The sequence below is a fragment of the Lentilactobacillus raoultii genome (assembly GCF_900411375.1).
Lineage (GTDB): Bacteria > Bacillota > Bacilli > Lactobacillales > Lactobacillaceae > Lentilactobacillus > Lentilactobacillus raoultii.
This window is the reverse complement of the sequence record NZ_LS422981.1, coordinates 1-51,335: the sequence shown is the minus strand read 5'-3', so window position 1 is coordinate 51,335 and position 51,335 is coordinate 1. Positions and strand designations below refer to the sequence as shown.

Annotated in this window: 50 protein-coding genes; 28 read left to right on the top strand and 22 right to left on the bottom strand. The window is 43.0% G+C overall.

Translation table 11 applies throughout. From position 1 onward, the window contains the following. Positions 1 to 150: 150 nt before the first annotated feature. Positions 151 to 1,056 (top strand): LysR family transcriptional regulator, encoded by a 906-nt coding sequence (locus ED605_RS00640; RefSeq protein WP_121977010.1) that lies wholly within the window; start codon positions 151 to 153, stop codon positions 1,054 to 1,056. Between the two features lie 15 nt (positions 1,057 to 1,071). Here the strand turns inward: ED605_RS00640 and ED605_RS00635 are convergent, their stop codons facing one another. From ED605_RS00635 to ED605_RS00605, 7 genes are all read right to left on the bottom strand, one after another. Beyond that, complete coding sequence (locus tag ED605_RS00635; RefSeq protein ID WP_121977009.1) at positions 1,072 to 1,635, bottom strand: UbiX family flavin prenyltransferase; 564 nt, start codon at positions 1,633 to 1,635, stop codon at positions 1,072 to 1,074. 15 nt (positions 1,636 to 1,650) lie between these two features. After that, positions 1,651 to 3,126, bottom strand: coding sequence for a UbiD family decarboxylase (locus ED605_RS00630; protein ID WP_121977008.1), 1,476 nt, complete (start codon positions 3,124 to 3,126; stop codon positions 1,651 to 1,653). 176 nt (positions 3,127 to 3,302) lie between these two features. Further along, positions 3,303 to 3,722, bottom strand: coding sequence for a prenylated flavin chaperone LpdD (lpdD, locus tag ED605_RS00625; RefSeq protein ID WP_121977007.1), 420 nt, complete (start codon positions 3,720 to 3,722; stop codon positions 3,303 to 3,305). A 23-nt stretch (positions 3,723 to 3,745) separates the two neighbouring features. Continuing rightward, positions 3,746 to 4,729: a choloylglycine hydrolase family protein gene (locus ED605_RS00620; RefSeq protein WP_121977006.1), complete on the bottom strand. Its 984-nt coding sequence runs from the start codon at positions 4,727 to 4,729 to the stop codon at positions 3,746 to 3,748. Positions 4,730 to 4,992: 263 nt separating this feature from the next. Then, positions 4,993 to 5,649, bottom strand: a complete 657-nt coding sequence (locus ED605_RS00615; RefSeq protein WP_121977005.1) for an amino acid ABC transporter permease — start codon at positions 5,647 to 5,649, stop codon at positions 4,993 to 4,995. A 13-nt stretch (positions 5,650 to 5,662) separates the two neighbouring features. After that, on the bottom strand, positions 5,663 to 6,502 hold the full coding sequence (locus ED605_RS00610; protein ID WP_121977082.1) for a transporter substrate-binding domain-containing protein: 840 nt from the start codon (positions 6,500 to 6,502) through the stop codon (positions 5,663 to 5,665). 290 nt (positions 6,503 to 6,792) lie between these two features. Further along, on the bottom strand, positions 6,793 to 7,902 hold the full coding sequence (locus ED605_RS00605) for an aldose epimerase family protein (RefSeq protein ID WP_121977004.1): 1,110 nt from the start codon (positions 7,900 to 7,902) through the stop codon (positions 6,793 to 6,795). Positions 7,903 to 8,132: 230 nt separating this feature from the next. On the opposite strand from ED605_RS00605, the gene ED605_RS00600 reads away from it, so the two are divergent. The 6 genes from ED605_RS00600 (at position 8,133) to ED605_RS00575 (ending at position 14,541) form a co-directional block, all read left to right on the top strand. Continuing rightward, positions 8,133 to 8,312, top strand: coding sequence for a hypothetical protein (locus ED605_RS00600; protein ID WP_121977003.1), 180 nt, complete (start codon positions 8,133 to 8,135; stop codon positions 8,310 to 8,312). A 398-nt stretch (positions 8,313 to 8,710) separates the two neighbouring features. Then, a complete protein-coding gene (locus tag ED605_RS00595; RefSeq protein ID WP_121977002.1) occupies positions 8,711 to 9,811 on the top strand; it encodes a GntR family transcriptional regulator in 1,101 nt (366 codons plus the stop codon). A 219-nt stretch (positions 9,812 to 10,030) separates the two neighbouring features. Next, complete coding sequence (locus tag ED605_RS00590) at positions 10,031 to 11,404, top strand: sugar porter family MFS transporter (RefSeq protein ID WP_121977001.1); 1,374 nt, start codon at positions 10,031 to 10,033, stop codon at positions 11,402 to 11,404. Between the two features lie 80 nt (positions 11,405 to 11,484). Further along, on the top strand, positions 11,485 to 12,909 hold the full coding sequence (gene araA, locus ED605_RS00585) for an L-arabinose isomerase (RefSeq protein WP_121977000.1): 1,425 nt from the start codon (positions 11,485 to 11,487) through the stop codon (positions 12,907 to 12,909). Positions 12,910 to 13,108: 199 nt separating this feature from the next. Further along, positions 13,109 to 13,669, top strand: coding sequence for a sugar O-acetyltransferase (locus ED605_RS00580; protein ID WP_121976999.1), 561 nt, complete (start codon positions 13,109 to 13,111; stop codon positions 13,667 to 13,669). A 14-nt stretch (positions 13,670 to 13,683) separates the two neighbouring features. Continuing rightward, positions 13,684 to 14,541 carry an aldo/keto reductase gene (locus ED605_RS00575; protein WP_121976998.1) on the top strand — a complete coding sequence of 286 codons (858 nt, stop codon included), beginning with the start codon at positions 13,684 to 13,686 and terminating at the stop codon, positions 14,539 to 14,541. 328 nt (positions 14,542 to 14,869) lie between these two features. Here ED605_RS00575 and ED605_RS00570 read toward each other — a convergent pair whose 3' ends face one another. After that, positions 14,870 to 15,394, bottom strand: a complete 525-nt coding sequence (locus ED605_RS00570) for a hypothetical protein (RefSeq protein ID WP_121976997.1) — start codon at positions 15,392 to 15,394, stop codon at positions 14,870 to 14,872. A 95-nt stretch (positions 15,395 to 15,489) separates the two neighbouring features. Beyond that, positions 15,490 to 16,326, bottom strand: a complete 837-nt coding sequence (locus ED605_RS00565) for a ZIP family metal transporter (protein WP_191981322.1) — start codon at positions 16,324 to 16,326, stop codon at positions 15,490 to 15,492. Positions 16,327 to 16,552: 226 nt separating this feature from the next. Between ED605_RS00565 and ED605_RS00560 the strand changes: the two genes are divergently transcribed. The 7 genes from ED605_RS00560 (at position 16,553) to ED605_RS00535 (ending at position 22,667) form a co-directional block, all read left to right on the top strand. Further along, positions 16,553 to 17,230: a histidine phosphatase family protein gene (locus ED605_RS00560; RefSeq protein ID WP_121976995.1), complete on the top strand. Its 678-nt coding sequence runs from the start codon at positions 16,553 to 16,555 to the stop codon at positions 17,228 to 17,230. A 425-nt stretch (positions 17,231 to 17,655) separates the two neighbouring features. After that, positions 17,656 to 19,281 carry an ABC-F family ATP-binding cassette domain-containing protein gene (locus ED605_RS00555; RefSeq protein ID WP_121976994.1) on the top strand — a complete coding sequence of 542 codons (1,626 nt, stop codon included), beginning with the start codon at positions 17,656 to 17,658 and terminating at the stop codon, positions 19,279 to 19,281. A gap of 203 nt (positions 19,282 to 19,484) precedes the next feature. Then, positions 19,485 to 19,685 (top strand): type II toxin-antitoxin system HicA family toxin, encoded by a 201-nt coding sequence (locus ED605_RS00550; RefSeq protein ID WP_121976993.1) that lies wholly within the window; start codon positions 19,485 to 19,487, stop codon positions 19,683 to 19,685. Between the two features lie 25 nt (positions 19,686 to 19,710). Next, on the top strand, positions 19,711 to 20,109 hold the full coding sequence (locus ED605_RS00545; protein WP_121976992.1) for a type II toxin-antitoxin system CcdA family antitoxin: 399 nt from the start codon (positions 19,711 to 19,713) through the stop codon (positions 20,107 to 20,109). A 220-nt stretch (positions 20,110 to 20,329) separates the two neighbouring features. Beyond that, a complete protein-coding gene (locus ED605_RS14830) occupies positions 20,330 to 20,569 on the top strand; it encodes an ATP-binding cassette domain-containing protein (protein WP_263852919.1) in 240 nt (79 codons plus the stop codon). Continuing rightward, positions 20,541 to 20,957 (top strand): ATP-binding cassette domain-containing protein, encoded by a 417-nt coding sequence (locus tag ED605_RS00540; RefSeq protein ID WP_263852918.1) that lies wholly within the window; start codon positions 20,541 to 20,543, stop codon positions 20,955 to 20,957. Before ED605_RS14830 ends, ED605_RS00540 begins: the two co-directional genes overlap by 29 nt. Positions 20,958 to 21,185: 228 nt before the next feature. Then, positions 21,186 to 22,667, top strand: a complete 1,482-nt coding sequence (locus ED605_RS00535; protein WP_121976991.1) for an ABC transporter permease — start codon at positions 21,186 to 21,188, stop codon at positions 22,665 to 22,667. A 68-nt stretch (positions 22,668 to 22,735) separates the two neighbouring features. Here ED605_RS00535 and tnpC read toward each other — a convergent pair whose 3' ends face one another. The 4 genes from tnpC to ED605_RS00520 form a co-directional block, all read right to left on the bottom strand. After that, entirely contained in the window at positions 22,736 to 24,268 is a 1,533-nt protein-coding gene (gene tnpC, locus ED605_RS00530; RefSeq protein ID WP_162919714.1) for an IS66 family transposase, read from the bottom strand. Between the two features lie 93 nt (positions 24,269 to 24,361). Further along, the gene (gene tnpB, locus ED605_RS00525) at positions 24,362 to 24,718 is read right to left on the bottom strand and encodes an IS66 family insertion sequence element accessory protein TnpB (RefSeq protein ID WP_121976989.1); all 357 of its coding nucleotides are present in this window, start codon (positions 24,716 to 24,718) and stop codon (positions 24,362 to 24,364) included. Next, complete coding sequence (locus ED605_RS14525; RefSeq protein WP_162919713.1) at positions 24,711 to 24,878, bottom strand: hypothetical protein; 168 nt, start codon at positions 24,876 to 24,878, stop codon at positions 24,711 to 24,713. The genes tnpB and ED605_RS14525 overlap by 8 nt, the downstream gene beginning before the upstream one ends. A gap of 186 nt (positions 24,879 to 25,064) precedes the next feature. Beyond that, on the bottom strand, positions 25,065 to 25,490 hold the full coding sequence (locus tag ED605_RS00520) for a YjdF family protein (RefSeq protein ID WP_225419005.1): 426 nt from the start codon (positions 25,488 to 25,490) through the stop codon (positions 25,065 to 25,067). Positions 25,491 to 25,656: 166 nt separating this feature from the next. Here ED605_RS00520 and ED605_RS14520 point away from each other — a divergent pair, with 166 nt between their 5' ends. The 8 genes from ED605_RS14520 (at position 25,657) to ED605_RS00485 (ending at position 32,592) form a co-directional block, all read left to right on the top strand. Next, positions 25,657 to 25,824, top strand: coding sequence for a hypothetical protein (locus ED605_RS14520; protein WP_162919712.1), 168 nt, complete (start codon positions 25,657 to 25,659; stop codon positions 25,822 to 25,824). Between the two features lie 118 nt (positions 25,825 to 25,942). Continuing rightward, a complete protein-coding gene (locus ED605_RS00515) occupies positions 25,943 to 26,629 on the top strand; it encodes a response regulator transcription factor (protein ID WP_121976988.1) in 687 nt (228 codons plus the stop codon). Continuing rightward, positions 26,619 to 27,605, top strand: a complete 987-nt coding sequence (locus ED605_RS00510; RefSeq protein WP_121976987.1) for a sensor histidine kinase — start codon at positions 26,619 to 26,621, stop codon at positions 27,603 to 27,605. The genes ED605_RS00515 and ED605_RS00510 overlap by 11 nt, the downstream gene beginning before the upstream one ends. Before the next feature lie 91 nt (positions 27,606 to 27,696). Then, positions 27,697 to 28,461 carry an ABC transporter ATP-binding protein gene (locus ED605_RS00505; protein ID WP_121976986.1) on the top strand — a complete coding sequence of 255 codons (765 nt, stop codon included), beginning with the start codon at positions 27,697 to 27,699 and terminating at the stop codon, positions 28,459 to 28,461. Beyond that, positions 28,458 to 30,377, top strand: coding sequence for an FtsX-like permease family protein (locus ED605_RS00500; RefSeq protein ID WP_121976985.1), 1,920 nt, complete (start codon positions 28,458 to 28,460; stop codon positions 30,375 to 30,377). The genes ED605_RS00505 and ED605_RS00500 overlap by 4 nt, the downstream gene beginning before the upstream one ends. Before the next feature lie 134 nt (positions 30,378 to 30,511). Beyond that, complete coding sequence (locus tag ED605_RS00495) at positions 30,512 to 30,703, top strand: DUF6440 family protein (protein WP_121976984.1); 192 nt, start codon at positions 30,512 to 30,514, stop codon at positions 30,701 to 30,703. Between the two features lie 189 nt (positions 30,704 to 30,892). Then, positions 30,893 to 32,221, top strand: coding sequence for a hypothetical protein (locus ED605_RS00490; protein ID WP_121976983.1), 1,329 nt, complete (start codon positions 30,893 to 30,895; stop codon positions 32,219 to 32,221). 65 nt (positions 32,222 to 32,286) lie between these two features. Then, positions 32,287 to 32,592, top strand: coding sequence for a hypothetical protein (locus ED605_RS00485; protein WP_162919711.1), 306 nt, complete (start codon positions 32,287 to 32,289; stop codon positions 32,590 to 32,592). A gap of 153 nt (positions 32,593 to 32,745) precedes the next feature. Here the strand turns inward: ED605_RS00485 and ED605_RS00480 are convergent, their stop codons facing one another. Continuing rightward, the gene (locus ED605_RS00480; protein ID WP_225419004.1) at positions 32,746 to 33,474 is read right to left on the bottom strand and encodes a surface layer protein SlpC; all 729 of its coding nucleotides are present in this window, start codon (positions 33,472 to 33,474) and stop codon (positions 32,746 to 32,748) included. Between the two features lie 278 nt (positions 33,475 to 33,752). On the opposite strand from ED605_RS00480, the gene ED605_RS00475 reads away from it, so the two are divergent. Further along, positions 33,753 to 35,606 (top strand): N-acetylmuramoyl-L-alanine amidase, encoded by a 1,854-nt coding sequence (locus ED605_RS00475; protein WP_225419003.1) that lies wholly within the window; start codon positions 33,753 to 33,755, stop codon positions 35,604 to 35,606. 77 nt (positions 35,607 to 35,683) lie between these two features. Here ED605_RS00475 and ED605_RS00470 read toward each other — a convergent pair whose 3' ends face one another. Further along, positions 35,684 to 36,961 (bottom strand): MFS transporter, encoded by a 1,278-nt coding sequence (locus ED605_RS00470; protein WP_121976980.1) that lies wholly within the window; start codon positions 36,959 to 36,961, stop codon positions 35,684 to 35,686. A 126-nt stretch (positions 36,962 to 37,087) separates the two neighbouring features. Here ED605_RS00470 and ED605_RS00465 point away from each other — a divergent pair, with 126 nt between their 5' ends. Next, entirely contained in the window at positions 37,088 to 37,930 is an 843-nt protein-coding gene (locus ED605_RS00465) for a helix-turn-helix domain-containing protein (RefSeq protein WP_162919710.1), read from the top strand. 52 nt (positions 37,931 to 37,982) lie between these two features. Here the strand turns inward: ED605_RS00465 and ED605_RS00460 are convergent, their stop codons facing one another. The 3 genes from ED605_RS00460 to ED605_RS14825 all read right to left on the bottom strand — a co-directional run bounded on the left by ED605_RS00460 (position 37,983) and on the right by ED605_RS14825 (position 40,572). After that, positions 37,983 to 39,386, bottom strand: coding sequence for an MFS transporter (locus ED605_RS00460; RefSeq protein WP_121976978.1), 1,404 nt, complete (start codon positions 39,384 to 39,386; stop codon positions 37,983 to 37,985). 80 nt (positions 39,387 to 39,466) lie between these two features. Then, positions 39,467 to 40,330, bottom strand: coding sequence for a DegV family protein (locus ED605_RS00455; protein ID WP_121976977.1), 864 nt, complete (start codon positions 40,328 to 40,330; stop codon positions 39,467 to 39,469). A gap of 116 nt (positions 40,331 to 40,446) precedes the next feature. Further along, positions 40,447 to 40,572 (bottom strand): hypothetical protein, encoded by a 126-nt coding sequence (locus ED605_RS14825; RefSeq protein ID WP_263852917.1) that lies wholly within the window; start codon positions 40,570 to 40,572, stop codon positions 40,447 to 40,449. Between the two features lie 148 nt (positions 40,573 to 40,720). Here ED605_RS14825 and ED605_RS00450 point away from each other — a divergent pair, with 148 nt between their 5' ends. Continuing rightward, entirely contained in the window at positions 40,721 to 42,529 is a 1,809-nt protein-coding gene (locus tag ED605_RS00450) for a glycerophosphoryl diester phosphodiesterase membrane domain-containing protein (RefSeq protein WP_121976976.1), read from the top strand. A 134-nt stretch (positions 42,530 to 42,663) separates the two neighbouring features. Here ED605_RS00450 and ED605_RS00445 read toward each other — a convergent pair whose 3' ends face one another. After that, positions 42,664 to 44,409 (bottom strand): phospho-sugar mutase, encoded by a 1,746-nt coding sequence (locus ED605_RS00445; RefSeq protein ID WP_121976975.1) that lies wholly within the window; start codon positions 44,407 to 44,409, stop codon positions 42,664 to 42,666. 193 nt (positions 44,410 to 44,602) lie between these two features. On the opposite strand from ED605_RS00445, the gene ED605_RS00440 reads away from it, so the two are divergent. Beyond that, on the top strand, positions 44,603 to 45,595 hold the full coding sequence (locus ED605_RS00440) for a LacI family DNA-binding transcriptional regulator (protein WP_121976974.1): 993 nt from the start codon (positions 44,603 to 44,605) through the stop codon (positions 45,593 to 45,595). Between the two features lie 272 nt (positions 45,596 to 45,867). Beyond that, positions 45,868 to 48,723, top strand: coding sequence for an MMPL family transporter (locus ED605_RS00435; RefSeq protein ID WP_121976973.1), 2,856 nt, complete (start codon positions 45,868 to 45,870; stop codon positions 48,721 to 48,723). A 95-nt stretch (positions 48,724 to 48,818) separates the two neighbouring features. Here ED605_RS00435 and ED605_RS00430 read toward each other — a convergent pair whose 3' ends face one another. Beyond that, positions 48,819 to 49,517: a YoaK family protein gene (locus ED605_RS00430; protein WP_121976972.1), complete on the bottom strand. Its 699-nt coding sequence runs from the start codon at positions 49,515 to 49,517 to the stop codon at positions 48,819 to 48,821. A 15-nt stretch (positions 49,518 to 49,532) separates the two neighbouring features. Next, positions 49,533 to 50,372 (bottom strand): DegV family protein, encoded by an 840-nt coding sequence (locus tag ED605_RS00425; RefSeq protein WP_121976971.1) that lies wholly within the window; start codon positions 50,370 to 50,372, stop codon positions 49,533 to 49,535. 136 nt (positions 50,373 to 50,508) lie between these two features. Between ED605_RS00425 and ED605_RS00420 the strand changes: the two genes are divergently transcribed. Continuing rightward, complete coding sequence (locus tag ED605_RS00420) at positions 50,509 to 50,835, top strand: DUF7671 family protein (RefSeq protein ID WP_121976970.1); 327 nt, start codon at positions 50,509 to 50,511, stop codon at positions 50,833 to 50,835. Between the two features lie 46 nt (positions 50,836 to 50,881). Here the strand turns inward: ED605_RS00420 and ED605_RS00415 are convergent, their stop codons facing one another. Beyond that, entirely contained in the window at positions 50,882 to 51,115 is a 234-nt protein-coding gene (locus ED605_RS00415) for a P8 family protein (RefSeq protein WP_121976969.1), read from the bottom strand. Positions 51,116 to 51,335: the final 220 nt, after the last annotated feature.

Sequence of the window (51,335 nt, the reverse complement as noted above, 5' to 3'; positions counted from 1 at the left end):
GCATCGGTCAGGGTAATCTGATATTTAATGGGGCGCATCGATGATCATTCCTTTAACTTTTTCCCCAGCATATCAAGAAACGACGATTATCACAATAATTTAGCTTTTCAAAGATACGTTACACTAGTTGAAAGGGGGGGCATCTCTGAGATGACAATTGATGATCTCGAAGCGTTTATTTTGGTCTGTCAGTTAAAAAGCATCTCTAAAGCAGCACGACAGGTCAACTTATCGCAGTCAGAAATTTCTAAGCGTTTGCGAAAAATGGCCGAAGAATTAAACAGTCAACTCATTAATACAACCAATAAACGACACTTGGAAATTACAGCTGATGGTAAGCAATTCCTTCAGTCTGCTCAAACCATTGTTAAGAGTTATGAAGCGGCTCTTCAAGCGTTGGCTGAGAATCGCACGGCGGAAAAGCCCACTTTAAAGATTGGCACCGTGCCGATTGCGGGACAGTATCGAATTGCCTCAATCATCGCCGAGTATAATAATCAGCATCCCCACGTTCAAATTTCACTTTTGGAAAACGAAGGTGAAGTCATTCTTAACCAATTAAAAGCAAGACAGGTTGACGCAGTGATTTTACGGGATGTTCAGGCACAGGCAGTTTCTGATCTTTATTATCAAAAAGTTGGCTTGATCACGGATGAATTAAAAGTGGTCATGGTTGTCAATCATCCCTTGGCGACACAATCCAACGTCTCACCCATTGATTTGCGCCATGGGCAGGTGATGACGCTACCTAAAGGATCAGGCGTTTACGAATTAATGATGAACTGGTTTAAACAGGGTGAACTTAAACCTGAGATTTATTTTCAAAGTACTCATATTGAGACTTTGATCGGCATGTTACAACATTCAGCCAGTGTCACCTTTTTGTTTCAAAAATCGGTTGGGCCCTTTATGACTGATAAATTGAGGATGAAGTCGTTGACGCCACCCGTTTATAGTGATCTTCAGTTTGTTTACCCCCGGCGTCATGGCAATCAGTTGTTACTGAGTGTGCTGCATCGCTTAACCGAGGCTTTTAGAAACCAACCGTTATCTTGATGCGTCTTTAAATTGTTAATCGCCTTCCCAACGAGAACTAATGTCGTTTGAAATGTTGAAGGCATCGAGAACCTTCATAGTTTGATGATCGATTAAATCTTGGATCGTTTGGGGATGATGATAGAAAGCGGGAATCGGGGGAATAATTTGTGCACCCAGTTTGGCCAATCGGGTGAGATTTTCTAGATGAATCACGCTTAACGGGGTTTCCCGCGGAACGATGACCAGTTTACGCTGTTCTTTAATGGTGACGTCGGCGGCTCGGGCAATCAAATTGTCAGCCAAACCATATGCCACGCTGGCAACGGTCTTCATACTGGCCGGGACAATGACCATCCCGTCGCTCAAAAAAGAACCGCTGGCAATTTTGGCACCTTGATCATTAGCCGAATAAACGTGATTAGCGAGCTTCTTCACGTCAGCCATTGTGAGATCGGTTTCCAATTCGAGATTCTTTTTAGCCCATGAACTCATAATTAAGTGTGTTTCGACTTCGGTAATTTGACTTAGTTTTTTAAGCAGATCAATTCCGTAAATAGTTCCGGAGGCGCCGGTAATACCAATAATCAGTTGTTTCATAATCACACCTCTAAGTTAGTCTAAAAACTTTTTCCAATCGGGCACTTCTTTGAACTTGGCCCGTTCAAATTGAGCCTTCATGTCAAACGGCACGGTACCATCAATAACTAATTTGGAACTCATCCCTTGGAATCGAATAGACTTGGGGTCATATTCCGGCCGCTCGGAAGGGTCAAGTGGATGGTTGCGCATTCCTGAAAGGACTATTAGATCCTGATCCGCTTGGAACCGGGTATTCATGGTCCACACAACATCATTCATATCAAAAATGTCAACATCTTCATCAACTAAAAAGACGGTTTTCAATTCTTTGAAAGCTGAGAACGCCAGTAGTGCGGCTTGGCGTTGAATGCCTTCGTCAGCCGCGTTCTCCTTGTGAATTTGCATAATGGTCATTAATTTACCCCCACCAGCCGGCGGATTATAAACATTAGTCACTTTGCCGGGGATGGCGCGGTTAACCAGTTGCAGGATGCTGGCTTCGGTCGGGATGCCGGCCATGGAAACGTGTTCTTCACTCGGACCAATCACGCTTTGCATAATTGGATGATCACGCCGATGAGTGACGGCCGTGACTTTGATCACTTGGAGTGCTGGATTGGCATCGCCGTCATATCCGGGGAATTCCGGCATGGCTTTGCCGGTGTGGGTATTGATATCCTCTTGAATCCGTTCATTTGGCATAATGTAGCCCTCCAGCGTATATTCCGCCCGGGCAATCGCTTTTTCATCAACGGTTAAGCCATCAACGAGTTGAACCGGCTGTTGGCGAATGCTGCCGGCCACTCCGAGCTCGTTATAACCGATTGGCGTGGTTGGTGGCTCAAAGGTTGCACCAATTGTGATGGCCGGATCCAGGCCGATGCTAATGGTCACTGGCATTGGCTGATTAGCTTTTTCATATTCTTCAGCGAATGCGCCGATGTGGCGACCACCAGGCATAATGTAAATTCCCAGTTTGTCTTTATCTTCAAGGACCATTCGATGAATCGTCACGTCGCTTTTTGATTTATCCATACTGGAACCAAGCACGACACCAACAGTAATGTAAGGCCCAGCATCTTCCGGTGTGTTGGTTGGTGCGGCAACTAATTTACGAATATCAAACCCGGGCTCGGTTGCTTTGTGAACGACTTCGTGGGCCGGCGCCTGGGATTCGTTAACTGTTTCCGGCCAAATTGGATTGGAGACCGATTTATTTAAAAATTGTCCCAATGTTCGATAGTCGTGGTGAAAGATTTTGCCAACCCGCTTCCGGCTGGCCATTAAGCCAATCAAGACCCGGGTATCCGGAAAGCCTTTGATGGTATTGAACATCATTGCCGGACCCGCTTGAGTTGGTCGTTTCACAGTGCCACCAGCCCCGATATACCGATAGACACCCGAAATTTCGGCTTCTGGATCAACTTCAACGTTGGTCTCGTGATATTGTTTGGGGTCGTCTTTTAATTCTGACAACACCCGTCTTAAATCCCATGGTTGGTTTGCCATGCCTGTCATCTCCTAATTTGATTGTTAGGCTTATTATACGATTGATTAAAAGCGCTATTTATTCGAAAATGACTGGACCGTTATTCGAAAAACGACTAAGTGATTAAACACAAAAAAGAACGTCCCGGGTGTTGATGCCGAAGCGTTCGTTTTAGATGGATTGGCAAATTCAGTCACTATTTTGGTTGTTCATCGTGATGATAGTATTTTGGTTTGGAAATTGTTACTGGATGATTGGCTAGCCAGTTGTTTATTTGAGCAGCTAATTGGTCGATCATGTCGAATGAGGCATTGAGTTGGGCTTGGGTAATGTGATCGACATGGACACCGGCCAAAATGGTCAAATTACCCTTAAGCATGGGCTTAATTTGCGGCGCTAAGCGCTCTGATAAAAAATAATCTTTGTGAAAGCGGCCGTCGTGGCTGGGATATTGAATCGTTTGCAGATCCGTGGTTGGTGACTTGGTGGTGACATCGCCAATGTGGGGGTGATCGCCACCGGTAATAATGATTAAAATATCGGGGCCAATTGTAAAGAGTGCCGCTGAAATGGTGTAGTTTTCAGCCTGAACGCTAAAATCGTGAGTGGATTGCATTGAAAGTGACGCCTCCAGAAAATTTAATTGAGTGAGTCATACGTTTGTTCATGGGCTAGTGGGAATTCTACCGGTTGTTGGTTGGTCATCAATTCCTCGGTTAAGGTGACTTTAGCAATCGTTTGATTATCGTAGGGCTGCATATAGTAAGTCAGATGACTGGAATCCATATAACCGCGATACTGGGTGTAGTCGGCGCCACCATTTTCTTTGAGCTTGACACCCTTGGGAATTTCAACCGAGTTAAGAATATGGCTGAGAACATTGACGGCGGCTTTGCTTGGAGCGCTGGTTGTATATTGACGCATGAAAGCAGTCCGTACGAATCGAGAAACCGACGTATAGTCACCGGGCATCCCCAAAGCACCACTACCGGGACCAAAGGCAGTAATCCGGTAGCCGTTGTAGTCCCGATCCGGGTGGGGATTAGGCTGAAGTTCTGTGAAATTGTTTAAATTCTTGAGATGCCATTCGAACTCCGGTGAATTGGTCATCACGCCCACTGGATTTTTAAGGAAATGGACCCCATCGGCCCGGATTTCCAAGACCCGACAATCACCGTAACGGTCTGAAAGGATCCAGTGCAACGGAATAACTTTTCCCATTAATTTGATTGGTGCGTTGACTACGTTCAGCTTTTGAATCAACTCTGCCGCATGATTACAGCTTTCCGCGTTGCCCAAAAGCCAGTTGAGGACTTCATAAGAGGCCAAATTGGTGTGATCGTCCTTGATCTGGTCTGAATAGCTCGCTTCACCACTGAAATAAAGAGCGGCGCCACTTAAGCCGCGTTCATTGACACCATCGACCAATACATAGCCGTTCAGGTTGCGGCCGGCCCCGACAAAGGCCAGTTTAGTATCGTATCCGGCTGTACTGGCACTGCTGTTAAAGTGTTGGTGACGTGGGATAACCACCGGTCGGCCGTCCAATTCAAATGCAAAGTCCATTGTCCGAGCCAGAAAATTATCTCCGGTTTCGGATAGAAAAGTGACACTGGTACACATGTTAATTCCCCATTTCTGTTTTGATTGAATCGTTATTTTTTTAGTGATTGGTTGCCGAGAAATTGCGATCGGGTCAAGCTTGAGTGCAAGGCAACCGACAAGCTAAACGATTTTATTTTAGCATACTGAAGTCAAAGGGAAGTTGGTTTTTAAAAGTGTCGACGTGACTCACTGAAAAATTACCACAAAAAAGATCGGTTGATAAAGCCCCTTTATAGGAGTTATCAACCGATCTCCGAAATAAGATTCATGAATAATCAGCATTACGCCAAAGCCCGCTCAAGCTGGGTTTGGCCAATCGTCATCAGCCAGCAGAAAAACCAGTAGATGACTGCCATGACAATATAGATGCTCATGTAGTCCTGATAGGCACCGGCGACGATCTTGGCATCCATGAACATTTCACTAACGGTAATCATGGCCGCCAATGACGTGCTTTTGAACAGATCCAGTAAAATGTTGCCGAGTGCCGGGATGGCAATTCTAAACGCCTGGGGAAAGATCACCTTGGCGATCACGATGTGGTAGGGTAAGCCTAAGGAATAGGCAGCTTCCCATTGACCGCGATCAACAGCGCTAAAAGATGCCCGAAAAACTTCGGAAACAAAGGCGCTGCAATTAATGGTAAACGCGATTACGGCCGCTGGCAGTGCATCCGCACCGAAGCCAAAGTAGATGATAAATAGTAAGACCAGCATCGGCACGCCCCGCATAAAGGAAATAAACGCTCTGGCCGGCCAATGAATGAGCTTAACCGGACTGAGTTGGGCCAGTGTCAAGAACAGTCCCAAAATGAGAGCACCCACAAAGCTGACAACCGTTAAATAAAGCGACATGGGAAAGCCCGCTAAAATTTTTGGAATCGAGTGAACCGCAAGTGGGGCGTTAAAAAAGTTTGGAATTGAAAAACTTTTGAGCATGGTTGTCAGTCACCTACTTGATGGTAAAGCGTTTGGAGATGTGAACTTTAGGCTGTTTGGAAACGTCAGCGTGATAATACTTCTCGGAGAGTTTCTTTAAAGTGCCATTCTTCTTCAGTTGGCGAAGGGCCCGGTCAACCTGCTTCTGTAGTTTGGTATTGCCCTTCTTCATTAAAATGCCGGTACCTTTGCCATCTTCATTGGTTGTAAAGTACATATTATTTAAAATCTTCAACCCGTTGTGAGGCACAGCGGCTAAGGCCAATTTTTGCAGGTAATAGTCGTTCATAATCAAATCGGTTTTGCCCTTTTTAACGTCCTTCAGATAGATGTCATTGGAGACATTATCATAGTTAACGGGTTTGGCGCCCAGCTGTTTGGCGAGTCGTTGATAGCTGGTACCGGCCTCACCGGCAGCCCGTTTACCCTTAATATCGGCCCAGGAATGAATGCCGGAATTATCCTTTCGGCGGACAACAATACTGTTAAATGAGTGCTTATAAGGCGTCGATAAAGTAAATTCCTTTTGGCGAGCCGGTGAAACAGTAAAGTCGTTAGCAGCTATGTCGGCCTTCCCGGTTTTAACCGCCGTTAACTGGGCATCGACATTCATTTCTTTAAAGGTCACTTTCCGGTGCAGCTTTTTGGCAACCGCCCGGACAATCTCAACATCATAGCCGGTTAACTTGTTGCTTTTTTCATCGTGAAATGATGTTGGATACAGCGTTCCGGACGTGGCACAGATCAACGGCCCCTTTGACGAGGCATTCTTTTGGCCACAGCCGGTTAACAGAATCATAACGGCTCCTAAGATTCCTAATAGTCCCAACCAACGAAATTTAACCTTTTTCATCATAAATAAACCCCTTTAAAATATTTATTCAGCACACCCATTATATAGAGGTGAAACCGATTTCACAAGTTTGACTGATTACTAACAGGAGGCAGGCATTAACTTACTTGAAAACGTTGATAAAACGGGGATTCTAGTTAACCAATTCAATCAAAATCAGAAACTTAAACTTTGTGATTTTGGATTAATTTTGCTTTTGAGAGAGTGGTTGAACGTTTCCATTTTAATGAACGACAAAAAAGCCGAAAGACTCCGACTTTTTCACTTAGCTATTTTAAAAATCAGTCAATTTAGAATTCAGCTTGGTAACTGATCGAATAACGCTTTTCTTCACCAGCCGGCAACAGGACGCTGCCGAAGCCTTCATGATTTGGCGTGTCAGGTAGATTCTGAGCTTCCAAAGCAATGCCCATGTGGGGAACACCGGCACCACGTTCGAAGGTGACGCCGTTTAAATCATCTGGGGTAAAGACCACCAAGGCGTTTCGGTTAGAGAAGATGTGGACTTTTCTTCCCGAAGTCGGGTCTGCCAGAGTGGCAATTGGCTGGTCAGCTGGGTGATCATTAATCACATAGACTTCATCGTAAGTATGGCCGACGCTGGCTTTCATGTCATCAATGCCGCTCTTAATATTTTGACCATTCCGAAAATCGTAGGCGGAGCCAGCCACGTTGACCATTTTACCGGATGGGGTTTTATCCGAATTCAGTTCCAAGTATTTATCCGCGTCGATGGTCAGCGATTGATCGTAGACGTTGTCGGTATCACCCAAGTTAAAGTAGGCGTGCTGAGTTGGGTTAAACAGGGTGTCGGCATCACTTTTAGCGGTATAGGTGACGGTCGCCGTATTGTCGTCATTCAACGTCCAGGTAATTTTGACGTCTAAATTGCCGGGGAAGGAGTCATCAGCTGAAGCAATGTGTTTTTCCATAACGATTTGATTGTCATCAATTGAACCGTTCCAAATTTGGGTGTTAAAGCCGTGGGGGCCACCGTGAAGGGTCGTGGTGCCTTCGTTTTGGTCGACGTGGTATTCTTTGCCGTTAATTGAAAAGGTCCCATTGGTAATTCGGCCGGCTGTTCGACCAATTGCCTGGCAGAAGTATTGGTTGGCCATGATTTGTTTACTGGTGGCCTGACTTAATAGCACATTGGCGGAGTGACCGTTTTTGTCAGGAAAATCAAAGGCTTGCCAAGTGGCCCCGAGAGTAATCACTGAAATTGAAACGCCATTGTCGTTAGTTAACGTAAATTTTTGAATATCTTGATCATTATAGTTGTCGAATAATTCTTTTTTTGCTTGCATAATTGTGAAGCACTCCTTAAAAATAATAAATTTAGGCTTTGAAACCGCTTTTATATGTATTATAATATTTTTTTGTACGGAGGTGCAACCCAATAAATCATATTTATCCGTACAATTCTATGTTATTTACCGTTGAAATATGATATTTTATTAGTGAACGGACAAAAGCGGTTAGCAACCGGATGCTAAGACGTCAATCTGGGAAATCCTGGGTTTGAATTTTTCGGGTTGGGAGTGGTGCTGCTTTTGGGAGATCTGCACATACTAACGAATACCGTTTAGCAAAAGTATTTCAAGGGGAAGTCAAGTAAGCGAGGGCTACGATGCAAAATATACTATATGTCTTATCAGGAATTTCTGATTTAAGTTTAATTGTGCTGATTTTTCTTTGGGGTTACGACTATGCTCGCAAGGAAAAGCCGGCTCATAATCACCACTATGGGCTGTGGACGTTGGCAATGTTGGCGGTAACGGTGGTGTTAATGTTCGCTGCTGAAGCGTAAGCGGTTGTTTGGCCAAAGTTTAAAACGTCTTTATATTGATTTAGGCAAAAAAGTCGGCATTTAGTTGATAGTTAATCAATGCCTGAAAGATAATTTAGCAGGATTTTGAATCATTAAATGAGGTAATGTCCAAAGTTCTATGAAAACTTACTCGTGACCAAGTTTGTACCTAGGTTTGTACTTTTCGTCAGGCTGCGACCAACTGCGGGGCGTCAAATGCCCTTGACAAGCCACGCAATGGGTTGCGGCCTGTTCCTTGTGTTGAGTTGGTACTTACACTATGTCGGAACTTTTGGGGGAAGGCAAGTGTTTTTTGATTAACGTTGATTTGACAAGGATTACCAAGGATGGAACTAAGAAACTTTGGACATTACGTTAAATGAGTGGGGGGTATTAAAATGGAAACCAAATATGTCATGGTTAAAAAGAATCTTAAACACCATATTATTAACGGCAAGTATAAAATTAACGAAAAAATCCCCACCGAATCTGAATTAATGGCCATCTATTCTGTCAGTCGATATACAATTCGACGGGCAGTTGGTGACCTTGAACATGAAGGCTATATATACCGGGTTCAAGGAGGTGGGATGTATGTTAATGATTGGATCAATAACAAAGTGCGTTCGGAACGCTCGAATCAAAGCATCGGGGTCGTCACAACCCACATTGCGGACTACATTTTCCCAAATATTATCAGCGGCATCGATCAAGTAATTTCAGACGCCGGCTATTCATTACTTTTAGGCAATACGCATGATGAGCATGATAATGAACGACATAATTTATTAAATATGTTGGATAACGATGTTTTAGGATTTATTATTGAACCAACCCGCAGTACTTTGGAAAATCCCAATTTGGATATTTACCAGATGATTATTCAATCCGGCAAACCAGCCGTTTTCATTAACGCCCACTATCCGGAGTTGGATTTTCCGTATGTGGAGGTTGCAGACACGGCCAGCGAAAAGAAATTGATGGATTATCTGTTGGATCATGGTCATGAACGGGTCTTGGGAGTTTTTCAAGTTGACGATATGCAGGGAGTCAACCGGATGAATGGCTTTATTCGATCGTACCAGACACATCCCAACGTGGCGTCATCCGGTGATATCATGATGTATCGCTCCGCTGATGATATCAACGATGTGCTGCGGAAGATTAAAAATCGCGTTGAGGTGCCGGACAGTGCCCGCCCAACGGCCATTGTTTGCTACAACGATCAATTGGCCATGGAAGTAATTGGCATGTTGGGTAAGGAAGGCTTCGATATTCCCAATGATATTTCGGTAGCCGGGTTTGATGATTATGAGATTTCAAAATATATCAACCCGGGAATTACCACGATGATTCATCCGAAACGGCGGTTAGGTGAAACAGCGGCGGAAATGCTGATTGATATGATTAATAAAAAAGACCGGCAATCGAAAGTCTTTGATGCGGATTTGGTCATTCGGGATTCAACCAAAGCCATTGATGCAACCAAGACCGTCTAATATTTTTAACTCACGAAAGGTGGTGATGCCTTAGCGTTCAAAGCCTTTCGACTTTTTTACTTAAAATTTTTGTGCTAATAAATAAAATATGTATTGATTTATGCGGATAAATATTTTATACTTCTCTTGTAAGCGATGTCAGAAACCGTTTACATGTGCGCACAAAGTTTTTGCAATTGTTTTAAATTTTTAATAGAAAAGTCGAATGGGGTGTTCGTTTTGAAAAAAGTTTCAAACGGATTTATTTATACGTTTGGTGCTTTAGGAGGCTTGCTATTTGGATATGATATTGCATCGGTTTCCGGTGCGATCCTCTTTATCCAAAAGCAGCTGAATTTAGGGCCATGGCAACAAGGCTGGGTTGTTAGCTCAGTTTTAATTGGTGCGATCATTGGTGCGTTGGCCACCAGTAAATTCTTGGATACGTATGGCCGTCGTAGATTACTGATTTGGGCCGCCGTGATCTTCTTCATTGGTGCGTTAACTTCAGGATTTGCACCAGACTTCTGGGTATTGCTATTTACTCGGATTATCTTGGGAATTGGTGTTGGAATTACGTCCGCATTGATTCCGGCTTATCTGCATGAGTTGGCACCTAAACGAGTGCACGGTGCGGTTGCAACCATGTTCCAATTAATGGTTATGATTGGAATTTTGCTGGCTTACATCTTGAACTACACGTTTGCCCACATGTACACTGGTTGGCGTTGGATGTTGGGATTTGCCGCATTACCAGCTGCCATTCTGTTCTTTGGTGCTTTGTTCCTGCCGGAAAGTCCCCGATTCTTGGTTAAAACAGGGAAGCTTGACGATGCCCGTGATGTTTTGATGAACACCAACAAGGGTGATAAGAAAGCGGTTGACGTTGCTTTAACTGAAATTCAGGAAACGGCTCAGCAAAAGACCGGCGGCTGGAAGGAATTGTTCGGTAAAGCTGTTCGACCAGCTTTGATTACCGGACTTGGTGCCGCTGTCTTCCAGCAGGTCATTGGTTCCAACAGTGTTATTTTCTACGCACCAACGATTTTTACCGACGTTGGTTGGGGTGTCATTGCCGCACTGCTTGCCCACATTGGAATCGGGATTGTTAACGTTGCTGTGACGGTCGTGGCCATGTTGTTAATGGATAAAGTCGATCGTAAAAAGATGTTAATTTTCGGTGCCAGTGGCATGGGCTTGTCACTTGTTGTCATGTACACCATTTTGAAGTTTGATAACGGGTCACACGCAGCCGCCATTGTGAGTGCGATTGCCTTGACCGTCTATATTGCCTTTTATGCCACAACTTGGGCACCAATTACCTGGGTTCTGATTGGTGAAGTCTTCCCACTAAACATTCGTGGGTTGGGGACCTCACTTTGCTCAGCAACCAACTGGTTAGCTGATATGGTGGTTTCATTAACTTTCCCAATGATGCTCAGTGCCTGGGGCTTGGACAACGCCTTTCTGTTCTACGCAGTGATTTGCGGGATCGCCATTTGGGTTGTTCACACTAAATTCGTTGAAACTCGTGGTAAGTCGCTTGAAGAGATCGAACTTGACCTTCACAAACGTGCTGGAATCAAGGAATCCGATACTTCAGCTATTAAATAAGTTATCAATGTTTGGGTCTTTGCGCCTGAATATTAATAAAAATGTTTCATTATTTTAATCAAAAGAGGAGAGAAAATACTATGTTACAAGTTCCTGATTATGAATTTTGGTTTGTTACCGGTAGTCAGCATCTGTATGGTGAAGAACAACTTAAGTCAGTTGAAAAAGATGCCCGTGATATCGTTGACAAGTTAAACGCAACTAACAAGCTGCCTTATCCAATTAAGTTCAAGCTGGTTGCCACAACTGCCGACAGCATCACTCAATTGATGAAGGATGCCAACTACAACGATAACGTAGCCGGCGTGATCACTTGGATGCACACATTTTCACCTGCTAAGAACTGGATTAGAGGGACTAAATTACTTCAGAAGCCATTGCTTCATTTAGCTACCCAATATTTGAACCACATTCCATATGACACCATTGACTTTGATTATATGAACCTTAACCAAAGTGCCCATGGTGATCGTGAATACGGCTTCATCAATGCCCGTCTTCGTAAGCACAACAAGATTGTTTACGGCTGGTGGGGCGATGAAGAAGTTCAACAAGAAATTGCTGACTGGGAAGACGTTGCCGTTGCCTACAACGAAAGCTTCAAGATCAAGGTTGCCCGTTTTGGTGACAACATGAGAAACGTTGCTGTTACTGAAGGTGACAAGGTTGAAGCTCAAATTCAATTTGGCTGGACAGTTGACTACTACGCCCTAGGTGACTTGGTACAAGCTGTTAACGCCGTTCCTGAAAGCGACATTGATGCTAAATACAAAGAATTACAAGACAAGTACGAATTTGTTCAAGGCGATAACGACAAGGACAAGTACGAACACTCAGTTCGTTATCAAATCCGTGAATACTTCGGTATCAAGAACTTCTTGGACAAGAACAACTACACAGCCTTCACAACCAACTTCGAAGACCTTTATGGTTTGGAACAATTACCTGGTTTAGCAGCTCAATTGCTGATGGATGAAGGTTATGGTTTCGGTGCTGAAGGTGACTGGAAGACAGCTGCTCTTGATCGTTTACTGAAGATCTTGACTCATAATCAAGCCACTGCCTTCATGGAAGACTACACCCTTGAATTACAAAAGGGTAAGGAAGCCATCCTTGGATCACACATGCTTGAAGTTGACCCTGGTATTGCCAGTGACAAGCCACGTGTTGAAGTTCACCCATTGGATATTGGTGGTAAAGCAGATCCTGCTCGTTTGGTATTTACAGGTCGTGAGGGTGACGCCTTTGATGTCACAATCTCAGACTTTGGTAACGAATATCGAATGATTGGTTACGCCGTTGAAGGCCACAAGGCACCAAAGCCAACGCCACATCTACCAGTTGCAAAACAGATGTGGACACCAAAAGTTGGTTTGAAGGCCGGCGCTACTCAATGGATTCACGATGGTGGCGGACACCACACAGTGTTGACATTCGCTGCTAACGAACAACAAATTGCAGATCTTGCAACGATGTTCAATCTTCCTTTTGATGACATTAAATAATCTGCGATAATCAGGTTACGTTAATTAAAACTTGAAACAATTTTTAAAACGAGGTTGCCGCCCTTTGGGGTCACAACCTCGTTTTATACATAGCAAGTGGCCATGCAGGTTCGCCTGACAAACTTGCGCTAAATATAGAAAGATCAGTTTGGTATAATAAGACCATGGTAATTTGAATCGAGATGGAGGAATTGATTAAATGGCAATGACCGAAAAGCAAAAAATGTTGGCGGGAATGAAATATGTTAACGTTGATAAAGAACTATCAGCGGATCGTTGGAAAACCCGAAAACGGATCAATGAATTTAATGAGCTATCCAAGGAAACGCCGGATGAGGCCATGAAAATTTTGAGCAACGTCTTTAAAAGGACTGGTAAAAACTTTAATGTGATGGCCCCTTTTCAATGTGATTATGGATACAGTATTACGGTGGGCGATAATTTCTTTGCCAATTACGGCTGTACATTTATTGATGTCGGCTCAATTACAATTGGCGATAATTGTCTACTGGGGCCAAATTGCCAGATTTACACGGTTGACCACGCTTTTGATGTTGGCGAGCGTAATCGGGGCGTTGAATACCCAGGCAGTGTTACGATTGGTGATAACCTATGGGCGGGTGGCAGTGTCGTGATCACCCCCAATGTCACGCTTGGCAATAATGTGATCATTGCCGCCGGCGCGGTTGTCACCAAGTCGTTTGGTGATAACGTGTTAATTGGTGGTAATCCCGCCAGAGTGATTAAAAAATTAAAGTAAAACGGAGGAATTTGATGACAACAAAGAGAATTGATTCGAGAGTGAAGTTGGCTGATGGTAATCAAATGCCGATTCAGGGGTTGGGCGTTTATAAAATGACCGATGAAGCCCAACTGATTCAGTCGGTGAAGTCAGCTTATGATGATGGCTATCGGTTATTTGATACCGCTCAAATGTATGGAAATGAAGCGGCAGTTGGTAAGGCGATCAAGGAATTAAACGTTAACCGGGATGACGTGTTTATTACCACTAAAATTGCTGAAGAAAATCAGGGCTATGATCAGGTCATGGCCTCGTTTGAGACGTCATTAAAAAAGCTGCAATTGGATTATGTTGATTTGCTGCTGGTTCACTGGCCGATTCATACCCACTTTTTTGAAACTTGGCGGGCCTTTGAAAAATTGAAGGAACAGGGATTGGTAAAGTCGATTGGCACGAGTAATTATGGCATGCTGCACCTTCAATACTTAGCAACCAAAGCCAATGAAATGCCGGTGGTTAATCAACTGGAAGTTCATCCTTACTTAGCCCAGCCAGCGATGATTGATTTTAATCGGGAAAATCAAATTGTCACTCAGGCTTGGGCACCACTGGGACGCGGCAAGGCCTTCGATGATCCGGTACTGGTGAAATTAGCCAAGGCCCACGGTAAATCGGCTGCTCAGGTCATTTTGCGTTGGCATTTGCAGCGCGGTGACGCCTTTATCCCCAAGTCGGTTCATCCACAGCGAATTAAGCAAAACGCCGATATTTATGATTTTGAACTAAGTGCTGACGAAATGAAACAAGTAGATGACTTGAATCGAAACACTCGGCTCAGTCAAGAACCTGAAATGGTTTACGAGATTGGTCATCAATATCCACATCATTAAAAAAACAGTGAGCGGATCCCAGCGGTTAGACTCCGGAGTGTAAGGCGTCAATTGGGAAAATCCTGTTTTGGATTTTGCCAATTGATCCCTTACATGTAGGAGTTTGCTGGGAGGAGCTGTCCTAAGAACAGTGAGAGGATTCAAGCGGTTAATCTACGAAGACTAAGGCGTCATTCTGGGAAATCCTGAATTTTTCAGAATGATCCCTTAGACGCAGTGGATTTGAAGGAGCTGTCCTAAATTGAGCTACGGTTTCCTTGCCTTGGGAAATCGTAGCTCAATTTTTTGAATGACTTGTTACTTGTTACCTGTAACTTGTAACTTGTAACTAAGCTGAAGGCTCAGTGGGTTCTTGGTTAGACTTGAAAATTAGATAGACCGTGTAAAGGATTAGCCATATAAGGATTGGAATGGTTGGGCTATTGGCCGTACCACCGTTAGTAAAGTGAAAAATTTGATTCATGACTGATCCAATATATTGAACGATGGCATAGATGCTGTAAGAAACCAGAATGAGTTTAAAATCAGCCCAATTTTCCTGACTGAAGATGGCCTTTGATCGTAGATTTCCTGATAGTTTAAATAGGCCGAAGATCATTAGAAACCGCATGCCAAGCAAAATCACAACGTATAGCCAGAACAAAAGAATTTCCCAGATGACGGGATTAGAGATGCCGGCACCATTCAATGTTTGATTCACAAATGAATGGACAGCTGGGATAAATAATAATAGCAAGCAAATAACTGATGTGATCAAAAACAGGGCAAATGTGATGCCAAAAAGGATGGCCAGCACCATCGCAATGTCATACACGACTTCCAACGGCTTGGATGAATGGTTAGTCATTAACATTTGAAACACCTCCTTGTGGATTTCAAAGGCATTCTAAGCCGATCATAACTGAAAATAAAGCAATGATACTTTTTCATTTAAATTGAAAATTAGGGTTATCCCAGTGCAACGTCCAAAACCATCATTAGCGTAAAGCCAGCCATAATTCCTAAGATTGCCCAGTGGGATTCTGCTTTGGTTCGGGCGTGGGCTTCTGGGATCAATTCCTTGCAAGCGACATAGATCATGGCACCGGCCGCGAATGCCAAGGCGTATGGCAGAATCTGATTAACGTAGGTGACCAGCAAAGCACCAAGGATCCCGGCGACGGGTTCGACCATCCCACTTGCTTGACCATAGAAAAAAGCCTTAGTCCGACTCATCCCGTTTTGACGCAATGGAATGGCCACCGCGGCGCCTTCGGGAAAGTTTTGCAAACCAATGCCAATCGCCACGGTGACGGCCGCCAGAAGCATGTTGAGGTGCTGGGTGCCGCTGGCTGCCTGAATGGCACCAAAAGCCACGCCGACGGCCAAACCTTCCGGGATGTTATGCAGAGTAATTGAAAAAACCAAGAGAATGGTCTGTTTGACTTTGCGAGATGGTTGGTGCTTTGCTTGCTGGTTAATCTGAAGTAGTGGGATCGCTTTGTCGGCCAAGTATAGGAGAAGGCCACCGAGGATAAAGCCACTTGAAACGACTAACCATGGCACTTTGTCCAATTCTCTGGCCAACTCAATGGCTGGATCCAGCAGCGACCAAAACGAGGCTGCAATCATGACGCCAGCCGCAAAGCCATACATGATTGCCAACGCGCTGTCACGAATGGTTTTAAAGCCGAAAACAAACGTGGCGCCCAGTGCAGTGACACCCCAGGTAAAAAGGGTGGCCAAAAGTGCTTGCTGCCACGGTGAAAATTTTAGTAAATAAGTCACATCAGTGGCTCCTTTCATCGTTGTAACTGTAGATATTTAAGCAAAGTGCTTATTTTTCGAAAACAGTTAACTATTTATTAATAGTATAACAATAAAAATCAATATAATCATGTAATTATGCTTTACTAGTTAATTAAATAGTTGGCATGATCATTATTGATTAGCGAAAAATGATGGCTTTTTGATGATTCTTTTCTGGTGATTCGTTATACTTAAATCGTACACAGTTTTGATAAAATACGAAATGAGGCTGATTCTCGTGAAAAAAGTCACAGCATATCTTGTCCGCCATGGGCAGACTTATATGAATTTATATAATAAGGTTCAGGGATGGATTGATTCACCGCTTACTGAAAAAGGGATTCGAGATGCTAAAAATGCTGGTGAACGGCTTAAAGGGGTTAACTTTAACGCTGCCTTTTCCAGTGACTCGGGAAGAGCAATTGATACGGCTCGGCTGATTTTGCGGGCCAATCCTCATAATATGAACATCGTCAGCTATCAATACCCAGAATTACGGGAGCAGTTCCACGGCTATTTTGAAGGCAATGACCTTAATCAAATGTGGCAGTTTGTGGGTGCTCAAGTCCAAAAAACGTCTGAAAAAGAAGTCTTGAAAGACTTTGGTTTGGAGCGGGCCCGAGATTTAATTCATCGGGCTGATCTTTATAACAATGCCGAAAATAACGCGATGTTTTGGGAACGCCTGAACTTTGGCTTTGATAAGATTCGTCAAAATACGGAAGATGGCCAACAGATTTTGATCGTTTCCCATGGCATGACGATTCGCTCGATTGTCGATCGTTATGCGCCGGATCTGGACACGGGGGTCCCAATCGCGAATGGTGCGATCACGAAACTGATCATTACCGATGACGATATCAAAGTCGAGTGGGCAAATAAATTGGGAGAGATTAAATAAAAAGTGAACGGACAAAAGCGGTTAACACCCGGATGCTAAGACGTCAATCTGGGAAATCCTGGGTTTGGATTTTTCAGATTGATCTCTTAGCAGGAGTGGTGTTGCTTTTGGGAGTTGTCCTAAGAGAAAGTGAGCGGAGCCAAGCGGTTAGCACCTGGAATATAAGGCGTCGATTGGGGAAATCCTGGTCTTGGATTTTTTCAATCGATCCCTTATATGGAGTGGTGCTGTTTGGCGCAGCTGTCCTAAGTAGTGAGCGGAGCCAAGCGGTTAACACCCGGATGCTAAGGCGTCAGCCAACTCGACGCTATTGCTAATTCGCTATATCTATGATAGATTTAGTAACAGATGTTAGAGGCTGAGACAAGTGAATTTGCCGCAGCCTCTTTGTTTTTAACGAATTGAAACGCGAGGAATACACTTTAATGATTACAATTTCAGAGATGGGATTACAGCTCTCAGGGAAAAAGCTGTATGAGAACGTCAATTTAAAATTTACACCAGGCAATTGTTATGGTGTGATTGGCGCAAATGGAGCCGGCAAATCAACTTTTCTTAAGTTGTTGGAGGGAAAACTATCACCAAGTACCGGTGAAATTCACGTTGATAAAAATGAACGAATTTCCAGCTTGAGTCAAGATCATTACGGCTTTGAAAATCAAACGGTGATGCAGACGGTGATTCAAGGCTATCAACATTTATCAGATGTCATGCAGGAAAAAGATGCCCTTTACGCTAAAGCTGATTTTTCTGATGAAGATGGGATTAAAGCGGCTAATCTTGAAGCAGAATTTGCTGAAATGGATGGCTGGAACGCTGAAGCCGATGCATCGCAACTATTACAATCTTTGGAAATTCCAGAGGGGTTGCATGAACAGCTAATGAGTGAATTGACGGAAGGCCAGAAGGTGAAGGTATTGTTAGCCCGAGCACTATTTGGTGAACCAGATATTTTACTGCTGGACGAGCCGACTAACGGGCTGGACGTTTATACGATTGAATGGTTGGAAAACTTTTTGGCTGATTATCCTAAGATTACAATTATCGTTTCCCATGATCGGCATTTTCTGAACCAAACTTGTACGATGATGTGCGATGTTGATTTTGGCGAAATTAGAATGTATATTGGCAACTACGATTTTTGGCTGCAGTCCAGTCAGTTGGCTACCAAAATGAAAGCTGATTCAAATGCCAAAAAGGCTGAAAAGGTCAAGGAACTTCAAGACTTTATCGCTAGATTTAGTGCAAATGCCTCCAAGTCTAAACAGGCAACTTCCAGAAAGAAGCAATTGGAGAAGATTACGTTGGATGACATTAAGCCGTCATCTCGGAGATACCCGTTTATTAAATTTGAACAGGAACGTCCACTGGGTAATGATTTATTACGAGTGGACAAGCTTTCCAAGAGTTTGGATGGCGTGAAAATTTTGGATAATGTGACGTTTACACTGCGACCAGGCGACAAAACGGCTTTTGTCAGCCGCAACGACTTGGTTACCACAACCTTGATGCAAATTTTAGCAGGAACCATGCAGCCGGATGCTGGTGAAATCACTTGGGGCCAGACGGTTAGGATGTCCTCAATGCCGAAAGATTTTGCGGCTGAGTTTAACAACAATGACTTACGAATCATTGATTGGTTGCGGCAGTATGCACCTAAAGGTAGCGATGACGATGCTTTCTTGCGCCAGTTCTTGGGTCGAATGCTCTTTTCTGGGGATGCGGTTGATAAGAAGGTTCAAGTGCTTTCCGGTGGTGAAAAAGTGCGTTGCATGTTGTCCAAAATGATGCTGGAGAAGGGTAATACGCTGTTGTTGGATGACCCAACGAATCATTTGGACTTGGAATCAATTACGTCGCTAAACGAGGGTTTGGTTGGGTTCCCAGGTGCGGTGATCTTCACGTCACATGACCACGAGTTTATTCAAACAATTGCTAACCATATCATTGAAGTATCTAACAATGGGTTGATTGATAAAGCGGAGACAACTTATGATGAATTTTTGGCGCATCCCGAAGTTCAAAAGAAGTTGGCGGATCTTTATGAATAGGTTAGTGATGGCCTAAATTAATAGGGACACTGTTGATAGCGTTGGCTAACGGCAGTGCCCCTATTTTATTTTAAAGAAAAAACCATTGAACAAAGTCGTATATATTAAGTGAAGGGAGAAATCAAAACTATTTCGAATACAGTCGTCTGTATCGATAATCAGTACACTCGAGTGTATAATAAAATCAGGAAGGAGGATAGGGAGTGTCTCAAGTTAGAGTATCTGAGGTGCTAAAATTATTAAAGAAAAATGGCTTTCATGAAGTTTCTAATCGACAATCGGGTGATCATCATAGATTTATGGATGAGAATGGTCACAAAGTTACAATTCCGTTTGCGAGCAAGAAGGCAGTTGTTGCACCCGGAACTTATAATTCAATTTTGAAACAAGCAGGTCTTAAATAGTTTAAGCAATGCACTCCAAATTAAAATGAAAAATCCAGATTATGTGGTTTATCCAGCTGTTTTTGATAATACGAATAATGATGGCTTTTACACGGTAACTTTTCCTGATATTCCTGATACTGTTTCGCAGGGGAGAACGCTGAAAGAAGCAATGAAAGAAGCACCCGATGCAATTGCTGTTGCTTTACCGGATTATCCAATATATCCTAAACCTTCAGATATAAAGAAAGTTCAGGCACTGCATCCTGACTCAGTAGTCAGCTTAGTGGGCGTCAATATGAAGGAAAAGCTGAAACAAATGAAAAAAAGAACTGTCCATAAGAATGTTACAATTCCGGTTGCACTTGCTGATGAGGCAAAAAAACGGGGAATTAATTTTAGTGAGGTTTTAACGGAAGCTTTGCAAGAAAAATTAAAAGTATAGTTGAGGCTACTCTGATCGAGTTAATGATTGGGGTAGTTTTTTTCTGTTTAAAGTTTTTAAGAAAACTAAACCAAATCTATAAGTTTTAATATGCCAAAAGTATATTTGACGAATAAATGAATGGCGTATACGGTAATAGTATAATTTCTTGATTAATCCAGTTTAAAATTAACCAAATGGGCGGTGGATAAAAATAGATTTATCGATTCAAAATCTAAGCATGAGTTATGGTGAAACAACGATCTTTTCCGGGCTAAATGCTGAGTTACACTCTGGTGGCTTGATTGGGCTGCTTGGTCCCGATGGGGCTGGAAAGACCACTTTATTAAAAATTTTAACCACTTTACAAAAGCCAACCCAGGGTGACGTCTTGGTTAACGGCACCAGCTTAATTTCACATCCGGAAGCCATGCGAAAAGTTTCGGGGGTATTTGCCGCAACAAGTGCCCTATTTTCCTAATTTAACGGCGATGGAATATTTAAACTACATTGCCGGCATGAAAGGCATGCGACCTCAACAAGCACTCGAACAAAGTCAATCCCTTTTAGAAAGCTTGCATTTGAACGGGACGGCTAACAAACGACTAAAAGATTTTTCCGGTGGTATGCGTCAGCGAGTTGGCATTGCGGCAACTTTACTAAATGATCCACAAATTATTATTGCCGATGAACCCTCAACCGGCTTGGATCCGGAAGAACGGGTCACTTTGAGAAATCTACTGGCTGAGTTGGCAAATGACCATTTAGTATTGCTTTCAACCCACATCGTCTCTGATATTGAAGCCATCGCTGGCCAAATTTTGGTACTTCAATCCGGTCACTTTCTGTATCAGGGAACCCCCCGGTGAATTGATTCAGCGCAGTGTCGGGGACGTCTGGGAATACCCAACATCAGCGGACTGGACCTCGCCAGCGATGGTGAAACAGTTGGACCAGCCGACGACGTCCTTGGTATAGCGCCCGGATAGCATTTGAATTCGTGAGATCAGCCAGCGACCACCGCAACCGCAAGCCCAATCAGTGACGCCCAATCTGGAAGAAGCTTACCTATGGCTCCTTAAAGGGGTGATTCGGTCGTGAAAACCAGTTTTCAAGCGACCTTTCGTGAAAAAAGCCGTCATATGTCCTTTGTGGCTTTATGTATCGGCTTAATTTTCTCTGTTGTGTTAATGATTCCTAACGGCTCCAATGTCATGCGGGCCATCATCATAAATCCGGCGACTTACGCCCAAGCTAATAATGCCAGCTGGTCGGCCATCAGTGTGGCCTTTATGATGGGCTTTTTTCTACCCTTGATTGGAGCAGCTTTCTTACGTAACGCCATTCATCTGGATCGGGATAACGGCACCATGACCTTATTTCTAACCTCTCGCTTTGCCCGCTTCAAATATATCACGGGCAAGTTTTTCAGTAACCTCTGCTTGATGTTGATTTTCTGGGGCATTGTGTTGATTTTTTCTCTGATTGGCACGTTGGTTAAATATCAAGGTAATGGGTTTAATCTGGTTCAATTCTTGCTGCCGTTCTTCATTTTATTGCCAGGCATCATCTTTGTCTCAGCGTTAACCCTAGTCACTGAAACGTTGTCGGGATTGTGGGGGCGAATCGGCACGGCAGCGGTCATCATCTTGTTAGTCTTGCTGTACGCTTCAGATGCCAATTTTCAACAAGCGCCTAGTCCACTCCAGCATGTTTTTAATATATCAGGAACCGATTATTTGATCACTAATATTAAACAGGCGGTCATGCAATCTTCCGGCCACCCCTTAACCTTATTGAAGATTATCGGGGCCAGTACCTCAACCCAGTATACGGGTCATCAAAATCTGGTTTTCCCACCGTTACGCTTAACCGGAACTGATTTGTTAGATATGGGGCTTTTGGTTCTTATCAGTTGTGGGCTGGTGTATGTGGCGGGACTGCTTTTAGAACGGCGACCGACCACGCCCCTAAAACTGACGTCTTGGGAAGTTCATTTACCGGTTAGCGGTTTGAAAGGCTTTAGCCAATCCCAATTTTATTTGTCCTTTCGGCTGTTAGCCGGTAGTGTGACCAATTATTGGCTGTTGATGATCCTGTTGATCTGGTTATGGAATTGGTTGACCTCGTATCAGGGCTTGGGCCAGTTAGCCTTTCCGTTAATCTTTTTAATGGCGATGCCTTTATTTGCCGAGCTGGGAGCGGGGGAAGTGCAAAACGGTGTTTATCAGTGGTTGCAAACTTTTCCCCATGGTCATCGCCGCCAGACCGTCCGGGAATTACTGACTGGCAGCCTGTTGTCAATCGCCTTAGCGTTACCAGCCTTGATTAAGGCCCCGACATTAATGACGCTGTTGGCTTTACTAATTTGGACCCTTCAATTACCAGTTTTAGCGCAGCTATTGGGGCGACTAACGGCTAGTAAACGTCCGGTTCAGCTACTGATGGTAGTCTTCTTTTATCTTTATTTGAATGGGGCGCCGTTATTGCCATTTAATCAAACTAGCTTGGGATTACCAACATTGATCTATTTGGCTATTTTGATTTTAACTTTGGGAATGTTGATCGTAAGCAGTTAATATAACGACGTATTTAAAATAGGCGCCGGTCTCTGTTAAACTTTTCGAGACCGGCGCCTATTTTAGTTTTAGTCAGTGCAGGATTGTTGGACAGCTGGATGCCATGGTAAATAAGCCTCCAGTTGCTGGCATGTTGGAAATTCTCCTAACTGTGGCAGTTTTTCAAACAAGTAGGTTAGATATTGGCGAAAATTTAATCCGTTGGCCTTCGCTGTTTCAAACAGGCTTAGAAAAACGGCATTGGCTTTGGCCCCAGCTTGACTGGTACTAAACAGCCAATTCTTGCGACCAATGACGGTATGTTTAATACTTCGCTCCGCCAGATTATTACTAATGGCCACTTGGGGATCGGTTAAAGGGACCGCCAATGCTGCGCGTTGATGAATGGCGTACGCAATGGCTTTACCTAACTTCGATTTGGGAATGGCGGTAGTTTGATCAATTAAGTGCCAAAATTCTGCCAAAATCGGGGCGGCCAATTGCTGACGCTTAATCAACCGTTGTTCAGCGGTCAATTCACTAAGTTGACGCTCTAACCGAAAAAGGCGATCAATGATGGTCACAAAGCGCCGGCTTTGGCTGCACTGGCTTGCCACACCGTGGGCCGCTTCCCAGAATTTACGCCGCACGTGTGCCCAGCAGCCGGAACGGGTGACTGATTGAGCCAATTGATTGTACCCGCTGTAACCATCGCACACCAGGGTTCCCGTAAACCCATCATAAACCTTTTCGGCAACTGCCCCCTGACGTGAGGCAGCGTAAGCGAAGTAGATGATGGGCTGCGGATCCTGATCAATCGAACGAAGTTCCCATAAATAGGACTTACTCGTGGCCTTTTTTCCGGGCTCGCGTAAGACTTGAATCGGCGTTTCATCACCATGCAAGTGGTCGCGGGCTTTCAACTTAACCAATAAATAGTCGGACAACTTGGTCAGCTGCTCAGCACTTTTAATGACCCAGTGACAGATGGTGGGCTCACTAACCTGTAACCCTAATTCGGCTAACCGGGAGCGCTGCCGATCCAAAGGTAAGGCTAGTTCATACTTGTCCGCCACAATCGCGGCGACTAAGCTGGCACTCGCCAAACTTCGGGTAATTAATGGCGCTGGCATCGGGGCGTTGACTAATTTATCCCCATCAAAAGTTTCATCAGCTGAACAGTGTTGGCACTTACCGACTTCTCGATAGATTTTTCGTATGTAAACCGAAGCTGGCCGATACTCTAATTTTCGGCCAACCTGTTTCTTAAAAATATGATAGGTTTCACCACACCGGTCGCAAACGGTCTCTTTTAATGGGACGATCGTTTTTTCGCTGGGGAGTGGCCGCGTGATTTTCGTTTGCGAACTTGACCTTTTCGTTTGACGTAAGTTTCCCGACTTGATTTGTTTTCCAGTTGACTCTGGTTGTGGGAAAACACCGGTCTCATCATTAAATAACGAAGTCTGCCCGGTTGCCGAAGTCGGCGATTGCTCACTGGATGGCCCATATAATTTTCGCAGCACGCTCTTAAGTTGTTCATTTAATCGTTCAACCTCAAATTTTAAGCGTTCATTTTCGGCCTTTAGTTTATCGAAAGCTGCCTGTTCTTGGGGAGTCATGAATTTCACCACCTTTTTTATAATTCTCAATGAGAATATCATAATTTTGGGTGAATGAAAATACCTTCTACCAAAGTTAACGGAATGGTTGCGTTAATAAATGGCGCCTGGTTTAACGCGATGAACCGACGGCTCAATCGCTAAGCCCGTCAATAACCATTCTAATTGCTGATGGGTGAGTTGGCGGACCTCCGATGCGCTGCGTGGCCATTGAAGATGACCTGATTCGTATCGTTTATACAATAAAACGAAACCGTCACCTTCCCAAAAAATTGCCTTAAATCGATCTCTCCGTGTGCCACAAAATAAAAACAGGGCCGGTGAAAAGGGATCTAGTTCAAATTGTTCCTGAACGATGGTCGCTAATCCATCAATTCCTTTCCGTAAATCGGTTTTACCACAGACCAAGTAAACTTGTTTTAACTGACGAAAGTCCATTAACTTAGTCATGCTCCGTCAATCCTTTCAAAACAGTTTCTAAAATGGTGGGTTGAATTTCATTATAGATTTCAATTTCCAGTTTTGTCGGGGTAGTTATTCGGCAAGCAATCTCAGACGTGGTGGCTGACTGAATCTTTTCCGTTGGAACTGCCACAATTTCTTTAGCCATGAAGCATCATCTCCAATTTAATTGATGCTCCAACTGTATCAAAAAGGACGCCCTCATTAGAAGACGTCCTTTGGTTTACTGCTTACTGTTGATCATGCCAAATACTCTTTTTTCAAAAAGTAATGATTAGAAAATTAGGTAAGGCAAAAGGAGCTTGTCAATCGAAGACAGGCTCCTTTTTAACATCTAGTGTCCTTTGTGTTTTTCCAAGTGTTTCTGACGCTTTTTCTGGTAAATTAACTGTTTATGTTGATCCTTTAGCATCTTGCAGTGTTGTTGATGGGACTGTTTTCGGGCCTCGTGTTGCCGGTTAAGTGCTCGTTGTGCCTTGGTACCAATCCCTGTTGCTTGGATATTTTTGCTGGCAAGTCGCTGAAGTCGTTTAGGGTTGACTTTTTTAATCGACTTTAATGCCTCTTGACTAGTCTCAAAAAAGCTCAAGGATTTCCAACGGTGCAGCAGAAAACTTTCGATCTGACGAGTGGTTGGCTCTGAAGGACCAAAAGTAATTTGAGCCACTTGATATTTCCTGGCAAAATGACATTCGAAAATTCCCTTGTAAAAGGGTGGATCAAAAGTTACAGTTAACGTTCCACTAACAATATTCATCATTGTTAGCCCTCCCTTAATAATGATTATCAACTGGACGACCCGAGAGGAAGGATACTGACGGCGTTTGAATTCACCGTGTCCGGACTACCAACCGAACAGTGTTTTTGCTGATATATAGTAGTTTATCATTAAATAAATTTTGTGTATACCGCTTGCAGAGTTCTTAATGAAATTGCCTCATCCGGTTGACAAATATAGAACTTTAAGTGGGTTCTACCAAATAATCGTGACTTACGAAGATGTCACACTTAGTTACTTCGGTGTCATGGATCAAAAGCGGCCGGCACTTCAAGTTAGCGATCACCAGGTTAATCAAGCAAGGCAAGTAAGTTAGAAATCTCAGGTTGTCTGTACTTCCTTTTGTTTTTGATTTGCGGGGCTTACAATAAATGATAATGTAAGTTTGAAATTGTACTGCAGATCAATCGGTGGATTGTTTGGAGGGAAGTTGGATGACGAAGGTTTTCATTGTTGAAGATGATTTGGCGATTACCAAAGAAATGATTAAAGAGTTTCAAAAATGGCGATATTTGGCTAAAACGGTAACTGACTGGGATCGAGTCGTTGAAGAAATTCAAGATTGGCAGCCAAATATTGTCATCATGGACATTACACTGCCTACGTTTGACGGTTTTTATTGGACCGGCAAATTGCGGCAGGTTTCTGAGGTACCAATTATTTTTGTTTCAGCAGCCGAAATGGACCCAAACGCAGTGCGGGCGATCGCTACCGGTGCAGATGACTATCTCGTCAAGCCGTTTTCACTAAACGTTTTAGTTTCCAAGGTTCAGGCGGTCCTTCGACGAACTCAGAAAACGATGCAATCACTTTCGGCACTGAATTTTGAAGACTATCGGTTGAATGTGTTAACTAATGAGCTGACTTATCAGGGAAAGGCTGTTAAATTGACGCCAACAGAAGGCATCATTTTAAAGTTATTATTTTTAAATGCCGGCAAAACGGTGACCAAAACGCAACTAATGCAGCAAATTTGGCAGGGTGGCCAATTTATTGAGGCCGATGTACTCAACGTTAATATTAGTCGGCTGCGCGATAAGCTTGAACAGGTTGGCTTAAGAAATCAGCTTGTTACGGAACGGGGACACGGCTATCGACTGGTGAGTGCTAATGAAAATTAAGGCGCACTGGAAAATTTTGATAGAGAATCAACTGCCACTGATTTTTGGATATGTTGGTCTCACCCTAATGTTTTGGGGACTATGCGCGTTATATGGCGTGTCAAATCAGGTAGCAATCGATCTTGTTCGCTTTACCTGGATTCCTTTGGCAGTGGTGGTAGGTTATCGATTGATCACTCAATACCAATTAATGAAGAACTTTGAGACATCTTTCATGGAACAGCGTTTACCACCAAAGCCACATGGTCCGCTAATGGGCTATTACTGGCAATATTTGGTTAAAGAACAAGCGCAGTACGCCAATGAACAGCAAAGGCTGCAAAATCAGCTGCGCAAAAAAACGGATTATCTGAAACTTTGGAGTCATGAAATCAAGCTTCCTTTGACAGCACTTCAACTACTGGCTGAAAATCAGGCACAGGTTCCCAGTAATGACTTGCAACAACAACTCCAGTTCATCAACCACCAGCTGGAATTGCTGTTAAATTATGAACGTCTGGCGGACTTTCACCACGATTTGGCGTTCAAATGGCTTTCCGTTGAGCAAATTGTGACGCCAATTATCCAAGAATATTCAATTTTCTTTATTAATAAAGGGATCACACCTAAGCTAAGTTTCCATCGGGCTCAGGTCCTTACTGATAAAAAGTGGTTGAGGTTTGTTATTAAACAATTAGTGTTCAACGCGTTGAAGTATTCAACTTCTAACAGCAGTCTTGAGATTTTATGGGATGGTCACCGATTAATGATTCGGGATCATGGTATCGGAATTGCTTCAGAAGATTTGCCACGGGTGTTTGAACCTGGTTTTACCGGGCATAATGGTCGACAACAACAAGCGGCTACCGGCATGGGCCTTTACATTTCCAAGCAAGTTATTAACCAATTGGGCGAAAAAATGACCATTAGTTCGACCTTGAAAGAGGGGACGACTGCTACAATTATATTTCAATCAGCTCATATCAAAACTTTATAACAAATTGTAAGGTTGCTAACGTTACCGTAACTGGTAGGGGCGTTGGCAGCCTTTTACAATGGACTTGAATAGATGAAAGGAGCTGATTCTTGTGGCACTGTTAAAGTTGGAACATGTCCGACGGGTGTTTTCATCGGGCAAGCAGCGAGTTGAAGCATTGAAGGATATTTCATTTGAGGTTGATCAGGGGGATTATGTTGCCATCATGGGGGAATCCGGTGCCGGCAAGACAACGTTGCTCAATATTATTGCCACGTTGGATAAAGCAACCAGTGGCGTGATTCAGCTTGATAATCAGGATTTGAATCAACTAAAGGAACAGGATGCCGCTCGGTTTCGAAGAGAGCAGTTGGGATTTGTGTTTCAAAATTTCAACCTACTGGATACCTTTAATAATCGAGATAATATTTATTTGCCGTTGGTACTGGCTAAAAAATCAGTTGCTGAGATGGCTAGTCGACTGGCGCCCATTGCTCGTCAATTAGAGATTACGGATCTCTTGGATCGATACCCTTCTGAGATTTCAGGTGGTCAGCGCCAACGTGTTGCTGCGGCCAGAGCATTAATTACTCAGCCTAAATTAGTTTTAGCTGATGAACCGACCGGTGCTCTGGATTCACACAATGCGGCCAGTTTACTGGATGAATTTGACCAAGTTAATGATACCGGCCAAACCATTCTGATGGTGACTCACAGTGCCGTGACGGCCAGTTACTCAAAACGGGTCTTATTTATTAAAGATGGTGTGATTTTTCATGAATTATTTCGCGGACAACAATCCAAGAAAGTTTATCTGAAAAAAATTTCTGATAGTCTAACCGCGTTGGCCGGGACTGGTGAGGAGGCATCATCATGATTCACTGGAAATTGGCTTTTCATAGTTTAACGCACCATCAACGAGAAAACGGTTTGTTTATTTTGGCCAGTTCGGTTTTAATTGCCATTAATTATATTTTTTGGAGCCTGCTTAACAATCATAGCCTTCGAGTGAGTCCAAATGGATCAATTATTGAAGACATTGTCATCTTAGGGCTGGTATTTGTGGTAATGATTGCCGTTATTTTTACGTTTTATGCCAACGGCTTTATTATGCGTCAACGAAATCGGGAACTTGGTTTGTTTAACATGTTGGGATTAACCAGACGTGATTTGCGGTTGATCTTGCTTTTTGAAAATAGCTGCCTCTTCGTGATTAGTTCGGTAATCGGATTGATCATGGGCGTTACTTTTATCAAATTAGCCTTTTTGATGTTGAAGAAGTTGTTAGCCGATGATCGATTGACCGATCGCTTTTCTGTGGGGACAGTGATGATTGTTGGCATCATTTTTGGTCTAACTTATATGGCATTGTTACTTTATGACTTTGCAAAGTTACGGCAGGTGAAGCCGATTGATCTTTGGCGTCAAGCCGAAAAGGGAGAACGAGAACCAAAGAGTCGCTGGTTAAGTGGTGCCTTAGGGATGATTTTACTAGCAGCCGGCTATTGGCTTGCTTCAACCACCAAACCAACTGCTGATTCAATTATTCGCTTCATGCTGGCGGTGGGATTGGTTGTGATTGGTGTTTACTTGATTTTTATTGCTGTCAGCATCATTTTATTAAAATTTTTGCGTGCTAAAGCTAACTTTTACTATCAACCGAATCACTTTATTTCGGTTTCCGGGATGCTATTTAGAATGAAACAGAATGGTGCCGGTTTGGCATCCATTTGCTTATTATGTACGTCAATTTTGGTAACGATGATTGCCACAATCAGTTTATTCGTTGGTGAACAACAACTAATTAAGCTTTGGAATCCGTATGACATTATGACGGTGACCACGCGACCGGAAACTCAATCGGTCAAATCGCAAACTGCAAAGTTGGCAGTTCAACACCATGTTCGCATCAAGACACCAGGCCATTACCGGATGACACTGCCTCAGTATGGCCAACTCACTACCAACCGATTTAAAAAAGTTAATGTTGGTAAAACGACTCACCAACTCTCAACCATTACGGTTGCTGATTATAACCGAATTCAGGATACTCATCAGAAACTCAAATCCAATCAGGTTTTGGTATACACACCTAATGGTCGTTATCAAAGCAAAAGGATAATCTTAAATCACCATCGTTATCAGGCACAACCACTTAGCGACTTTAAAATGGCAGTCAATTATGAGCATACGATTTTTCAGATGGTTTTTATTGTAACGGCTAATCAACGTGTTGCAAGGCGGATTAATCCGCAACCCTGGCTATACGTTAACGGGTTTAATTTAACTGGTTCCTTAAAAAACCGCAACGCATTTGCAACAGCGATGCAACAACAATTTCATCTTAAAAATGCCGAGTTTTCTGTGAAGACATTTCAACAATCAACGTTTAAATCGATTTTTGGCGGGTTCTTGTTTGTTGGGATCTTAATTTGTTTAACGATGAGTTTTGCGACAGCCCTCATCATTTATTACAAGCAGGTATCTGAAGGAATGGCTGATGCCAAACGGTTTGAAACGATGCAACAGGTTGGACTCAGTCGATCTGAGAGTCGGCGGGCCATTCACAGCCAAGTTCTAATGGTATTTATGTTGCCGATTTTTGGTGCGGTTATTAACTTGGGGTTTGCGTTTCCGGCTGTAAGAAGTTTGCTGACACTGTTCTCAATGTATAATCTTGGCATTTTCATAGAAGTCAGCATTGGAACAACGGTGTTCTTGACGACTTGCTACTTGTTGGTTTACTGGCTGACCACGAGAGTTTATCAAAGGTTGGTTGGGGCTGATGGTTAATATTGCTTGCAACTCGCTAACTGCAAACTGTGAATTTTGTCGATCGAATTGTTAGTTTGCCAATTCTTGTGCTAAGTTGGATAATGAAAAATAAGTAAAGAACTTAACAAACTTAGCATAGGAAGGAAATGTTCATGTTTGGAAAAGAAAAACGACCCAACCGATTTGAAGTTACTGCTGATGAATTAGTCGGGACGGCACAAAACGTTGATATCATTGTCGACCACAAAACTGGTGTCCAATATTTAGTGGTCTCTCAGGGAGGCACTGGTAATGGTGTTACGGTACTGGTTGATCAGGATGGGAAGCCATTGCTGGCTAAGTAAAATTTTCAGGAAAATAAAGACGGCTTTTGCTAAAGTATCTTTTAGTGGAAGCCCTTTTTGAATGTAATCATTTTGCTCATTAGTAATCGCATGATGTATACTCTAATCAACTAATTGATACTTGGTTAGCATTCAGGCAATATATATCAGTAATTAAAAATCCAGCTTTGATTGAAGGGACAGAGTATCATGTTAACTTGGAAAATGAAAATCATTCAAGGGGTCGCATTTGGGGCGGCTAACATTGTTCAAATAGTCCCATTAGTGATATTTACGGTCCTTTTTCGCAATCAGAATGTGTTGGATTACGCGCCTTACATACTTTTCTATACAGGTACTAAAACAGGTTTAATATTTGTCAACGGAATGGGGAAAGTTGGTAATCCCTATCAATTATTGAAATATTCTATCTTAGTATATATTCTGTCATTAATGATTATTGGCATATTTCCAGTTTTACCTGTTGATAACCTAATGAGTTTCGTTATGGGAATGGGTGCAAGTGTTATCTTGCCGGCTTATCAAACTATCTATTATAAAGAAAGAGTTTTATGGTCGTGGAATATTGGAAGTGTTGAAATTCTTTCAATGTTTATGTACATCGGATTACTAGCTTTATTCTTACTATTGCCTAGCACTCAATACCATCAAATGGTTTATTTTAGCTTGGCTGTTTTTATATGCCTTTTTGGCTGGGTAATCAACATGTTCCCAGAAACTGTGAAAAATGGTGCCTCAAGTAGTATCCTACCAGATACCCAGTCTCAGAACGATATTATTTTGTTTTGCATACTTGTTTTGTTTTTGTTTAGTATTAGGCTATTGAGATTTTTCAATAATTCTATTAGTTTTTATGGATTTTTGATTTCGTTTGTTTTGTTCTTGGTATTCTTCACTATAATTAATGTGAAAAAGCAATTGAAAATCGATTTTCCTCTGTCACTTGTTGAGGTATCCATTTTAAACGGTGGGTATGAGGCATTCTTGATGGTCTACCTATTCTCTCTTAATGTTAACCATGTTAACATCGTTTTAGCTTACACTGTTTATGGTGCCGGGATTGCTGCTGCACAATTCTTAAGAAAGGTTGTAAGTCACCTTTTTAGAAATATTTCGGAATTAAAACAACAGTTATTATTTTTTGTAATTGGAAGTTGGCTATTGTTCTTTCCGAGTACCATTTTAATTGGAACTTTCATTATTGGTTATGTTGGAAGCGCAAATAGCATCTTACTGAATCATGCTTATTTTTTTGCTCCTGTTGATATTTTGGAAGATAGGCTGATAGTTAAGTATAGAAATACATATTTAGGCAGCATTTTATTACAACTGATTTGGGGGTTGTTTCTCTTTACTTCATCATTAATAATCAAACATGATCTGATCGTTTTAGCTATTAACAACCGAGCAATTCAACGAGGAAATATAATGACCGCTCTGTTCTTGTCTTTGACAACAATAGTCTTAGGAATGATTCTTCCTAGTCTAAACGAGCGAAAGCTATTTGTTAAATTATAAGAGATTTACAAAATACATTGCTGGAATTAGAGTACTTAGTTTTATCAATAAGGATTGGTGATTATTTGAAAATTAAGCAACGAATGACGGACAATATTATCAATCATATCAAGCCCAGTACTTTAAGAGTTTTGCCATATTTATTGATGGCAACAACCTTTCTATCAATCGGCTGTTTCTTTGTAAGACCCATTCGGAGCCTCTCTTACATCATCTTTGACTTCTCACTCTTTGGCTGGGCCGATGTAGTGACTGTTCATTTAACTAAACGGGGCACCAATGTTTTTCTTAGCATTCTAATTGCCACACTGGGTGTTTTTGGCTTGGGAATTATTGCAACATTTATTCTCTTCTTGTTGGTTGGTGACTAGTAATGCACGCATTTAGATCTTGGTTGGCTGAGATGGGAAATCTTTGTTACTTAAATGAACTTAGCAAATAAACAAATTAAAGACGACTCTCACTACTTGTCAGGTGAGGACCGTCTTCTAGTTCATTTGGGTATAAATTAAAGAATTACGAAATCAATAGTCAAAATTAGATTTAACGGTGGTAACTTCGGCTGCTTTAACCCAGCCATTGACTTGGGGATGGGCAGCATCCTCAACCTCGTAATAAGTGGCGTTGCTATCCCGGTTGTTTTGCTTGATCCCCACTTTAACAACTTTTAGTGCATCGTTGACATAATCGGTAGTGGCCTGTAAGTTACGGCCAACCTTGTAGTCAGTCCAATCTGGTGCGACGTACGTCAGTGTTGATGCTTTGGGCTTGGTAAAGTAAAGAGGGGTTTGGGCAAGGACAGTCGAAGGCGCTGTTTCTTTAAATGTTTGAACGGCTTTTACCCCATCGCTAACATTGGTCGAATTTATACTCGGGTCTTGAGTGCCAACATAAATCCAGCCACGATAGCTTTTGTCGAAGGAAACAATTTTTAAATAGAATTTGCCATCGCTGGTTTTGGCTACCCGGTAACCTCGAAAATAAGTCTGCCCTTGATCCGCTGTGGTGGCTAAAGCCTTAAGCGCAGCAGCCTTAGTGATCACCTTGGCACCGGCTTGACTGGGGAGCTGATTGTAAAGGGGCTCATTACCGGTTGGCAAATAATTTCGAGTGTTAGCCGGCGTAGCTAAGGCCGAATTTGAAATCACCGTTGACTGGTTAACTTGATCGGCTAAAGTTGTCAAACCATTACTAGTTAGCGTCACAACTACCACCAAAAGCGTAATCAAGCCAAGCTTTAAATTAAATTTCAAAATAGTTTCCTCCGTTTCTTTCAATGATAATTATGCCAAAAGTATACACTGAAATTGTGATGAATGCCATCTCAAAATTAAAAATCAATGATAAAAGTTTATGATTCAAGAACAAGTATGCCATTTATGTCAGGATTATAAACATTTCAGGATTTGGTAACTGAATAAAATTAGAGATTTTTTAATTTAGGGATGCTTTTTCCATCCAATCGGTGTATTCTATTTTTAAACAATTTCTATTCGAAAGTGCATTCTTATGTGGAAAGCGGGGCTTGGGTTTGAGAGAAAATAAAAAAATCAGAGTGTGGATCGGATTGCTAACGGTAGTGATGGTTGGCGTACTTTTTTGGTGGCCGGCCCCTCGTGTCAGCGCTGAGAGTGGCAGCACGTTACAGAGTGATTTTCAGCAAGCAGCTAAGAAATACCATGTACCGGAAAAACTATTAATGGCCGTTTCGTATAACGAGACGCAATTTAATGATCACAACGGGAAACCGAGCGTTGCCGGCGGTTATGGTGTCATGCATTTAACGGATGCTGCCGAACAGGTTTCAACTGCTGGAAAAAAGTCGCAGCAACTACCCGATTCATCAGTGTTACACACCTTAATCAAGGCGGCTAAATTAACGGGCCTCTCGGAAACAAAGTTAAAAACTGAAACGTCGGCTAATATTGAAGGTGGGGCCGCGCTTTTAGCGAATGACCAGAAACAATTGGGCCATTCGTTGACCAGTGATGCGAATTTCTGGTATGGTGCAGTTGAAAAATACAGTCAAGCTACAACCAGTCAAGCCGCCGAATTCTTTGCTGATGATGTTTATCAAACGATTAAAAAGGGGGTTCACCAAGCTGGCGTGACGTTGACTGCTCAGAAGGTGAGTCCAGTGAAAGAACAACCAAATAGTTTTCATCTTGATTCAGATACAGCAACGGTAGAGGGGCCGGATGGTCTACCAATCGAATGGGTGCCGGCACTTTATAAAGTTTTCGATAAGCAGGGTAATTACGGGAACTATGATTTGGCTGATCGCCCGAATGATGGCGCAAAAATTAATTACATCGTTATCCATAACACGGAAACCACGTTTGATGATGCGTTACATTTATTCACGGCAGTTCCTAATTATGCATCCGCAAACTATGTTGTGAGTTCCGATCAGGGGACCGTTGCGGAAACGGTGCAACCTAAGAATGTGGCCTGGCATGCCGGTAATTGGTACATCAATTCGCATTCAATCGGGATTGAGCATGAAGGGTTTGCGACAGTTGGCGGTTTTTGGTTTACGGAAGCGATGTATCAATCATCAGCTAAATTAGTTAAATATTTGGCAGCCAAGTATAACATCCCGTTGGATCGGCAACATATTATTGGCCATGATAATGTTCCTGGTCTAAATCCGGCGGCACAAAAAACCATGCATTGGGATCCGGGAACCTATTGGAATTGGCAGCACTACTTTGAACTGTTAGGTGTTAACTTCAAAAATTCCCAAGGATCAGGTGAGATCATCACGATAACACCCGATTCCAATCATAATTTGACGGCAGATTCGGGTCAAAAAGTAACAGATAACGGCGTTGATTTACCGTTGAAGGGGTCGAACTTTGTTTATCTTTACAAGCACCCTGGTTTTACCAGTGACTTAATTTCGGATAAGGATTTTTCGAGTGGCACCATTGGTACGACGGAGAAGGACGATTGGTCGGATAAAGCCGTAACTGGTCAACAATTTCATAAAGTTGGCCAATCCGGTGACTGGACCGAAATCGATTATGGCGGTCAAAATGCCTGGTTCTATAATCCTGACGGCGCTAATACCACTAATGCGACTGGAAAGCTGGTAACTCCTAAAGGGAGTCAGCCGGTTCCAGTTTATGGCAGTGCCTATCCGAAGGCAGCAATTCTTAAAAAGGACAAGGTAACGAACACCAAAGCTAAGGCGTTATATGTGATGCCGGTGGGACAAAAATATGTGTACGGCGGTAAGCTGACAGCTAACTATTTCAATTCTCATTTTGATGCCAATAGTCCTAAAAATGTGATTAAAGGTGATACACAATACATTCAAATTCAATTTAATCATCGAATTGGTTTTGTTAAGGCCTCGGATGTCAAGGTTGTTAGCCAATAGAAAAAAGCGTGAGAAAACTGGAACTGAGACAGTTTTTCCGCGCTTTTTTAAAAAAGTTTGATATTTTCTGTCACAAATTAAGCATTATGTCGACTATATAGGTGAAACCTATTTTTAAAAGGCAAAATCAAAGTAGCAACGACAAAGACAGCTGAACTGCCGGCAAAAATCAGCCAGCCGATTTGGATCCCGAGTTGATTCATCAAATAAAGGAAACTGCCAGCTCCCAGTGGCGCACCAAGTGTTAACAGCGTATTAATAAAGCCGATGGTTTCCGATAGTTGAGAGGCTTTCACTTGATTAACCACCAAGGCTGAAAGTCGGGGACCGATTTTCCCGGCTAGAAAAGCAATGCTAAAGGCGACCATCAGTAAAATGCAGGTTGTAATTTTCGAAAGAACCGGATCGGCAAAGAGTAATGCGAAAATTGTCATAGCGATTCCTAATAATAGGCAAATCCAAATGAGTTTAAAATGTCTCAGGAAGTCATTTGCCGAGAGGGTACCAACCAATAAACCGCCTGTAAAGGCAACGTTAAAACAGACAAGGGTCATGCCATAATGATTAAGCCAAAGCTCAGGTGTCTTGAGCAGGGCGACATTTTGAAGAGCTTCAATACTTCCAGAAAGTAGATTGGCAATGGTTAGTAGGATGATTAAAGTTAGCAGGCCGTGATAGTTAGCCAAGCTTTTGGCGGCCAGTTTCGTAGTCATCCCAAATTGCGGTCGTTGGACTGTTACACTGGTTGGTGATGTGATGTCGACGAGTTGATTTTTAGCATGGTGTAAAATAATCATTGACACCAAGAAAGTTAATAAGTTGAGCAATGCAATTAATGCAAATTGTTGGTGTAGTAAGGTTAACAGACCAGCTCCCAGCGCCTGGCCAAAGATGTCTGTGAGATTAGCAAGCCCTTGCGAAAGCGAAAACGCCGAGTTCATATTTTGAGGGGCAAGCGTCAACTTGAATAGTTTAATGACGATCAACCCACTGAAATTGCCTAGAATATCTGAAGTCATCCCCAACAGCCAAAGACTTAAAAAGAGGACGATCCCCTTTGGAAGCAACATGCCCACGGTAATCATGGCAAACAGGCCAATTTGAATCAGCTTGATTCGAACCAATCGTCGATAGGGGTGGGTAACTTGATCGGCATAATAACCGGTAAGTATTCCAGAAAGACTGGGAATGAACAATCCCAAAGATGCCAATGATACTGCCAACGAACTGTTCTCAGTGAGTTGAGCTGCATAGATAATGAAGACAATTAAGTATAAGTAATTACCAAGGTTATTGAAAACACTGGCATCGATGAGTGTTCGAAAAACGGACTTTTTAATATATAGATTGATCAAATGAATCACCTCGTCAAATTTATATAGTACGCAGACGATGGTACTGGATTTGAGGAGGATGATCATTGTTTTTTCCGATTTTCAATTAAATGTCGATATGGAAAATCAATTTAAGGAGTGATTTATTTGAACTTGTTACCCGAACGATTAAAACAGGCTCGCCTTGACTTGGGATTGACTCAGCGGGAAATGGCGGGAGAGGTGATGTCAACTTCTTTTTACTCAAAGGTTGAAAATGGAATTAGTGACATTAATACAATAGACCTGCTTAAGATCTTGGTGGCCCATCACCTTAATCCGGCCCATTTTATTCAGCAGGTAACCGAGGGCCTCACGCAGGAAAATACTCAAGAACCAAAGGCCGTAGCAAGTGCGATTTACCTGGCTTTTTATCAGCACGATTTGAAACGGCTTCGGTCGATCCGATCGCAATTAAGCACGCTGAAGCAAACTCAACAGATAACTGAATTAGGCCGGTTGGCCGAATTGGTTGCGGCGACCATTACCGGTTCGGTTGATAAGCTGCCGGAAGCTGACAAGCAACAGATTCGTCGGTCACTTTTTAAAAATCAAAATTGGACAGTTGATTCTCTGGCAATCTTTGCGGATTCGATGACAATCTATCAATTTGACGAATTGGCGTTTTTGATCAATGCCATCTTAAAACAAGCCGTCAAAGATCAATCAGCGTTATTAAATCGACCACATGATTTGGCCATTATTTCGACGATCATGATTAACTTTGCAGATAGTTGCTTTAAAGAAGAGGACGCCTCGCTTGCCGAACGTCCCTTAATCTGGGTGGCTAAGTTACCGGCCATTCCGGAATTGATCTTTTATAAATTACTTGGGCAGTATTATCAGCTCAAGTTGAATATTCATGCTGAAATGATTCACGCTTCAGTTGATGAGATTAAGCGACTTTTGAGAAGTGTTGGGATGGGAAAAGTGGTGGCATCTTTGCCCTGAGGAGGTGATTCCCCTGGCCGTATTTAACGATCAGGGGTTAATTGCGATGCTCTCAAGCATGTTCAGCGTGATCTGATTTTTGGATCCGGAAGTTAATGATTGCCGCAATCAAAGCGCAAACACTCAAAACTGTCACAAACAAGTAATCATAGCGACCACCCGTGTAGGAGCGGGCAACAAAGCTGCCATGAGTACCATTTTGACTAGCGGCCATGATAGCCGCCATCATCCCTACGCCGATAGAACCGGCAAACTGCTGCAGCATGTTGAAAAATGAATTAACGTCGGCAGTATTTTTCTTGGGAACATTAAGAGAAGCGTTAGAAATCGAGTTGGAAAAGCCCATGTTGAAGCCAAATCTTAAAATGCAAAAGGCAATGATTACCCAAAAGGCTGTTAACCACGGTTGGGCGAGAACGAAGACCAGTCCACCCAAGGTCAGACAGCCAAGCCCGATGGTAATTGGCAACGCGTATCCGCGGGAATCAGCCAAGCTGCCGGCAAATGGTGAGGTCAGTGCGCCGATAATTGATCCCGGCAATAGTGTCAAACCGGCAACCATCGCGGAAGTATGTAGGACGTACTGACAGTACACGGGAATCACAAACGAGATCCCGATATTGATGAATTGCAGACTAAAGTAGGTAAAGGCGGACAGTGAAGTCGTTGCCTGCTTTAAAATCCCAAGGTCCATTAACCCGGTTGTCCCGTGGTGATTAGTGAGGATGAACAGCCCCAAGCCGATGATGCCGATCACGAGGGGCAGAAGAACTGGCACACTGGTTAGCGGGTCAGCGGCCGCCCGACTAACGGCATAAACAAACGAAGTCAAGGTGACTGCTAAAAGGCCGAGGCTTAGGAAATCGAAAGCTTCTTCAGTTCCAAATGGTGCAATATCGATATAGCGGATCCCCAGGAAAAGCCCAATCAACACAATTGGCAGGATCAGCCAAAAGATTAGCCGCCAAGAAGTTACCGAAGAGATCACACCGCCATAAGTTGGCCCAAGGGCGGGAGCCAGAGAAATCACCATGCCGGCCAACCCGGTCATTGAACCGATTCGCCCTTTGGGAATTTGCGTAAAAATGATGTGAAACATTAGTGGGGTCGATAGGCCGGTGGCGATTGCTTGAATAATTCGGCCGATTAGAAGCATGATAAAATTCGGGGCAAGGGCACACATTAGATCACCCAGAATAAAGGCACTGGCGGCGAAGACGTAAATGCCCTTTGCAGGAAACCGTTTAAGCAAATAGGCGGTGGTCGCCATGACAATGGTCACCATCAATAGATAGCCGGTAGTCAGCCACTGAATGGTATCCAAGGTCACACCAAATAATTTTGAGAGTTCAGGGAAAGTGACGTTCATTGACGTTTCCGTTAAGATACCGGTAAATGACAATAGGGCAGTTGCCAAAAGTGATAACAAAGTTCGGTGATTAATTTTTTCTTCCAAGGGATCATCACTCCTTAAAAATAAAAGACCATCAGTGAATTTCAGCTTTCACTCCGGCCTGGTTAAAATCATAAAGTTGGTTACATGGCTTCCCAATCGTTATCCCAAACGACGCCCATCGCTTTTTCTCCGGTATGAACGGTGATTGCCGGACTGATTTGATAGGTACTGATAGCCGCATTTGGGAATCGGGCCTTGATGGCCTCAACCCACTGTTTACTTAGGCGCGGATTATCTGCGTCAGCGACCGAAATTCGAACTTGATCATTAAAGCCGTCAAGGGAATTTTCAATCTCATCAAGAATTTTGGCCAATGCCTGCTTCATAGTTCTGGCCTTACCAAGTGGGACAATTTGACCATCAGCGTTGAAGGTTAGCATCGGTTTGATTTTGAGCAGGTTACCAACGAAGGCGGACGGGCTTGAGATGCGACCGGTTCGCAGGAGGTGATCAAGGCTATCGACGACCAGCGAGACGTGAATGGACTCACGGAGCTCGAGCAAGCGCGGTAAAATTGTCTTGGCAGTTTCACCATTTTGCGCCATCGTGCCGGCCAACAGTGCTAGGTCGGCTTCACCAGCACTGGCAATTTTGGAATCGAACGGGATGACCCTGATGTTGGTGACAGTTTTGCTATAAGCCACCAAATTTTGATAAAAACTGGTAATGCCGGAAGATAGAGTGATACAAATTACTTCGTCGTAACCAGCGGCACTTAGGTCATCAAACGCCGTCTGCATTTGCTGCATCGTCACTTGAGCGGTAGTCGGCAGTTGATCCGCCTGAGCTAATTTTTCCAAGAAATCGTGAGCGGTCAAATCAACACCGTCCCGATACTGTTCAGTGCCAAAAATAATGGTGATGGGCAGAACTTTGATGTGATATTTGTTGGCAACTGTGGGGTCCAGATAGCTGGCACTGTCGGTGATCACTGCGGTTTTCATTAGAGTAGCCTCCATATCCGGTACATAATAATTTATTCCCATCAAGTTTAATCCAAATGAAAAGGGATGTCACAAAATCTGGTTATTTTAAGCCTAGGTCCCGAAAAGTATCTTGATTATTTGCCGAATAACTTTTTGACAACCTGAAACAGTTTAAAAATCAGATAAGCAGCGACGGCAATTAGAATAATTGACGTAATAATTGTAAATAGCGGGGTCCCTGAGCCAGATTCAATACTCATGCTTAGCCTCCTCTCAATGGATGGTTTCAATCAGAATTGTTAGCATGTCTAAATTATATCAAATCATCAAGCTAATTCATTGTTCAAATGAAAATGACCTGTGTATGATAGAAATAATAATGAGTCAGAGTAATTGAGGGGATTAAAAATGAAGAGAAAGCCGCTGTTGCGACGGGCATTTCGCACGTTTTTTAGAAATTGGGGTGCTTATACCACCTTGGTAGTGGTGATTAATTTTTTGATGTTGGGCGTCGTGGTGCCATTAACCACCTATTCTACCAGTTTAATTTTAAGAATTAATGACGTCCCCTACATCTCTTATACCAATGTAGGTTGGTTGTTTACCAAGCGATTGGTTGCGGTTGGTGAACTGGGATTATTATTAATCATCATTTTAGCACTTGTCTTTTGGCAGTTTGCGTTTTTGTTGTTTGGCATTCAAAATATTGCCGAAAAACAAAATCAACGCTTAACCGGGGTGGCTTTAACGGCCTTTAAAAATCTGGGGCATCTGCGAGTTGGCAGCTTTCTGTTCTTCCTGGGTTATTTTGTTTTGATTTTACCGTTAACCGATATTTATTTAAATTCACCATTACTATCCAAAGTTCAGGTGCCGATATTTTTATTCGAAGCAATTGATAAAAAATGGTTATTCATGGTACTGGTCTTAATGGTGTACGGACTGTTATTCTATTTGGGCATTCGCTTGATTCAGGTACTGCCGTTGATGATTCTAAATCGTCAGGCTGCATTTACAGCCGCCAAGAAGAGTTGGCAAATGACCCGCCACAACAGTTGGCGATACTTCTGGCGAATTGTGGTATTGGGCGTGATTAGTGTCCTGACCACAACGCTTCTTTCGGGAATTCTTTATCAGGTTCAGCTTTACTTCGATCAAAAAACAAATCCGGTGGCCTTTGTCAGTGCCATCATCAATATGGGCCTGCTATCGATCTGGCAGTACATTATCGGTGCTTTTAGTCTGGTAGTGTTCATGTTGGTACTGATTTTTAATTTAGATGATCACGGCGGCCAATTAACAGTCGCGATAACTTCAACAAAACATCGTGGTCGACGCCGGCGAACGTTGGCGACCCTTCTGGTACTGTTGTTCTTGGGCGCTCAGGTTACGTATAATGCCGTTTATCTCAAGGGGGCTTTGCTGACTCGACCATTAACCATTTCTCATCGGGGCGTTGACGATGGTAATGGCGTGCAGAATACCATTCCAGCATTAAACAGGACCAGCCGTGAGAAACCGGATTACGTCGAAATGGATATTCACGAGACCAAGGACCATCAATTTGTCTTGATGCATGATGAAAATTTGGAAAATTTGGCTGGCGTGAATAAGGCGCCCCATCAGTTGACATTGAAGCAACTGACTCGGCTGAAGGTCCATGAAAATGGGCACACTGCCCACATTGCCAGCTTTGATAATTACCTATCAGCGGCCGAGCACGATCACCAAAAATTGTTAGTGGAAATTAAAACCACTAACTATGACAGTCCCAACATGCTTCAGTTATTTATCAAACGTTATGAAAAGCGCCTGTTGCGGGATCATGATCGGATTCATTCCCTGGACTATCACGTGATTACGGGGTTAAAGAAGCATGCACCAAAACTATTCGTTAGCTACATTCTACCGTTTAACTTTTCGTTTCCGGAAACCAAGGCCAATGCTTACACGATGGAAGAGACAACTTTGAATCAGGACTTCGTGGATCAGGCTCATAATCGAAAACAGCAGGTTTATGCCTGGACGGTCGATAATGATGACGATATGACCAGAATGATCTTTTTGAATGTGGATGGTATCATTACAGATAATCTGCATGAACTGCAGGTAAACCTGGAAACCAATTTTGATCACCCGAGTTATGCTCAACGGCTGCTGATTTATTCGGATGAGTTGCAGGATGTCAGCGATAGTAGCGGGATGCCGGAAAATTAAGTGGTCACTTGTCAGTTTAAAAATGGCTGAATTAATGAGATAATGTCAAAGCCAAGTCAATTATTTTTGTTAAAAAAAGAATCGTTTAAATTATCTCACGGTAACTTAAGCGATTCTTTTTGATTTGATAGTATTTAATGAGTCACTAACTGGTTAATCACCTTATCCAGTGCTTTAACGTAGCTGTCCAGCTTATCGTTAACGGCTGATTGGCTTTGGTCGGTGACTTCCAAGTAGAACTTCACTTTTGGTTCCGTACCGGATGGGCGGACTGCCAACCAGGTTTCATCATCCAACCAATACTTTAAAACGTTTGATTTTGGTAAATCAATCGGGGTTTGTTTGCCATTCTGATCAGTCAAAGTAGAAGCTTGGTAGTCGGCATGGCGGATTACTTGATGACCGTTAAAGTCGGTCAATGGTTTCTCACGGAGTTCGCTCATAATGTGCGCCATCTTATCCTTGCCATCAAGGCCATCGAACTCTTTAGCAATGGTTTTTTCGGCGTAGTAACCGTACTTCTTAAACATTTCCTGAACGCCATCATATAGCGTTTTGCCCTGACTCTTATAGTAAGCGGCTACTTCGGCGAGTAAAAGAACCGTTTGAATGGCATCCTTATCACGGACAAATGGTTTAATCAGGTAGCCAAAACTTTCTTCGAAGCCAAACAGGAAGGTGTGGTCATGGTAAGTTTCATAGTGGTGGATGGCTTCTGCAATAAATTTGAAGCCGGTGAGGACGTTATTGGTTGCAACCCCGTAATCCGCTGCAATTTTAACGGCTAAATCGGTTGAAACAATTGATTTGACAATTGTGCCATTATCTGGCAGGGAACCCGCCTTTTTCTTGGCAGATAGGATATAATTAAGCAAGACACTTGCGATTTGGTTACCGCTTAATAATTGGTAATCACCATCGGGTTGACGAACGGCGGCACCCAACCGATCAGCATCCGGATCACTGGCAATCAACACGTCGGCTGATACTTTTTTACCAAGCTTTTTTGCCAGATCGAAGGCTTGAGGAAATTCGGGATTTGGAAATGGGGTTGTTGAAAACTCCGGATCAGCAATGGTTTGTTCGGGGACGACAACGTAATTGTTAAAGCCGGCCTCCTCCAAAGCCCGTCGCGCAATTACCTTGCCAGTGCCATGGAGTGGTGAATAGACAAACTTCATGTCCTTGCCAACGGTATCGATCAACTGATGATCAATATTAACGGTTTTAACGTGATTTAAGTAATCGATATCAACGTCCTCACCAATCAGTGTCATGACCTTTGATTCACGTAATTCTTGTTCGGGCTTGGTTTGGATGGCAAACAGATTACTGTTCTTTCTAATATAGGAAGTGATTAAATCGGATTCTTTAGGTGGCATTTGACCGCCGTCTTCACCGTAAATCTTAAAGCCGTTGTATTGCTTAGGATTATGGCTGGCAGTAATCATAATGCCGGCATAGGTGTGCAGGTGACGAACGGCAAATGACAGTTCCGGTGTGGGACGGATATCATCGAACACAAAGGTGGGGATGTTATGATATCCCAGTACTTTGGCCGATTCGTGGGCAAATTCTTTTGAATGATAGCGTGAGTCAAAACTGATGGCGACGCCCCGCTTTCGGGTAGCGTCATCCAAGGTTTCCATAAAGGATGCCAGGCCTTCAGCTGCCTGACGAACGGTGTAAATGTTCATCCGGTTAGTGCCGGCGCCCATAACACCGCGCATACCGGCAGTTCCAAATGATAGGTAAGTGCCGAATGCATCTTCTTTTTGTTCAGGGTCGTTTTGTAACTTTTTGAGATCGAGTACAAGGTTTTCTGGTAAATTTGGCTGTTTAGACCATTCTTGGTAAGCGTGTTCAATATTGTCGTTCACGAGACGAACCTCCCTTTCTTAGTTCAGCTTCATTATAGAAATTTCCGAGCTTCCCGTCAATATTTTTACTAGCTGAAAACGCTAATATGTCGCAACATCCTTGACTTATCAAGTAAAACAAAATATATTTATTTTAGTAAATTAACTGAAGATCAATTTTGATGAAAAATTTTGAAATAGGGGTGGTTTATTTTTGGCAACAATTAAAGATATTGCTAAAAAAGCGGGCGTTTCAATTACAACGGTTTCGCGGGTTTTAAATTATGATAAAACGTTGTCGGTGAGTGATACAACCAGAAAGAAGATTTTCCGGGTAGCCGAGGACTTAGCCTATACTAAGAAGAAAAAGGCCGGCGCCATTAAGGACAACATCGCGATTGTCCAATGGTATACCGAGCAACAGGAGTTGGATGATCTTTATTATTTATCAATTCGGATGGGGGCTGAAAAACGGGCTGAGCGGCTTCACTATAAAGTACATCGCTTCTTTGCCAACGATTCGTTATCCAAAATTAAAGATGTCAAAGCGATTATTGCGATTGGCAAATTCAGTGATCAACAGATCAACCGAATGCGGCAGGTAACGCCAAATGTGATTTTTGTTGATTTCGATACATTAGCCAAGGGATATGATTGTGTGGTCACCGATTTTGATAATTCTACCGAGATGGTTCTCCAGTATTTTATCGATCATGGTCTGACACGAATCGGCATGTTATCCGGCGTTGAGTATTCCAGTGATCATCAATTAAAGATTGTTGATCCACGCTTCAACGTGTTTAAAGATTATTTGGAGAGTCGCTCACTTTACGATCCAGCCAACGTTTTTGTAGGGGACTTTACGATTCAATCAGCGTTTGATTTGGTCAATAATGCACTGAAAAATAATCGACAGAACTTTCCCAATGCCTTATACGTTGCCAATGACGCAATGGCTGTTGGGGCATTAAAAGCCTTACACGAAAATCAGGTCAAGGTGCCGGAAGACGTCAGCCTGGTCAGCTTTAACGATACAGCCGTTGCCAAGTATGTCATTTCGTCATTAACGTCAATTAAGGTCGACACCGGTAAAATGGGGGCGGTTGCCGTTTCGCTGGTTGATAATATTGATGATGACGATGATGACCACACGCCACAAAAAGTCATTGTTGGGAACCGATTAATTAAGCGGGAATCGAGTTTGTGACCATAACACTGAAACGGCAGGAAAATCGATTGGCCCATGCAGAATGTTTGTTGGTGCTGTAGGCTTTGGCCGTGATTAGTCATTGACTTATCAGCGATTACAATTATAATTTAATTATGTGTTACAATAACTAATTTTAGCCAACGTGGAGTTGAACAATTTGTGATACTTGGCGTTATGGTTAATACATAACTAATAAAGAGACCATTCCGATATTGCTGGGGGAATTGCTTAAGGCTGTCGGGGGATGATGGGAAGATGAGGAGTAAGTCATGAACAAGTTCTTCAAAAAATATATCGGCGTTATTCTAGCTTGGATCGTCGTGGCGATTGCGGCAATCTTTGTTCTGCCGAATTCGTTTAATTTGGTTGCCAGTCATGGGCAGACCAAATTGCCCAAATCTGCTCAAAGCCAAGTTGCCAATACACTAAAAAATAACTGGGGCCCCAAGCTGAGTCATACGCGTCAGGTCCTGGTTGTTTTTAGTAACGGCAAAGCCAAGCTTAACGACATTCAAAAAAATCAAATCAATACAACTTTGACAGAACTGACCAATAAAAAGGATCAATACGATATTAAAAGCATCATTAAGCCAAGTGTTGATTCGGCTGCAGCGGTTAGTCAACCATCCAATGCTCAGAGTACCGCTGCTCCTCAAAATTCTTCCCAGTCCACGGCAGCCTCGACATCTTCGGCTTCAAGCGCTGCATTAACTGGCAGTGATCCAACCGTTTCAACTGAGCTGAATTCCAAAGATGGTACCACGATGTTGGCACAACTGAATGTCGGTAAACGGGATTCGGTTCGTCAAATGGATGCCAAACTTAAAAATGCGGTTCGAACCGCTGGCGTGACGACTTACATAACCAGTCCCGAAAGCATTATAAGTGATACGCAGCACGTAACGCAGGCTAATTTGTGGAAAACGGCAGTTGTGGCGGTCGTGGTGATCTTACTGGCATTGATTTTACTATTTCGTTCATTGGTGGTACCGATTGTGTCACTATTATCGAGTGGCATTGCTTACGTCATTTCACTAGCGATTGTCTTAAATCTGGTCTCTCACTATGACTTCCCATTTTCCGACTTTACTGAAACGTTGATGTTGATTCTGATCCTGGGATTAGGGACCGACTTCAGTATTTTGTTGGTAAATGAGTTCAAGCGCCAGTTGCAGGCCGGCAAAGACCAGTTGGCCGCTACATTGGCTGCCCGAAAGAAAGTTGGCAAAACCATTTTAGTTGCCGGACTGACGCTGACCGTGTTGTTTAGCCTGTTGGGATTTGCTAATTATTCATTGTACGAATCTTTGACGGGAGTGTCCATTGGCATCCTAGTGTTATTGTTGGTGACGATTTCCTTTACGCCGTTCTTCCTATTCTTGATGGGTGAAACCCTGTTTTGGCCGTCAGCCAACTTGGAAGCCCGCAATTATAGTCGCTCATGGGGCTTCTTGGCAACTAAATCGGCAACTCATCCACTGATTGCTTTGATAATTGTTATTGTGGTGGCAACCCCATTTGTCTTGTTGAATCAGCACCATTTTAATCATAATGATGCGGCTGAAATCACTCGAAACTCTGCAGCCAAAACCGGTTATCGAATTGTGAACCAACACTATGCCAACGGAATGAACGCGCCGGTTTCAATTTATATTAAAACCGATCATGGTTTGCGAAACCAAACTGATTTGCAACAACTGGAGACGGTAACGCGTCAGTTGAGCGCTCAAAAGGGCATTCACAGTGTTAATTCAGCAACCGAGCCCCATGGCGAACCGTTGAAACAACTTTATGTGAATCAGCAATTGGACACGCTAACCGGGGATAACGATGCGGTTTCCAGCGGCATGGCCAATACTTCTAAGAAGTTAAAAGGCACCTCAATTCCAACTTCCAGTTTGGATTCGATGACGGGTGATGCGCAATCCATCACGTCCATGGTTTCAACGATCCAAAATGAATTTAACAGAAGTGGCGTCTTCGCAACGCCGGCACAAGTAGTTGACGAGTTGCAACAAAAGCTTCAAAGTCAACACCGACGCCGATTGACCAGTGTCCAACGATTAGTGGTGACTGAAGCATTGAGTCGGGCGCTCAATGATCAACAACAGCAGACTCAGATGAATAGTGCCTTATCCAGTATCGGGATGAAGACTGACTCAATTAATTCAACGGCTAATGCTTTTAAATCTGAATTGCAGAATGTTCAAAATCAGGTTCGCGGCTATGCGTCGAATTTAGACAGTTTGAATAGTTCGTTGACGAACTCGAATAACTTCTTAAAAGCCTTGGCGAAGTCGTCAGTTGGTGACACGATCTACGTTCCGGATAACGTCATTAATGCGGATTATTTCAAAACACTTATTAGTGATTACCTGTCGGATAACGAAAAAACAACTCGAATTGATGTGGTCTTAAACGCAACACCAGGATCTCGAAAGTCAATGGAACTGGTTTCCGACTTGGAAAATCAGGTTAATTATGATTTGCGTGGGACTCAGTTAAAAGGGGCAACGGTTGCCGTAGGTGGTTATTCATCGGCAGTTGTGGATAATCAGGCGGCCATCCATCGCAGCTCAAAGCGGATCAGTATTCTGTTAGGGGTCGTATCTACAGTGATCTTGATGGTCATTGCCGGATCGATTTTACAGCCGGTTTATATGATGGGACTATTAAGCATGATTTATTTAATGTCGCTAGGCTTCACGCGGTGGTTCAGTGCCCAGTTCTTGGGACAAAAATGGTTAACAGTTAATACACCATTCCTGACGTTTATAATATTGTTGGCGCTGGGTGTTGACTATAGCATCTATCTGTTGATGAAGTATAAGCAAACGCCCGGAAAGGGGCATTCACCGGAAAGAATGGTGAATGCGGCCATCTTAATTGGAACTATCATTATCTTTGCTATTGCGATTGTTGGCTTAACTGTGGCGACTCTCCTGTCGTCGGGTGTCTTAACACTCATTCAAATGGCCATTGCTGTGATCTTTGGATTAATCGTTTTTGGCATTACAGTACCAGCTATTTTGCCAGGACTGATGCGGTTAACTTACGAGGGCTTTAATTTCAAACAATTGAAGTTTAAACATCGGCAAACCTCTAAAACTGAAGATGAAGATTAATTAAAAGAAAAACCGGCCAGTTGACGATTGAAGATCAGCTGGTCGGTTTTGAGTATGGGCTTTAGCTAAATTAATCTGATCGAAGCTCTGACGTATTACCATTGATAATGCTTTTCCTTCTGTTTGATCAAAAAGGCATGGATCGAAATGGCAATGGCGACTAGTAAGGCTGGTAGCCAAATGGCCTGAATGTTGAGCAGGCGAATTAAGAACGCACAGGTGATTGCACCGGCGATGAAATAGCCAAAGGCTTGCGTGTAAATTAATGAAAGGTGGAGACTCCTAAGATTATGATATAGGAAAGCCGTCACCCCAGCTAAAGTTGCGTGCTTGAGATTGGCAGTTGCCATTACATTGGCATAGCCAACGCCAGCAACCTGATCATAAAGGGAATTTTGGATTGCCATGACGACTGCTAGGGGTGGCAGTACCAAGTAATTTGATACAGATGTTGGTACTATTCCCAAAATTATCAAAATGATCAATTCAGGTATCAAAGCAGCAACCCGCCAATAGTGAGTATGATCCATTAGTTTCGTCCAAAATGCGGCAAGCATGGTGCCAAGCCAAAAGGCCAAGATGGTGACTGCCTTTAAGAAGCCTTGGTGCCAATTACCGTTGGCAAAATTGGCAGCTAAAAAAATAATGTTGCCGGTTTGGGCAGAAGCAAACATGCCACCACGAGTGATAAAAGTGTATGTATCCACAAACCCGCCAACAAACGATAGAATCCAAGCGAGGCGCGGATCTTGGTTCATTTGTGGTTGCTCGGGTCTTAATGGTTGTCGCAGCAAGATATCACCTCCAAATTATCCCAGTAAATAGGTGACGCCAGTGGCATCGCTACCTATAAAGCAAGCCATCTCCGGGTTGGTTGGAACCTGGGAAATTGACAAAAAGGGAAACTCAGCGGTCAACATTTTATAAAGAAAATTTGCGCGATCCGGATTTCCGGAATGCAAAATAGAGAGCTGAACGATTGGTTCATGGTGCATCACGGCTAACTGCTTATCCCAAAATCGACTGACAAGGTCATCTTGACGGCCGTGGGTCACAAACGAAAAATCATTATCCTTAAATTCAATGACGTAGGAAACGTTCAACCGGTTTTCAATGGTTCCCCGAATTCGACCAATAAGTCGGCGATTCACCAACTGAGAATTATTTGGTGCGGAAAAGAAAATGCGAGTTTTCTGGCGAACCTTGTCCATTGAGGATAAAATGGCAGTTAGTGGTTTTGATGCAGAAATAGCTTTTGCCGCCGTCATTACTTGGTAGGCTAAGCCGGCAGAGGTCACGCGACTGTTAACAACGGTTACTTGACTGGTAGATTTTTCGGCGGCGACTTTAGCATTGGCGTAGGTATGGGAAAGCGTGTCACTTAAGTGAATCGAAAGCACTTGGCTTCCGTCCGCTCCCAATTTATTGTAAGTATCAATGAGGTTGGCAACACTAACTTCGCCAATGATCGGCGATTTACCTGCTTTATCAAACATTTTCAAAAATTTTTGCTGGCTGATTTGATTAACGTAACCAAAGATTTTGCCCTTTATGAGGATTGGCGAATTCATGACTGTGATATGATAATGGTTGATATCCGCTGTTGGTAAATGAGCAGCTGAATCAGTGACAATTTTAATGTGTGGCATATCACCACCTCCTTAGATTGAGTAGGATTGAAATAAGTTATTATAAGATACCATGTTAATGCCGTTTTGATAAATTATTTGACTGGTTTAGCATTTTATCATGCCGAAACCGGTTACTTTTGAAAGGATCATGCAGATGAAAGGAAAATATGAGGTTACCCAATACATTGGTGTCCCACTTGAAAGCGATGACTCTGGACAATATCAGTTGAAGTCTGATGATACCGGTGCAATTAAGTTTCACAGTTGGCGAACAGGTAAGCATACGAAAGGCAAGTTCAAAGCGCTGGGACAAGTCTTCATGACCGAAAATCATCTGAGAGTGGTGATTGTTAAAACGTGTCCCGTTGCTTTTAAGGACCGCCATGAGTTTACACCACTCCAGCGATTCACTAATGAATTTGTCTCAAAAAAAGTGTTAACGACTGCCCAAACAGCACTTAAAAACGCAAAAACAGCCTGACACACATTGTGTCGAGCTGTTTTTGGATTAGGTACAAAGCCTGAAACTACTTTTTAAGTAATTTTTCAGCTTCAGCTTTTAGATCATCAGTTGACATGTCCATGTACTTTTCCATGTCCTTACCAGTTTTCATGGTATCATGATCGTTTTTCTCCATGTAATAATCCCAAAGTGCGTCTCGAACTGGAAGCTTACTATCGCTCCAATCAAAGGCCTCACTCATTAACTTGTTAAGTAATGGTGATTCTGCGCCTGGTTGCTCTTGGATATCTTCTGCCATAGATAACTACCTCCTTAATTGTATCTAACTCCATTATAGTTCAAATTTGAAATTTGACACAGAAATGACCCAATAAATTTATTTTTTGAAAATTTCCCGGATTTAAAATTGAACTGCAACGCTGAGCCAGGTATACAAATAGGCCATAGAGACCTACGCTTGATAGTGACTAAACAACTCAAGAAAGGACTTCTCTATGACCCAGATCAAGCATACTACT

What these genes read in the sequence shown, in the direction of transcription:
- araA (WP_121977000.1), top strand. Translation starts at nt 11,485, where the DNA reads ATGTTACAAGTTCCTGATTATGAATTTTGGTTTGTTACCGGTAGTCAG.
- ED605_RS00575 (WP_121976998.1), top strand. Translation starts at nt 13,684, where the DNA reads ATGACAACAAAGAGAATTGATTCGAGAGTGAAGTTGGCTGATGGTAAT.
- ED605_RS00510 (WP_121976987.1), top strand. Translation starts at nt 26,619, where the DNA reads ATGAAAATTAAGGCGCACTGGAAAATTTTGATAGAGAATCAACTGCCA.
- ED605_RS00435 (WP_121976973.1), top strand. Translation starts at nt 45,868, where the DNA reads ATGAACAAGTTCTTCAAAAAATATATCGGCGTTATTCTAGCTTGGATC.
- ED605_RS00610 (WP_121977082.1), bottom strand. Translation starts at nt 6,502, where the DNA reads ATGAAAAAGGTTAAATTTCGTTGGTTGGGACTATTAGGAATCTTAGGA.
- ED605_RS00545 (WP_121976992.1), top strand. Translation starts at nt 19,711, where the DNA reads ATGAAAAATCCAGATTATGTGGTTTATCCAGCTGTTTTTGATAATACG.
- ED605_RS00555 (WP_121976994.1), top strand. Translation starts at nt 17,656, where the DNA reads ATGATTACAATTTCAGAGATGGGATTACAGCTCTCAGGGAAAAAGCTG.
- tnpC (WP_162919714.1), bottom strand. Translation starts at nt 24,268, where the DNA reads ATGACTCCCCAAGAACAGGCAGCTTTCGATAAACTAAAGGCCGAAAAT.
- ED605_RS00635 (WP_121977009.1), bottom strand. Translation starts at nt 1,635, where the DNA reads ATGAAACAACTGATTATTGGTATTACCGGCGCCTCCGGAACTATTTAC.
- ED605_RS00495 (WP_121976984.1), top strand. Translation starts at nt 30,512, where the DNA reads ATGTTTGGAAAAGAAAAACGACCCAACCGATTTGAAGTTACTGCTGAT.
- ED605_RS14525 (WP_162919713.1), bottom strand. Translation starts at nt 24,878, where the DNA reads ATGGCTAAAGAAATTGTGGCAGTTCCAACGGAAAAGATTCAGTCAGCC.
- ED605_RS14825 (WP_263852917.1), bottom strand. Translation starts at nt 40,572, where the DNA reads ATGAGTATTGAATCTGGCTCAGGGACCCCGCTATTTACAATTATTACG.
- ED605_RS00640 (WP_121977010.1), top strand. Translation starts at nt 151, where the DNA reads ATGACAATTGATGATCTCGAAGCGTTTATTTTGGTCTGTCAGTTAAAA.
- ED605_RS00455 (WP_121976977.1), bottom strand. Translation starts at nt 40,330, where the DNA reads ATGAAAACCGCAGTGATCACCGACAGTGCCAGCTATCTGGACCCCACA.
- ED605_RS00620 (WP_121977006.1), bottom strand. Translation starts at nt 4,729, where the DNA reads ATGTGTACCAGTGTCACTTTTCTATCCGAAACCGGAGATAATTTTCTG.
- ED605_RS00450 (WP_121976976.1), top strand. Translation starts at nt 40,721, where the DNA reads ATGAAGAGAAAGCCGCTGTTGCGACGGGCATTTCGCACGTTTTTTAGA.
- ED605_RS00500 (WP_121976985.1), top strand. Translation starts at nt 28,458, where the DNA reads ATGATTCACTGGAAATTGGCTTTTCATAGTTTAACGCACCATCAACGA.
- ED605_RS00595 (WP_121977002.1), top strand. Translation starts at nt 8,711, where the DNA reads ATGGAAACCAAATATGTCATGGTTAAAAAGAATCTTAAACACCATATT.
- ED605_RS14520 (WP_162919712.1), top strand. Translation starts at nt 25,657, where the DNA reads ATGAAATTGCCTCATCCGGTTGACAAATATAGAACTTTAAGTGGGTTC.
- ED605_RS00560 (WP_121976995.1), top strand. Translation starts at nt 16,553, where the DNA reads ATGAGGCTGATTCTCGTGAAAAAAGTCACAGCATATCTTGTCCGCCAT.
- ED605_RS00600 (WP_121977003.1), top strand. Translation starts at nt 8,133, where the DNA reads ATGCAAAATATACTATATGTCTTATCAGGAATTTCTGATTTAAGTTTA.
- ED605_RS00515 (WP_121976988.1), top strand. Translation starts at nt 25,943, where the DNA reads ATGACGAAGGTTTTCATTGTTGAAGATGATTTGGCGATTACCAAAGAA.
- ED605_RS00615 (WP_121977005.1), bottom strand. Translation starts at nt 5,649, where the DNA reads ATGCTCAAAAGTTTTTCAATTCCAAACTTTTTTAACGCCCCACTTGCG.
- ED605_RS00520 (WP_225419005.1), bottom strand. Translation starts at nt 25,490, where the DNA reads ATGATGAATATTGTTAGTGGAACGTTAACTGTAACTTTTGATCCACCC.
- ED605_RS00420 (WP_121976970.1), top strand. Translation starts at nt 50,509, where the DNA reads ATGAAAGGAAAATATGAGGTTACCCAATACATTGGTGTCCCACTTGAA.
- lpdD (WP_121977007.1), bottom strand. Translation starts at nt 3,722, where the DNA reads ATGCAATCCACTCACGATTTTAGCGTTCAGGCTGAAAACTACACCATT.
- ED605_RS00570 (WP_121976997.1), bottom strand. Translation starts at nt 15,394, where the DNA reads ATGTTAATGACTAACCATTCATCCAAGCCGTTGGAAGTCGTGTATGAC.
- ED605_RS00630 (WP_121977008.1), bottom strand. Translation starts at nt 3,126, where the DNA reads ATGGCAAACCAACCATGGGATTTAAGACGGGTGTTGTCAGAATTAAAA.
- ED605_RS00425 (WP_121976971.1), bottom strand. Translation starts at nt 50,372, where the DNA reads ATGCCACACATTAAAATTGTCACTGATTCAGCTGCTCATTTACCAACA.
- tnpB (WP_121976989.1), bottom strand. Translation starts at nt 24,718, where the DNA reads ATGACTAAGTTAATGGACTTTCGTCAGTTAAAACAAGTTTACTTGGTC.
- ED605_RS00415 (WP_121976969.1), bottom strand. Translation starts at nt 51,115, where the DNA reads ATGGCAGAAGATATCCAAGAGCAACCAGGCGCAGAATCACCATTACTT.
- ED605_RS00490 (WP_121976983.1), top strand. Translation starts at nt 30,893, where the DNA reads ATGTTAACTTGGAAAATGAAAATCATTCAAGGGGTCGCATTTGGGGCG.
- ED605_RS00565 (WP_191981322.1), bottom strand. Translation starts at nt 16,326, where the DNA reads ATGAAAGGAGCCACTGATGTGACTTATTTACTAAAATTTTCACCGTGG.
- ED605_RS14830 (WP_263852919.1), top strand. Translation starts at nt 20,330, where the DNA reads ATGAGTTATGGTGAAACAACGATCTTTTCCGGGCTAAATGCTGAGTTA.
- ED605_RS00580 (WP_121976999.1), top strand. Translation starts at nt 13,109, where the DNA reads ATGGCAATGACCGAAAAGCAAAAAATGTTGGCGGGAATGAAATATGTT.